The sequence below is a fragment of the Corynebacterium sp. HMSC29G08 genome, from assembly GCF_001806875.1.
In the GTDB taxonomy this organism is placed as follows: domain Bacteria; phylum Actinomycetota; class Actinomycetes; order Mycobacteriales; family Mycobacteriaceae; genus Corynebacterium.
Window position 1 is genome coordinate 1 of sequence record NZ_KV786254.1, and the last position, 55,505, is coordinate 55,505.

Below are 55,505 nucleotides of genomic sequence, written 5' to 3' on the forward strand. Positions count from 1 at the left end.
CCCCCCACCGCCTCCCCCGGGCTTCAGCGCGAAGGTCCCCGGGCATCCATTCGGGCTATCCGATGTTTGCTATCCGATATTTAGATTTTGCCGCGAACAGATCTATCCAGAACGGATACCTTGTCCGGAAATCCACCGCCCCTACCTGCATAAACGTTGCACCGCTGATACACGTTGGCCAGCTGCCGGGCGGGGACATTGTTCGCCAACGCTAAAAGTCGGATAGCAAGCGAAAAGCCCCCGCACCGCCCGCAATAACGGGGCGATCCGGGGGCTTCAAGCACGAACTGTGCAAACTGTGAAACCTGTGCAGGCTACAAAGACTTACGCAGTCTCGTTGAGCGGGTTCTTCACCCAGCTCATCATGTCGCGCAGCTTCTCACCGGTCTGCTCGATCGGGTGCTGCGAAACCTTCGCACGCAGGTCCTCGAGCTCCTTGTTGCCGTTCTTCACGTTGTCAACCAGACGCTGGGTAAAGGTGCCATCCTGGATGTCCTTCAGAATGTCGCGCATGCGATCCTTCGCGCCCTCATCAATCACACGCGGGCCAGACAGGTAGCCACCGAACTCGGCAGTGTCAGAGATGGAGTAGTTCATGTTGGCCAGGCCACCTTCATAAACCAGGTCCACAATGAGCTTCATCTCGTGCAGGCACTCGAAGTATGCCATCTCCGGCTCATAGCCAGCCTCGGTCAGCACCTCGAAGCCCTTCATGATCAGGTCTTCCAGGCCACCGCAGAGCACAGCCTGCTCGCCGAAGAGGTCCGTCACCGTCTCTGCCTCGAAGGTGGTCGGGATAACGCCAGCGCGTGCGCCACCAATAGCTGCAGCGTAGGACAGAGCCAGGTCGCGGCCATTGCCCTTCGGGTCCTGCTCAACTGCGATCAGGGTCGGCACACCCTTGCCGTCAACGAAGGTGCGGCGAACCAAGTGGCCCGGGCCCTTCGGTGCAACCATGGCGACGGTGATGTTGTCTGCCGGCTCAATCAGCTTGAAGTGGATGTTCAGGCCGTGGCCGAAGAACAGCGCATCGCCGTCGTTAAGGTTCGGCTCGATGTCCTTAGTAAAGATCTCAGCCTGGGAGGTGTCCGGAGCCAGCAGCATGATGACGTCTGCCCATGCTGCCGCGTCAGCGTTGGACTTAACCTCGAAGCCTGCCTCCTTGGCCTTTGCTGCGGACTTGGAGCCCTCGCGCAGGCCGACGACAACCTCAACGCCAGACTCACGCAGGTTCTGCGCGTGGGCGTGGCCCTGGGAGCCGTAGCCGATGATCGCGACCTTCTTGCCCTGGATCAGCGACAGGTCTGCGTCATTGTCGTAAAGCACTTCGATAGCCATGAGTGATGCACTCACCTTTCCTATATGTTGGGACGGTTGTTCCATATTATGACACACCGCCGCGGGCTATGTGGCCACAGCCCGCAAAAATTAATTGTTTTTCTTGGACGGAGCCAACGTCTTGGACCCACGGTTCAGCGCGACCTGGCCGGAGCGGACCATTTCACGAATGCCAAAGGTCTCAATGACATCCAGGAATGCGCGCAACTTCTCCGGGGTACCGGTGGCCTCAATAACCACAGACTCCGGCGAGACATCCACCACGCGAGCACGGAAGATGTTGGCGGTCTCCACAACCTGAGCGCGCGTCTGGTTCGTCGCGTTGACCTTGACCAGAAGCAGGGAGCGGGCGATCGTCTGATCGTCCTCAAGTCGGAGCACCTTCAGCACCTGAATGAGCTTGTTCAACTGCTTGGTGATCTGCTCGATTGCATACTCGGAAGCGTCCACCACAATGGTCAGACGGTTAATACCTTCCGTCTCCGTCTTCGCAGACACCAAGGACACCAGGTTGTAACCACGGCGTGTAAACAGTGCCGTAACGCGGGTGATGATGCCGTCTACATCCAGCACCAGCACGGAGAGGATATTGCGAGTGGTCTCGTCTTCGTGTGCCATTAGCGGTTCTCCTCCGTGATTTCATCGATAGCCTCATGGATTGCCGCCGGCGACTCAGCCGCGGACTCCTCCAGGTCAAAAAATGGACGCATGCCAAGCGCATACTGCATGTCAGAGTTGGACGCACCGGCCGCAATCATTGGCCACACCTGCGCGTCCTCACCAACAATGAACTCCACCACCACAGGGCGGTCATTGATCTCGCGTGCGCGCTCAATCGCCGGAATGACCTCTTCCTTCGTGGTCACGCGGATCGCCTCCGCACCCAGCGCCTCACTGAGCTTTACAAAATCCGGCACGTACTGCTCTGCATTGCCGCCAAGCTTGGTGTGGGAATACGTTCCGTCATAAAACAGGGTCTGCCACTGGCGCACCATGCCAAGATTGCCGTTATTAATCAGCGCAACTTTGAACGGGAAGCCCTCAAGTGCGGCCGTGGTGATTTCCTGGTTGGTCATCTGGAAGCAGCCGTCACCGTCAACAGCCCACACTTCCTTCTCCGGGCAACCAGCCTTCGCGCCTAGCGCCGCTGGGATGGCGTAGCCCATCGTGCCCAGACCGCCAGAGTTGAGCCAGTGGCGCGGACGGTCAAAGTCAATGAACTGTGCGGACCACATCTGGTGCTGGCCCACGCCAGCAACGTAAATGGCGTCCGTGCCAACGACCTTCGACAGCGTCTCAATGACAAACTGCGGGGACAGCTTGCCGTCAGACTGCTCGTCATAGCCACGCGGGAAACGCTCCTTCAAATCTTCCAAGCGAGCGATCCACTCATCAATCTGTGGCGCAGCGTTGCGCTTGGAGTCACGGAACGCATCTGTCAGCTGTGCAAGCACACGCTTGGCGTCACCCACGATCGGCACATCCACCTCACGGATCTTGCCCACCTCAGCCGGGTCAATATCGGCATGGATGGTCTTTGCCAGGGGTGCGAAGGTGTCGGTGTCGCCGGTGACGCGATCGTCGAAACGCGTGCCAATAGCAATGAGCAAGTCAGACTCCTGCAGCGAGCCGACCGCGGGCACCGAGCCGTGCATACCCGGCATACCCATGTAGAGCGGGTGATGCTGCGGGAACGCGCCGAGCGCCATCAAGGTGGTAACAACCGGGATGCCGGTGATCTCAGCGAACTCCAAAAGCTCCTTATGCGCCTCCGCCTTCACCACGCCGCCGCCGATGTAGAGCACCGGGCGCTTGGCCTCAGAGATCATCTTTGCGGCCTGGGAGATCTGGCGGTTGTGCGGCTTCGTATTCGGCTTATACCCCGGCAGGTCCAGCTCCGGCGGCCAGTTAAATTCCACCATCTGCGCCTGGATGTCCTTCGGGATATCCACAAGCACAGGTCCCGGGCGGCCAGTCGAGGCAATGTGGAACGCTGCGTTCAGCGTCGCCGGGATGTCCTCAACATCGGTCACCATGTAGTTGTGCTTAGTAATAGGCATGGTGATACCGCGGATGTCTGCCTCCTGGAAAGCATCCGTACCAATCAAGGGAGAGCCCACCTGGCCGGTAATGGCAACGATGGGCACCGAATCCAAGTACGCATCCGCCAGTGCGGTCACCAGGTTGGTTGCACCTGGGCCGGACGTAGCAATACAAACGCCGACCTTGCCGGAGGCCACGGCATAACCTTCAGCTGCGTGGCCTGCGCCCTGCTCATGGCGCACCAGCACGTGACGCAGCGTACGCGCGCGAGACAGCGCATCGTACAGCGGCAACACGGCACCGCCAGGAAGGCCGAACACAATGTCAACCCCAAGTTCTTCCAAACTACGAACCGTAGCGTCAGCGCCAGTCATAACCTCCGGTCCAGGCGCTGCGGCTTCGGCTGCGGGCTGCGGTGATGCTGCCACGATACAAAGCTCCTTCTTCATGTCTTATTCACGGAATTCGATCACACAAACAAAAAGCCCTCGAGCGAGCTAGAAGCTCTCGAGGGCGCTTGGTTTGCGGCTAGCTTTGAGTGCAACCCGCTTACGGCAAGCGCCGCATCGGAATTACTACTACTACAAGTCGCATCGTGATCATGCGTTAGATAATACACAGCATTGCTTCGCATATATGCGATAGTGAGTAATTTTTTTCATACGCGTTGACTACCATGTCAGGAATGACCGATGCTCCCCGTATTTTCCGCCCCTCTAGAGAGCACGTCATCGCTATTGCAATGATGACGGGCATTGCGCTGATTGGTATTTTGTGGGCCCCGCTCAAACTGGGTTGGGTCCTTATATTTCCCATCTTCGCTCTTGTGTGGATCTTCAACGCCAAGACCACGATTTCTGATTCGGGCATTTCCATCAACTACCTGTTGCGCAAGAACGTCTCGCTTGCCTGGGACCAGCTCAAGGGTGTGAGTTTCAAGGGCAGCAAAGCGCTTGCCACTACTGTCGACGGCCGCGAGTACCCCATGCCTGGCATCACCTTCAACACCCTGCCCGATCTGGCAGAAGCCTCCCACGGCCGCATCACCGATGTGATTACGCAGGCCGCCGAGTCCGCTGACGGCAAGTATGAAGTGATTGACAAAGAGGGCTATAGCGTCCTGCTTAACCGAGAAGAGTACGAAGAGTACCTAAAGGAGCATCCGGACATGCCGGGACCACGCCCCGGCACGGATACGCATGCCCCCGCTGATAATCCCGCTGATAATCCCGCTGACAACCAAAACTAAAGGAGCATCTCCCATGATCCCCCTCCGCTCACGCGTCACCACCATCGGCCGCCAGGCAGCCGGTGCGCGCGCCCTGTGGCGTGCCACCGGCACCGAGGAAAACGAGTTTGGCAAGCCGATCGTGGCAATTGTGAACTCCTACACCCAGTTCGTGCCCGGTCACGTTCACCTGAAGAATGTCGGCGACATTGTTGCAGACGCGGTTCGTGCCGCCGGTGGTGTACCGAAGGAGTTCAACACCATCGCCGTCGATGACGGCATTGCCATGGGACACTCCGGCATGCTCTACTCCCTGCCCAGCCGCGAGATCATCTCGGACTCTGTGGAGTACATGGTAAACGCCCACACTGTTGATGCGATGGTGTGCATCTCCAACTGTGACAAGATCACCCCGGGCATGCTCAACGCCGCGATGCGCCTAAACATCCCGGCAGTGTTTGTCTCCGGCGGTCCGATGGAGGCCGGCAAGGCTATCAACGCCGGTGACGTAGTGAAGCCGAAGTCTGACCTGATCGACGCCATCGCGCTGTCCGCCAATGATTCCGTCAGCGACCAGCAACTCGATGACATTGCCAACAACGCCTGCCCCACCTGTGGTTCCTGCTCCGGCATGTTCACCGCCAACTCCATGAACTGCCTGACTGAGGCACTGGGACTGTCGCTGCCGGGCAACGGCACGACGCTGGCCACCCACACCGCACGCCGCGCGCTCTTTGAGCAGGCTGGTGCCAAGATCGTTGAGCTGTGCAACCGCTACTACGGCGAAGGCGACGAGTCTGTCCTGCCGCGCTCTATCGCCACCGAGCACGCGTTCCGCAACGCGATGGCGCTGGATATGGCCATGGGCGGTTCCACCAACACCATCTTGCACATCCTCGCGGCGGCGCAGGAGGGCGAGGTGGACTTTGATCTGGCCGATATTGATGAGCTCTCTCACCAGATCCCGTGCCTGTCCAAGGTAGCCCCGAACGGCGAGGCCCACGTGGAGGACGTCCACCGCGCTGGCGGTATCCCGGCCATCTTGGGCGAGCTACACCGCGCTGGGCTTTTGCATGACGACGTGCACTCGGTGTCCTATGACTCCCTCGACGCTTGGCTGGGCGACTGGGATATCCGCGGGCAGTCTCCCCTTGCAGAGGCAGTGGAGCTGTTCCACGCAGCTCCGGGCGGTAACCGTACGACGGAGGCGTTTAGCCAGTCCGCGCGCTGGGAGTCGTTGGACACCGACTCCGCCAACGGCGTGATCCACGACGTTGCACACCCGATTACTTCCGACGGCGGCCTGGTTGTCCTGCGCGGCAACCTCGCCCCAGACGGCGCAATCTTGAAGACCGCCGGTGTTGAGGAAGGCCTTTGGGAGTTCTCGGGACCTGCCCGAGTAGTGGATTCTCAGGAGCAGGCGGTCTCTATGATCCTCAACCGCGAAGTCTTGGAGGGCGAGGTTGTGGTGATCCGCTACGAAGGCCCATCCGGCGGCCCGGGTATGCAGGAGATGCTGCACCCGACGTCCTTCCTCAAGGGCGCCGGCTTGGGTAAGAAGTGCGCGCTGATTACAGACGGCCGTTTTTCCGGCGGCACCTCCGGCCTATCCATCGGCCACATCTCTCCTGAGGCTGCACACGGCGGGCTGATCGGTTTGGTACAAAACGGCGACATCATCGCCATCTCCGTAGCCAACCGTGAGCTGCGCTTGGATGTAGACGCTGAGGAGCTGGCTCGTCGCCGCGCCGAAATGGAAGCGTCTGACAACCCGTGGACGCCCAACCGCACCCGCCACGTGTCTAAGGCACTGCGTGCATACGCAAAAATGGCGACCAGCGCGGATAAGGGCGCTGTTCGCCAAATCGATTAACGCAGCCTAAGCGGCGGTTTACGCCGTTTATGCCAACGGGTTGATGCCAGCCCCGAACCACCAGATGGCGCCGGCTGCGGCCAGCCCAAGCAGGGCGCAGATCCAGGACGACGCCAACGGTCGACGCGCCCATCCCCTACCAGTGTCCACGCTGTAGAGGCCCGGGCCGGTAAAGGTCAGGGCGAAGGTGAGGCCGAGGAGGAGGGTTGGGAGGATCACGGTGGCGTCGGTAAGCAAAAGGCCCCAACCGCCATCCGCAGCAGTCAGCGCATGCAGTGCCTCAAAGCCGGTGACTGCGACACCAACTGCCGCCGCGACCGGGGTGATCAAACCAAGAATCAGGAACACACCTGCGGCCAGCTCCAGCGTAGGAACGATAATCGCCATACCGTTGCCAAACGGGTAGCTGGCATATGCGGTCTCCAGCGCGCCAATGCCACCGGAGGAACCCAGGTTGAAGAACGTCGCAATCGCGCGAACCGTGAGGTAACCACCCACCAGCAGGCGAAGCAGCAGCAAGCCAAAGTCAATGGTGCCACGGCCAACAGGTGCCGCTACGGGTTCTTCCACAACCGGGTCCGAAACAACCGTGACCTCTTCATACACCGGCTCAGCGGGAGCGATGTACTGCGGTTCACGGTCAATTGCAGCGGTCTCGCCCGTCACAGCGGCCGCAGCCGGAGTCGATGCCGCAAAAACCTCGGTCTCTGCGGTACCCACCGGGTCCGTGCCAGGCGTGTAGGCCGGAACATCGTCGTGCGAGAAATCTTCGGGCGTTGCGTCGCGCAAATTATCGCGCTGATTATCGGTTGCCATACCCCCTAAACTATGCGAGTTTTCCTATCCAACTCTGCATGACAAACGGCGTGTTTCTCAGCAGTTTATAAACCGAGCGTTTTCAACGCCTCCCCATCTAGGCGCATAGTGGTCCACTCCCCCATGTCATGGGCACCGATAGAGCTATAGAAGCCTATCGACGGCTCGTTCCACCTCAACACCGTCCACTCCACACGCCTGTAATCATTGTCCACAGCAATCTTTGCCAGTGCTTTGAGCAAAGCAGTCCCAATGCCATTGCCACGCATTGGCTCCCGCACATAGAGGTCCTCCAGCCAAATGCCGTGACGGCCGTGCCAGGTGGAGTAATTCAAAAACCACATAGCCATCCCCTGCACCACCCCATCCACCTCAGCAATGAGGGTATAAACCCGCGGGCTGTCTCCAAACAGGTGAGTCCGCACATCTTCTTCAGTGGACGTGACCTCTTCCGGCGCCTTTTCATACGCTGCAAGTTCATTGATCATGGCAAAGATTTCAGGGGTGTCAGATTCCACAGCAGGTCGAATATGCAACATGGTTTAAACATACTTTTCTTCCCCCTGTATTAAAGTCACTGCCATGGAACGTTTTCATTGGCTGGAAGACCGCGATGCAGACGTCTGGCGCACCTTGTGGACTTTTGTTTCCTGGGTGCCTACTCGCTTAGATGAACATCTGAAACGCCAAGAGAAAATGGGGCTTCCGGATTACATGACGCTGTTGTCCATCGCCCTTGCGGAAGACAACACCACCACAATGTCTAAGCTCGCGCAGGCGACAATGATGTCGCCGTCGCGGCTTTCACATGTCATGGATCGCCTTGAACAACGCGGCTTTACTGAGCGCAACCGCAGCGCAAAGGACCGCCGTTCCACGTTTGCCCAACTGACTGAAGAAGGGGTGGAGTTTGTTGTGCGCTCCACCCCGGAAGTAGTGGCCCATATTCGCGAGACCATTTTTGAACAGGTTACCGCTAAGGAGGCCGAGCAATTGAAGAAAATTATGGCCAAGATCATGTCCAACACCCCGAAGGCACCGGGAGAGTAACCGCCGCCTGCGAACCGCCTTCCACCCCCTCCGGCTCCGTACGCTGCATGTTCCATCTGGGGGCAGTTTAATCCGAAAGTGTTATCATCGGGCCCGTTTGTAACTACACCACTTTTGGAAGGAAATGTAAATACATGCCCAAAACCCTCAAAGTAGCGCTTGCGCTTGTTGGCCTGACGGTCGGCGCCGGCTTCGCATCAGGCCAAGAAGTCATTCAATACTTTCTCTCGTTCGGTTACTGGGGCATCCTCGGCGCCGCAATTGCCGGCGCCGCCATCGCTATTTTCAGCGGCTGGGTTTACCAGCTTGGCTCCTACTACATGGCTGATGACCACAGCGCTGTGTTCAAGAGCGTGTCGCACCCGTGGGTGGCTAGGTATATGGACGTCACCACTATTTTCACGCTGTTCTGCATCGGCTTTGTCATGGTTGCCGGCGCCGGCGCCAACCTTGAGCAGCAGTTCGGTCTAGATACCTGGATCGGCTGTTCCATTATGGTGGTGCTGCTCCTGCTCTCCGGCCTTTTGGATATTGACAGGCTGACGAACGTCTTCTCGTTCATTACCCCTTTGCTGATTATTTGCCTGCTCGGCGCGTTTGCCATCACGTTGGCAAACATGCCCTCTGACTTCGCACACCTCAATGAGCTGGCAATGACCAACACTCAGGCTTCTGGCACGTTCGGCAACTGGTTTATTACCGCAGTGAACTACGCCACGCTGGTCATGATCATGGACGCCTCCATGATGCTTGTCTTCGCCGGCTCCCACATGAACCCGGCGCAAGCGGGCAAGGGTGGTCTGCTTGGCGGCATCATCTTCGCAGTGCTGCTGCTCATGCTCACGTTTATCCTGTTCGCCAACATGGACGGTGTGATGGGTGCGGATATGCCGCTACTGATGGTGTTCGACAACATGCACCCGTCGGTCGGCGTGTTTGTGTCCATCGTGATCTACCTGATGATTTACAACACTGCCGTTGGCATGTTCTATGCCATTGGCCGTCGTACGAGCCACAGCAACCCGAAGCGTTTCCGCCTCTACTACTTCTTGGCGGTGATGGTTGGTTTCGCGCTGTCCTTCATTGGCTTCGCTGATCTTGTTGGTTGGGTCTACCCACTGCTTGGTTACCTTGGCCTGGTGCTTGGCGTGACTATGGGTGTCGCTTGGTTCCGTGACCGCAAGAACATCCAGGAGGAGACGGAGCGTCGCGAGCGTCTTGCTGAGCTGGCTGAGACTCAGCTCGACCCTGCTATGGAAGACCTCACCCGCGCTGAGCGCGCTGAGGTTGATGAGTTGGCTGCAGATTCTCACGTGGATACGCAGGATCTGTGGCAGTCCGTACAGGAGGAAGTTGCAGCTGACTTGCACGCGGATAACTCCAGCGAGTTTGATATCGCGAATACGCCGGCGCTCGACCCTGAGCATAAAGATTATGAGGGCGCGCCCGACACCAAGGGCGACGAAATTCACTGGGAGGCGTACGAGGAAATGTACAAAACTGGTGAATTCCCGGCGGTAAAGCCTGAGACGAAGTAGCACTTCGCTTTTCTACGCGCACTACAAACGCAACACCCCTACCACCGCACGCCCCATCGGGGCCGCACTGGTAGGGGTTTTCGTATCCCAGCTTACTCGGCGAGCTTCTTGGCAATCAGCTGGTTGACCTGGCCTGGGTCGGCCTTGCCCTGCGTTGCCTTCATCACGGCGCCAACGATGGCACCGGTGACCTTCTTATTGCCTGCGCGGTACTTCTCCACGATGTCCGGGTTGGCGGCCAGGGCTTCGTCGACGGCTTTCTCAATTGCGCCGTCGTCACGCACGACCTCAAGGCCACGGGCGGCGACAACCTCGTCGACGCTGCCTTCGCCGGCAATGACACCGTCGATGGCCTGGCGGCCCAGCTTGGTGGTCAGCTTGCCTTCCTTGACCAGCTCCACCACGCGCGCAACATCCGCCGGACTGACACCGAGAGCATCCAGATCCTTGCCTGCCTCGTTGGCCTTGCCGTTGATGTAGGAGACCCACCAGGAACGCGCCTCGTCCGGAGTGGTGCCTGCCTCAACGGTGTCCACGATTAGATCCAATGCACCAGCGTTGACCAGGTCACGGAACTCCTTCTCCGGCAGCTGCCACTCCTCCTGGATGCGCGCGCGGCGCACCCACGGAAGTTCCGGCAAAGTTGCGCGGATTTCCTCAACCCACTCCGGCTTTGCAATCACCGGCGGCAGGTCAGGATCGTTGAAGTAGCGGTAGTCCGACGCCTCTTCCTTCGGGCGCCCCTTGGAGGTGGAGCCGTCCTTCTCCTGGTAGTGGCGGGTCTCCTGGACGATCTCCTCGCCGTTTTCCAGTGCGGCGGCCTGGCGCTGCATCTCAAAGCGCACGGCCTGCTCGACCGACTTCAGGGAGTTAATATTCTTCGTTTCGGTACGGGTACCGAACTTCTCCTGGCCGATGGGGCGAAGGGAGACGTTAGCGTCGCAACGCATGCTGCCCTGGTCCATACGAGCATCGGAGACACCAAGTGCCTTCACCAGCTCGCGCAGGGCGCCAACGTAGGCCTTGGCAACCTCGGGGGCGCGCTCGCCAGCGCCGATGATCGGCTTGGTCACAATCTCAATGAGCGGGATGCCGGCACGGTTGCAGTCCACAAGCGACGCCGTCGCGCCCGTAATACGGCCGGACGCAGAACCCAGGTGGGTCAGCTTGCCGGTGTCTTCCTCCATGTGCGCGCGCTCGATCTCAACGCGCCACTCCGTGCCGTCCTCCAGCATGACGTCCAGGTAACCGTCGTACGCAATCGGCTCGTCGTACTGGGAGATCTGGTAGTTCTTCGGCTGGTCCGGGTAGAAATAGTTCTTGCGCGCAAACCGGGAAGACTCTGCAATCTTGCAGTTCAACGCCAGGCCGATCTTGATGGCCCACTCCACGCCCTTCGCGTTCACCACCGGCAGTGCGCCAGGAAGGCCGAGCGAAACCGGGTCAATGTTCGTGTTCGGCGCCGCACCAAAGTGTGCGGAGGCGGTGGAAAACATCTTCGTCTCAGTGGCAAGCTCGACGTGCACCTCAAGACCCATAACCGGGTCGTACTTTTCCAGTACCTCGTCGTAATCCATCAGGTCATACGCAGTCATGCCGGTCAGTCTACTGCCCCACCCCACACGCCCGCGCTACAGCTCGCCGCGTCGCTCGATCCAAACAAAAGCTGCGGTCTTTTCACGGCCCACTGAGAGCCCATTGCTTATCGACGCCACATTGCCCCCATGCACCGTCCCCCACAACGTATCCCCTGCCTCGGCTGGCAATACGCGGCACAACAGTTGCATCGCCGCAGAGCCGAAACCATGGCCCCGGGCATGATTATCAAGCAGGATTTCGTAGACCTGAAATCCCCGCATACCGTTCGCGTCATCACGCGCGGCGGCAATGATGCCCGCGTGCTGTCCGTCAATCTCAATGGTGCACAGCGCGCCTGTCTCCGCGCAGCTTGTCAGCTGCTCAAGCGTTGCCGCTTCAGTCCACGTGGCAACTTCGGGCGTTTGCTTGATCACGCGGGCAAGCACCTCATCGGCATAGGTAACTATCTCGGCCGGTTCTGCAGGTACCAGCCGCACGCGCTCGCACTGTGGCCGCAAAGGCCGCTCACAAAGCTGCGAGACAAGACCCGCGATAATCCACTGGTCCACGTCAACATCTGCGGGCGGGTCCGGCAGTTCGAAGTGGATGGCAAGCGGCGCAAACTCGGCGAAATCCCGGTGGAGCTTTTTCGCATACGGCACCAAAGCGTCGTACTGCGGAGGCAACGAGGTGGCTACAACGCTCACGAACGGCTTTTGCGGATCCAGTCCGAGAAACCGGATACCCGCTACACACCAGTTGCCGTCGCTGAACTCGATGTGCCGGTTTGCCCACGCCAACGGGTCTGACACATCGGGGCCGCCGAGGGTGCGGAGGTGGTCTCTAAAACCTGCGCCAAATTCCGTGTTGGCTACGTGGTCAGCTTGGGGGCGCATTTCTTGCGTAGCTAGTAGAAGCCGCTCTTCTGGGCCGTACCACTGGCGCAACCTGCTCGGCATCCATGCCTCGTAGCGCTCAGCCATTTGTTCGAGCAACGTCATGTGTGTGCCTTCCGTTAGTGTCAAACTGACCAAAACCCGAGCTGAAACGGGCTAGGTTAGACGCATGTGGACTGATGAAGTGCGAAAACTGAAGCAAGAGAAAAACGCCGTGATTTTGGCGCACAACTACCAAATCCCGGAGATTCAAGACATCGCCGACTTTACAGGCGACTCGCTTGCGCTGTCCCGCATCGCGGCGAAAACCGATGCGGATGTGATCGTCTTTTGCGGTGTGCACTTCATGGCGGAAAGTGCGAAGATCTTAAGCCCCGACAAGACCGTGCTGATCCCGGATGCGGATGCTGGTTGCTCGCTGGCGGACTCCATTACTGCCGATCAGCTGCGTGAATGGAAGGCGCAGCATCCGGACGCGCTGGTGGTCAGCTACGTCAACACCACCGCAGAGGTCAAGGCGCTAACTGATATCTGCTGCACCTCGTCGAATGCGGTTGATGTGGTCAACTCCATCGACCCGGATCAGGAGATCCTCTTCTGCCCCGACCAGTTCCTAGGCGCGCACGTCAAGCGTGAGACTGGCCGCGAGAACATCCGCATTTGGGCCGGTGAGTGCCACGTCCACGCCGGTATCAACGGCAAGGACCTGGCGGACCAGGCGGCCGCCCACCCGGATGCACCGCTGTACATCCACCCGGAGTGCGGCTGCGCCAACTCCGCGATCTACCTGGCGGGCGAAGGCGTAATTGATCCGCAGCGTGTGCACATGCTCTCTACTGGCGGCATGCTTGAGCAGGCTGGGCGGGACACTGAGGGCACGGTGCTGGTGGCTACTGAGGTGGGCATGTTGCACCAGCTGCAGCAAGCTTCGCCTGCGGTTGATTTCCAGCCGGTCAACCCCAAGGCGTCATGCACGTACATGAAGATGATTACGCCGGAGAAGCTGGTCGCCTCGCTGCGGGAGATGCGCGATGAGGTCACGGTGCCGGAGGATGTGGCGGCGAAGGCTCGTCAGTCGCTGGAGCGCATGATTGCCATTGGTAACCCGGGTAGTGGGGAGTAGAACGCAGATGCAACCTCTAGATAAAGAAGCAACGCTACGCCTAATCCGCATCGGCTTAGAGGAGGATTTCGCACACGGCCCTGACGCTACGACGGAAGCCACCATCGACGCGGACGCAGTACTGACCACCCACGTCGTCCCACGCCAACCGGGCGTAGTGGCGGGTCTAGACGTGATCGCCTGGATCATGCAAGAGATCAGCCCGGAAATCCAAGTCACCGTGCACGCGAACGACGGCGACAAGGTTGCCCCCGGAACAAAGCTCGCAACCGTGAGCGGTCCTGCCCGCCCGATCCTCTCGGCGGAGCGCACCATGCTGAACTTGCTGACCTACGCCAGCGGCATTGCCACGCAAACGCAGCAGTGGACCGACGCGCTGGCCGGCACTGGCGCCAAAGTGCGCGACTCACGCAAGACGCTTCCCGGCTACCGCGACTTTGCCAAATACGCCGTGCGCTGCGGCGGTGGTGTAAACCACCGCATGAGCCTGGGCGATAGCGCCCTGATTAAAGACAACCACGTGGCAAGTGTTGGCAGCGTGGCGCAAGCTTACCGTCGTACAGCAGAAGCATTTCCGGACCTGCCCCGCGAGGTTGAAGTAGACACCCTCGCCCAGCTTGAAGAAGTCCTCGCACTGCACCCTGACTTAGTGATGCTGGACAACTTCAGCGTGGACACCACACGTCAAGCGGTGGAGCTGCGCAACCGGCTCTCGCCGAACACGCGGCTGGAATCCTCCGGGGGCTTAAGTCTTGACGTGGCGCGCGCGTACGCCGAAACCGGCGTGGACTTTCTCGCCGTCGGTGCGTTGACGCACTCGGTGCGCATCCTCGACATCGGGCTGGATGCCGAGGAAGGCTAGATGAAAATCTAGCCGAACAAATTTAGCCGAACATGCTGCGCGCCGTCTTGTAGCGCGCTTCCGGCACCTGCTTGAGGTGCGCCACGGCAGACTCCAGCGGCACCAAGTCGATGTTCTCGCCATGGAGTGCCACACAGGTGTCAAAGTTGCCCTCGTGTGCTGCGCGCGCTGCGTGCACGCCGTAGCGGGTGGCAAGCACACGGTCGTAGGCTGTCGGCGTGCCGCCGCGCTGGATGTGGCCGAGCACGGTGGTGCGTACGTCGTAGCCAAGGCGGCGCTTAATCTCGTCCCCAATAATCTGGCCCATGCCATTGAAGGTCTTGTGGCCAAACTCGTCTTCCTCGCCCAGACCTGCGTCCATCGTGCCTTCCTTAGGCACAGCGCCTTCGGCGACCACGATGATGCCGTATTTCTCCCCCATCTGGAAGCGGCGCTCCATGGCTTTGCAGATCTCTTCAATGTCGAAGGGTTCTTCCGGGATCACGGTGTAGTGCGCGCCACCAGCCATGCCCGCATGCAGGGCGATCCAGCCGACGTGGCGGCCCATAACCTCCACGATCAGGATGCGGTTGTGCGATTCCGCCGTGGTGTGCAGGCGGTCAATCGCGTCCGTTGCCACAGACACCGCAGTGTCAAAGCCGAAGGTGTAGTCCGTCGCGGCCACGTCATTGTCAATGGTCTTCGGCACACCGACTACCGGAATGCCGTTGTCTGCCAGCCACTTTGCACCTTTGAGCGTGCCTTCGCCGCCGATGGCGATAAGGGCGTCCACCTCAGCGTCTGCAAGATTGGCCTTGATCTGGTCAATGCCTGCCTTGAACTTGTCGGGGTGCAGGCGGCCGGTGCCCAAGATGGTGCCGCCGCGTAGGAGGATGGAGTCAATGTAGGCGTCGTCGTAGAGGTCCACCCTGCGGTCCTCCATCAGGCCTACCCAGCCGTCGAGGTAGCCGACCACGGTAGAGCCGTACTCCGCGCTGGCCGTTCGCACGATTCCTCGAATTACAGCATTCAGTCCCGGGCAGTCGCCGCCTGAAGTCAAAGTGGCAAGTCGCATGGTTCCCAGCCTAGCGCGCCACCCCATGGGGCTTCATGCTTAGCGACGCCACCGCCCCCACCACCATCGCCCCCAACGGCAACACCAGCGCTTTCGCTGCAGTTACGTCGATCTCCCCCGACGCCAGGACCGCGCCAACGAGTGCTACACCCACCACGCTGCCAACCTGACGAGCTGTGTTGTAGAGCCCCGAGGCCGCGCCGGTGTGCGCACCGTCAATACCCCGCATGGTCAGCGCTGCGTTCGGCGCCCACACGAATGCGCCGCCGATGCCGAGAAGCGAGGTCACCGCGGCAAACCATGCAACGGGCGCCCCAGCGTTAATCAGTGCAACGGCCAATGCAAGGCCCGCCGCGCACACACTAAAGCCTGCAACGCACAGCTTGCCTGGGTCCATACGGTCCGTGAGGTAGCCGGCAACCGGGGTCAAGGTCAGCGCAAACAAGGACATGGGCACGGTGACAAGCCCTGCCGTGGTTGGCGTTGCGCCCGCAACCGTTTGCAGCCAATACATCAGGGGGATGAACATGGATGCCACCGAAAAGCCCATCATGGCCACCCCAACCGTGCCCAGGGCAAAGGCCTTCTCGCCGAGCAGCCCGATGGGCAGGAAGCCACCGTCAGTACCATTGCGGGCCGAAAGCACCAGTGCGACAAGCAGCAGCAGGCCGAACAGGATCGACGGCCACTGGCCGAACTGGATCCCGTACACCAAACATCCGAGACCGCCGAAGGACAGCAGCACCGGCAACAGTGTCACCTGCTGGTTGCCGCGCGGCAGTTTTGGCAAGGCAATCAACCCCGCAACAAGTGCCGCAATACCAAGCACGGCCTGGACGTAAAACGCCGCACGCCAGCCGTAACTTTCCGCAACAGCTCCCCCAACGACCGGCCCCAACATGGAGGCCACGGACCCAATCACGCCCCAAGCCGCAAAGGCCCGACCCTGCTTGTCTTCCGCAAAAACCCGCGGGATCAGGCCGAAGGCTTGCGGCAAAAACACCGCCGCACCAAAGCCCTGGAGCGCTCGCGCCACCACCAGGGATGCAAAAGACCACGAGACACCCGCCAACCCTAAACCGATGACGTACACACACAGGCCGCTAAGGAACATGCGGCGCTGCCCGTACACGTCTCCAAGACGACCTGTCGCTGGCATTGGTGCCACCGTGCACAGCAGGTAGATGGAGGTCAGCCAGACGGCGCTTGTGACGTCGAAAGGCAAAAGCGGCGTGATCACGGGCATGAAGCCCTGGTCAATCAGAACAAGAAAATACCCCGCAGCCAAGGCTGCGAGGGTACTTGCGGGATTAACGGCCGGCTTCAAAAGCCGCACCAACGCGGTAGAGGCGCGCGTCCTCAAATGCCGGGGCGATCAGCTGCAGACCAACAGGAAGGCCGGTATCGGAAGCCTTGCCGGCAGGCACCGACATGCCCGGCAGGCCCGCCAAGTTCAGCGGCAGCGTAAACAGGTCAAAGTTGTACATCGCCAGCGGATCATCAACCTTCTCACCCAGCTTGAATGCCGTGGACGGCACAGCCGGGCCACCGATCACGTCAACCTGTTCGAAGGCGCGGGCAAGATCCTGCGCGATCATGGTGCGCACGCGCTGGGCCTGCAGGTAGTACGCGTCGTAGTAACCGACGGAAAGCGCATAGGTTCCCAGGATCACACGGCGCTTGACCTCAGGACCAAAGCCTGCGCCACGAGAAGCCGCCATAACCTCCTCAGCGGAACGGGTGCCATCATCGCCTGCGCGCAGGCCGTAACGCATGCCGTCGAAACGAGCCAGGTTCGAGCTGACCTCAGACATCTGGATGATGTAGTAGGCACCCATCACGTCATCAAAGCTCGGGCAATCAACCTCAACGATCTCAGCGCCCTGGCGCTCAAACTGCGCAAACGCCTCATCGATCAGCTCAGCCACACCAGCCTGCGTGCCTGGGCGGTTGAACTGCTTCACGCGGCCAATCTTCACGCCCTTCAAGTCACCGGAAGCACCCTCGCGAGCCGCATCTGCGCACTTCGGTACCTCGCGATCCACACTGGTTGCGTCGAACTCGTCGTGGCCGGCGATAATCTCGTGCAACAGCGCGGTATCAAGCACGTTGTTGGCGCACGGGCCAACCTGATCGAGCGAGGACGCACACGCGATCACGCCGTAGCGCGACACGCCGCCGTAGGTCGGCTTCACACCCACCGTGCCGGTCAGGGATGCCGGCTGGCGGATCGAGCCGCCAGTGTCCGTGCCAATGCCAAGCGGGGCCTCACCGGCGGCCAGCGCAGCAGCGGTACCGCCGCCGGAACCACCCGGTACACGCTCCAAGTCGTGCGGGTTCTTCGTCGGCTTGTACGCAGAGTTCTCAGTGGAAGAACCCATGGCAAACTCATCTAGGTTGGTCTTGCCCAGAATCGGGATACCAGCCTCGCGCAGCTTGGTCACCACAGTTGCGTCGTACGGGCTCATGTAGCCCTCAAGCATCTTGGAAGCCGCGGTAGTCGGCGCATCCGTGGTCACCAACAAGTCTTTGAGCGCCAGCGGCACACCAGCAAGCGCAGAAGCCGGCTTCTCGCCGTTTTTCACCTGCTCATCAACCTTGTCGGCTACAGCTAGTGCCTCTTCTACGCCAACGTGCAGGAATGCGCCGATCTCACCGTCAACCTCGGCGATGCGGTCCAAGAACGCCTCAGTGACCTCACGCGAGGTCACCTCGCCAGCCTGGATCATGGCAGCAAGCTCGTGTGCCGGCTTCGAAACCAGGCCCTCGGTAGGAATCGTGTACTGGGTCATAGTTAGTCTCCCTCTCCGAGAATCTGCGGCACAACGAAGCGATCATCTTCCACGGCCGGAGCTTGGTCCAGCGCTTGTGCTTGGGTCAGCGTCTTCTTCTCCACGTCTGCGCGCATGCCTGCGTCAATGGAGTGCGGGTGGCTCATCGGGGTAACCCCCTCGGTGTCCACGCCCTGGACCTTCGAAACAGCATCCACAATCGTGTCAAGCTGCTTCGCAATATCGTCGAGTTCCTCATCATTCAGCGCGATTCGAGCAAGGCGCGCAATGCGCGCGACCTCGTCGCGGGAAATCTCAGCCACAGTCGTTATATCCCTTCCACGTCACGTGGGTTGCGTTTAACGGGGATCATCTTACGTCACGCCTACGCCGTCAATGGTCAGGCCCGGTTGCTATAAAGGAGTCCATGTCCTATCTCATCCGCGTAACCCTTCCCGACGTTCCAGGCAGCCTTGGTCAGCTGGCCGAAGCGTTTGGCATTGTGGACGCTGACATCAACTCAGTGGACATTGTGGAGACCGCGCTAGACGGCACCGTGACCGATGACATCGTGGTAACACTTCCCACCGGTGTGATGGTTGACACCCTGATCACCGCCGTTGCTTCCGTTGAGGGTGCGGAAGTGGATTCCATCCGTCCGTTTACGGGCCGCGTGGATCGCCGCGGGCAAATTGAGATGCTTGCAAAAATTGCGGACTGCTCCAACCGGGTTGCCGACACCCTGGACGAGCTGGTCAACGTCATGCCGGGTGCGGTTACCTCCTCTTGGGCAGTCGTCTTGCGCGATACCCCCGATGGGCTCACCCGAGTCGCCGCCTCCCCGGCCGCGCCAGAAGATGATGGATCTAACCCGAGCATGCCGGTTATTGACGCAGCACGGATCATCCAGCCGGACTACGACGAATGGGCGCCCGAACCCTGGTTCCAGCTCGGTACCGCGCTGACTATTACTCCGCTCAACGGCACCGACATGGTGCTGGTCATCGGGCGTGTTGGCGGGCCCGACTACCTGGCATCTGAGGTCCGTGAGATCGGCGATCTGGGCCGCATCGTCGGCGCGATGCTACGCGGAGCGTAAGAAGAACCCGGCTAACTCTCCAGTGCGTCTGGGCCGCCCTCAAGCAGTTGCACAAACTGCGCTTCGTTAAGGATCGGGCGCCCCAGCTCTTCGGCTTTCGCCGCCTTAGAGCCTGCATTTTCGCCGACGACCACGTAGTCGGTTTTCTTCGACACCGAACCTGCTGCCTTACCGCCGCGTGACAGGATCGCTTCCTTGATCTCGTCGCGAGTAAATCCCTCCAACGTGCCCGTGGCAACGATGGTCAGCCCCTCCAGCGTCTGCGGGGCGCGCTCCTCCTCATCCGACTCCATGGTCACGCCAGCGGCCGCCCAGGCTTCCACGATCGCTTGGTGCCAATCAACCGTGAACCATTCCTTAAACGACGCTGCAATCACCTCGCCAACACCGTCAGTCTCGGCAAGGTCCTCCACGGGGGCGTCCATAAGCGCCTGCAACGAGTGGTAGCGCGTGGCAAGGGCGCGGGCCGCGGTGGGACCGACGTGGCGGATAGACAGCGCGGTGATCACCCGCCACAGATCCGCGTGACGCGCGGTCTCAAGGTTGGCCAACAGCTTCTTGCCAGCAGCGTTGACTGCGCCGTCTTTACGCGTGTACGCGCTGGACTTCTTCAGGTCTTCCTCGGTGAGGTCGAACAGCTTCGCCTCATCTTCAAGCACACCGGACGCGATCAAGTCCTGAGCGCCCTTCTCCCCCAGTGCCTCAATGTCAAAGACGCCGCGGGATGCGATGTACTCCAGCCGCGTCGCCAGCTGCGCCGGACAGGAGCGGGTGTTGGGGCAGCGCCAGTCGGCGTCCCCCTCCTTCGCAGGGGCCAGCTTCGTGCCACACGACGGGCAATTCTCCGGGTAGACGAATTCGCGCTCGGTGCCGTCGCGAAGATCAGCAACGGGGCCCAAGACCTCCGGGATGATCTCGCCGGCCTTGCGCACCACCACCGTGTCCCCGATCAACACACCCTTGCGCTTGACCTCGTGCTGGTTGTGCAGGGTGGCCATGGAGACCGTGGAGCCAGAGACAAACACCGGCTCTAGCACTGCAAACGGGGTTGCGCGCCCAGTGCGGCCCACAGAGACCTCGATGTCCAGCAGCTTCGTGGTTACTTCCTGTGGCGGGTATTTGTACGCAATTGCCCAACGCGGCGCGCGCGAGGTAGCACCCAGCGCACGCTGCTCGGCCACGGAATCCACCTTGACTACAAGGCCATCCATCTCATGAATGGCGTCATTGCGGTGCTCGCCCCAGTACTTGACCGCCTTGATTACGTCCTCAGCGGTTTCCGCCTGTCGCGTGTACTCGCTGACCGGCAGCCCCCACTCAGCCAACTTCAGATACGCCTCGTGTTGCGTTTGCGGGTTAAAACCCTCGCGCGCGCCGATACCGTGGCAGATCATGCGCAGCTTACGCTTCTTTACATCCTCCGGGTTCTTCTGACGCAAGCCACCTGCCGCCGTGTTGCGCGGGTTAGCAAACGGCTTACCGCCTTCCTTCTGGCGCAGCTCATTGAGCTCCGGGAAGTCCTCGGGACGGATAAACACCTCGCCGCGCACCTCAAGGAAAGCCGGGGCGTCACCTTTAAGCGTGTGCGGGATGTCCTCGATCACTCGTGCGTTGGCGGTGATGTCTTCGCCCGTCACACCGTCGCCACGCGTGGCAGCACGGGTGAGCTCACCGTTTTCATACACCAGGTCAATGGACAACCCGTCGATCTTCAGCTCAGTGAGGTACGGGCCAGGAGTCTTGGCCAGCCAATCACGCATCTCCTCTTCAGAGAAAACGTTGTCCAGGCTCATCATGCGCTCTGGGTGGGTGACGTCCGCAAACGCACCGTCATTCACTGGAGCGCCGACTTCCTTGGTCGGGGAATCCGGTACGGCTAGCTCCGGGTGCTCCTCTTCAAGCGCCTGCAGGCGACGAAACAGCTCATCAAACTCACCGTCCGAAATCACCGGCTGGCCGTTGTAGTACAGGTCCCGGTGGTGGCGGACCTTACCGGCTAGCTGGTCCCATTCGCGCTGCAAATCTTGAAATTCGCTCATGGGCAGCCAGTCTAGTGAGTGTTGACACAGATCAGTTTTCGAACAGTGCGAACACGCGCGAGCTAATGGAAGGCGCGCCGCGGAAGTTCGCCGGGCCAACCACAATCACGGCACCCGTCGCCGGGACCTGGTCCAGGTTGCTCATCACCTCTACCTGGTAAATGTCCTGTTCTAGGATGTAGAGCTCGCCGTAGAGGAAGCCAGTTTCAGCGGCCACCACACCCGGATCGGTGTCCAGCGTCTCATGGCCGATGGCGGCAACCTTGCGCTCCTCAACCAAAAACTTCAGCGCATCCAGTGTCCAGCCAGGGGTGTGCTGCACGCCGTTTTCATCGTGGTTGACAAACGCCGACGGGTCTTCCCAACGCTTGTGCCAGTTGCTGGAAAACGCTACAAAGCTGCCTTCGGGGATCTCGCCGTGCTCGGCTTCAAATGCCTTGATGTCTTCCACCGTCACGCCGTGGTCTGGGTTCTGCGCCACGGTGTCTTCAAGGTGGAGCACGAAAAGGGGCAGGATGAGTTCGTCGGCCCCAATGGCGTCCACAAGCCTCTTGCCCTCTGCAAAGTGCCCAGGCGCATCAAGGTGGGTGCCATAAGGTGTGGCAAAGGTGTATTCCTTGGCAAAGAAACGGTCCTTTGCAATCGTGGTCACCGTGCGTTCAGCCATGGGCTGAAATGCCGGAAAGTGCGGGATCTCCGGGTGGATCTGGTGGGTAAGGTCAACGCGCTTCGCGCCGAGAACCTGCTTTTGCCAATCAGTGAGTTGTGTCATGAATGTGACTATCAAACATCGGCCGGGCTGGGGGCAAGGATTGTATTCAGTACCACTGCGGGTTTCGAGAGGTGTCTAGAATATTTGAAAGAATTCTGGAAAGGAGCCAAAGTGCCAGCTACTCATCAGCAAAACGAACGTCCTCTAGAGCTAGCGACTTCAATGCGGGCTGCCAAAGCATCGATGGCTCTCGAAGGACGAAATGTCCCCAAAAACTATGTTCGTTCGGCCATAACTGAGCAAGTACTCCAACGCCTCCGAAGTGATCGTTCATGGGTTTAACACCTGGGTATGGAGAAACGCCTCTCGAAGGGGATGAACTGGAATCTCTCAACCCTGAAGTGCTTCGTAACCTGGGTGAAAGCTTCACAAAGTCAGCGATTTATGACCTAGAAACCGCACTTTACAGCGAAGCTAGGGAAAGGCTCTTGTCCGCAATCGATCGCGGAAAACTAACAGTTCCTGATCTCTTGACGCCTTCGTTTCTAATAGAACTTCACACTACGTTGTTTGGGGGCATCTGGAAGTGGGCAGGCAGATTCCGAAGAACGATGTTGAACATCGGTGTCGCCCCTAATAACATCTCCAGCGAAACTTTCATGGTCTGCGGGAATCTGAATTATCGCTGGGAAGAAGCATTGGTTACTTCTCCACACGATCTTCGAGTTTGCACCCATGCCGAGTTCGTTCGAATCCATCCCTTTGTAGACGGTAACGGACGCGTCACCCGACTGTTGGCTGACCTAGTATTCGCCGCTGGGCAAACTCTTCCACATACGTTGGAGTATGACTGGGACATTGATAAGCAGATGTATATCCAGCTTCTACGTACTTTTGATCTCAATCGAGATCCCCAGCCGCTGTGTGATTTCATTCAGTCTCAAGCGTGTGGCGGCGGCCGTTAGAATGGCGTGCATGGCTAACTTCGACGCCTCCCGCATGCTCTCCTTTGACCTGGAGACCACCTCCGCTAACCCGCGTGAGGCCAGGATTGTCACGTCTGCGCTCGTGCGTATCGACGGCTCCGAGGTCACCTCCAACGAAACCCTCGCCGACCCCGGCATAGAGATCCCCGAGGAGGCCGCGAAGGTCCACGGCATCACCACGGAAAAGGCGCGTGCGGAGGGCCGCGACCACGATGAGGTGCTGCACGAAACGGTCGAGGCGATCAAAAAAGGCTGGGATGACGGCCTGGTGCTGGTGGTGTTCAACGCCCCCTACGATCTGACAGTGCTGCGCCAGCTCACGGGCGATTTCACCGTGACCGGCCCGGTCTATGACCCGCTGGTGATTGACCGCGCCAAGGATCGCTACCGCAAGGGCAAGCGCAACCTGACGGCTATGTGTGAGCACTACGGCGTGCGCATTGATAACGCGCATGAGGCAACCGCTGATGCAACTGCCGCCGCGCGCGTTGCGTGGATGCAGGTGCGCAAGCACTTCCCAGAGCTCGCGCAGATGGATACCGGCGAGCTGATGGAGTACCAAGCTGTGGAGTACTACAAGATGCAGGAGGAACGCCGCAGGTACTTCGAATCCAACGGCCGCGACGCCTCAGACGTGTTGCCCGGTTGGCCGATGTTGGGCTAGTCCTGTTTAGCGCGTTGCCGCAAGCTCCTCATACATCTGGCGGGCCGCGTTGTAGTTCTTCGCGGTCCCTACCAGCGTTTCTGCCGGAGACGCATACACGTCAATCTGGGTTTCAGCGGGGTCAATCTGCAGCTCATCAAACAGGTTGAACAGTTCGCGCGGCTGCATGGTTGGGATGGCGATGCGTGTGCCGCTATCAAGCAGCCGAGCCAACGCGTCCTTCTCTGCACGTCGCGGATCAACAGTAATCCACGGCACATCCACCAGCGCCGCTGTGTTGAGCAGGTGCTCGCCGAAGCGCTGGAGGATCTCCTCCGGCTCAGGAATAGCACGGATGGTGTCAAAATCGGTGGTGCCCTTGAGGCTTCCGGCCATTACCGCTGGCAGCTGCGGCTCATCGAGTTGCAGCACCGTCGCACCAAAACGCCGCGCCACATCCGCGCGATGCTCCTGACACGCGTGTAGCAGCGCATCAGTGAGGTCCCGGAACGCCCCTGGGTCCGTAATCATCCGGTGCCCATTGGGCATTTCTACTAACGACGCCAACGTCAACGGCCCCACCACCTGCACCTTGACCATGTCAACCTTGCCGTGCCAGAGCTCTTCAAGCAGGTCAAGGTCGCGAGCCATTTGGTCCGCGAGCCCGCGCTTGCGTGCCGCCACGCGCCACCCGCGTGGACCCGGGGCAACCGGAATCTCCAGCAACGCGGCGGTGCGTCCGATTAGGTCAGAGCCGACGCCACGGTCAGGCAGCTGTGGGATGTGCGGCAGCGGTGATTCAGATAGCACCACGTCCGCTGCTTGGACAAGGTCAGTGCCGGGCATGGGCCCAAGTCCGAATGCTGTAGGTGAAAGTGTCATGCCGTTGCGCAGATAGTGCCGGAGCCAAGGACAACGTCGCCTAAGCCGTCTGGGTCAGGGAGGTAAAGCACTGCAGCCTGGCCGCGGGCCACGCCCTCGAGCGGGGTGTGCAGGTCAAGGGTCATCGAGTCGTCCTCAATGCGCGCGGTGCACGGTACTACCCCACCGTGCGCCCGGATCTGCACGTGAGCAGTGAGTTCCTCGTCGCTTGTGGAAGCTTCAGCCATAGCCGGGTGCAGGACCTTGAGGCGGTCCGCGGTGACCTGGTGGACCTTGAGCGCCTCGCGCGGGCCCACGGTCACGGTGCCGGTGGCGGTGTCCACGTCGGTGACGTAGCGCGGCTTGCCGTCGGCGGCCGGTACGCGCAGGTTCAAGCCCTTGCGCTGGCCGATCGTGTATTGGAAGGCACCGTCGTGTTCCTTGAGCTCATTGCCGTCCGTGTCCTTGATCAGGCCGGGGCGCATTCCAATGGAGCGACCCAAGAAGGCCTGCGTGTTGCCGTCCGGAATGAAACAGATGTCGTAGGAATCCGGCTTCGACGCGGTAGAAAACCCATGGCGCGCCGCCTCTTCGCGGATCTGCGGCTTTTCTGTGTCGCCGACCGGGAAAATGCAACGATCCAGCTCGTCGCGGGTGAGCACGCCGAGCACATAAGACTGATCTTTCAACGGGTCCGCGCTGCGCCGCAGGTTGCCGGCATCGTCGATAATTGCGTAGTGCCCTGTGGCGATCGCATCGAAGCCGAGCATTACCGCACGATCCAGCAGAGCTGCGAACTTGATCTTCTCGTTGCAGCGCAGACACGGGTTGGGGGTTTCGCCGTGTTCGTAAGACCAGACGAAGTTGTCAATGACCTCTTCTTTAAACCGGTCAGAGAAATCCCACACGTAAAACGGGATGCCCAACTTGTCGCACACGCGACGTGCGTCGGCTGAATCCTCGAGGGAGCAGCACCCGCGAGCGGATTCGCGCGTTTGCTGCGCATCTTTGCTCAACGCAAGGTGCACGCCGACAACGTCGTGACCAGCCTCAACAAGGCGCGCAGCCGCTACCGAGGAGTCGACTCCCCCACTCATCGCCGCTAGTACTCGCATGTCAGCGCAGTGTAGTGCGAGATGCATGCGTGCCCCAAACCTGGTTAACAGCATTCTGCTCTAGATCAACAACGTCATACCTCAGTACGACGCGCCCGCCTGAGCTACCAACTAGCCTTTGCGGGCATGGGCTTCTCGATGCAGCGCCAAACCACCCTTCGCAACGCAGCGTTTGCTGCGGTGCTGACACTAGTCTGCTTACTCGGTATCGTGTCGTATTCCCAGGTAGTGAGTTACATGCTTCTCATTGGCGCGCTGGTGTTGCCTTTCACCCGCTGGCGCTGGGGACTTGCTACCGTCGCGGCAATCGCCGTGGTTTTAGCAGCTGCGTCAATCTGTGAAGTACTGCCCATCGGTGTCATCGCGCTCGGACCATTCGCCGCCTATGTCACCCGCCGTCACCTGGCCGCACCGTTGCGTGACATCGCAACTGTTGTGCTGCTCATCGGCGACATCATCGCTATTGCTTTTATCGCGCCTGCACTTCGAGAACTTGAGCCAGCAGACCGCATCCCGTACGTCGCTTGGAGCGTAACCCTGCTCACTGTGGCGTTACTTTTCGGTGAGCTTCGCCGCCGTGCCGAGGAGACCGCAGAGAAGGATCTGGCCCGACAGCGTGAGCAGTTCGAGCGCGATGCCCAGGAGCAGCGCGCCCACCTCGCGCGAGAGATCCACGACATTGTCACCCACTCGCTGACCGTCATCGTCGCGCAGGCCGACGGCGCACGCTTCGGTGACGAAACTCTAGAAGCGAAAGACGCGGCATTGCGCACCATTGGCAGTGTTGGTCGAGATTCACTTCGCCAGATGCGGGGCGTTGTCGAGTTGCTGCGCAGTAGCGTGCCACGTCCGGTCGAACCGTTGGCGAAATTAGACATTGACGGGCTCGTCGCCACAAGCCGCGCCGGCGGACTTCAGGTGGACTACACCGTCAAGGGCACCCCACCCGAGGATTTAGCACCGGTCACAGCGCTAACCGTCCAACGCATCGTCCAGGAATCCCTCACCAACGCGATAAAGCACGGCACCGGCAGTGTCGACGTAACTGTGCGCTGGGGCGACGACGTCGTCGAAATCTTGGCAACCAATCCCGTCGGGCCCGGCGCGGTGTCTCACCAGGGTCACGGTGTCGAGGGTATGAAACAGCGTGTGTCGCTTGTCAACGGCACCGTAACCACCTCCCTTGGCGCAACCGGTAACTGGACTACTGAAGCAAGGATCCCACTTCACCCATGATCACTCTCGGACTCGTAGACGACCAGGCGCTTTTCCTCCACGGCATCCGCAGCGTCATCGACTCTCAGCAGGATATGCAGGTGCGTTGGCTTGCTGGCAACGGTGAGGAGGCGATTCGGGCATGCGGTAATGAAGCGGTAGACGTGGTGCTTATGGACGTGCAAATGCCTGTGTTGGACGGCATCGCTGCGACGAGGCAAATCGTAACAACGCATCCGGCGACTAAGGTCATCATCCTGACCACGTTTGATGATGAAGCTTATGTACTCGGCGGTCTTGGTGCCGGTGCCAGCGGGTTCCTGCTCAAGGATGCTGAACCAGAGACCTTGCTCGACGCTATCCGCACCGTGGCAAACGGTGATGCGGTGATTTCTCCGCGGGCGACGAACCGGATCGTGGCAAAGCTCCATGCTCCGGATGAGGAAACGATTGGCCTGTCCCCCGCCGACCGGCTGGCGCTAAACGAGCTAACTGAGCGCGAGCGCGAAGTGCTCGTGGCAATCGGCCGTGGGTGGTCCAACGGCGAGTTCGCTCAGCGTATGTTCATCTCCATGCCAACGGTGAAGACCCACGTGGGCCGTGTGCTGGCGAAGACGCAGTCGCGAGACCGCGTCCACGCAGCACTTTTCGCCTACCGCACCGGGCTAGTGTCGCGCACCGACCTGTTGGACTCCTGAAGCGTCATACTCCGGTATCACGCATAAAATCGTGCCTCGCGCCGACGCGAAACCCCATGCCCTGCGCGAGTCTTGGGGACATGGAAACACCGATGATTCAGACCCACGGTCTGACCAAAACCTATGGACACACAGACGTCGTCCACAACCTCGACCTCAAGGTCGCTCCCGGCGTCGTGCACGGTTTGCTCGGTCCGAACGGCTCCGGCAAATCCACCACGATGAAGATGCTGCTCGGCCTCATCGCCCCCACGCATGGCGACATCAGCGTGCTCGGACACCCCATGACGCGAGCGAACCGCGCGCATGTCCTTGCCGGTGTCGGCTCGCTCATCGAAGCCCCCGCCGCTTACCCGCACCTCACGGGTGGTGAAAACATGCGTATTGTCGCGCGTCTGCTCGGCGCCGATCCCGAAGCGGTGCGCCGCGCGGTGTCGCTGGTGCGCCTCGAGGGCCAGATGGACAAGCTGGTGAAAAACTATTCGCTGGGTATGAAGCAGCGCCTCGGCATCGCGATGGCACTCGCACGCGACCCGCAGTTGCTGATTCTCGACGAGCCCACCAACGGCCTTGACCCCGCCGGCATCGAGGAGATCCGCGAACTCATCATCAGCCTCGCCCGCGACCACGGCCGCACGGTGCTGGTGTCGAGCCACCTGTTGTCTGAAATTGAGAAGATGGCGACCGACCTGACCATCATCAATCACGGCAAGCTCGTGTTTCAGGGATCGCAAGAGGAGCTGTACAGCGCGCAGTTGCCGGATGTGTTCATCCAGACGCCTGAGGTTGCAACCGCAGTCTCGGTCCTTCGCGCACTGCAACCGAAACGGGTCGAGGGTGGTGTGGAGCTTTCCGGCCTTGACGACGCCCACGTCGCCGATACCATCGCCCTTTTGGTTGCATACGGCGTGCCACTCCACCAGGTCCTGCGAAAACGACGCAGCCTCGAGGACATCTTCATCGGATTGACCAACGACGAGGTGGCCAGCGCATGATGGTGGAATTTGCCAAACTCAAACGCACCAAAATCGTGTGGCTGAGCATGCTCATGACGGTAGGGATCGTCCTATTCGCCAACATGAGTCTCTTCGCAGGCGACAACGCCGCCGCATTCCGGGCCAACCCAGAAACCGCGTGGGCGGGACATCTCATCGGATTCGCCATGGCGCTGGCGTTTTTGACCCCGTTGCAGCTTGCACTGGTGGCCAGCCGCATCGTGGATACCGAGCACATCAGCGGCGGGTGGCGGCTCAACGCCATCGCAGGAACCCGGCCCGGAGCGCTGCTGGTGAAGAAGTACGGCGTCGCGGCAGTGGTGGTTGTCGTCGCAAAGAGCATTGAGTTCGCTGGGGCCATAGCGCTGCCCGTCGCGATGGGCGCGCCTGCACCGCACGGATCCATGCCGACCACCTGGCTGCGCTTCGGCCTTGGTGTCACGGGCACCACGCTTGCGCTCCTCGCTGTGATGCTGCTGCTCGCCGCGCTTGTCGAATCCCAGCTTGTCGTGCTCGCCGTCGGTGTCGTCGGCGGGTTCCTCGGCATCGCATCACTGCTATCCCCGCCGTGGCTGGCTGCAGTCAATCCCTTCGGGTACGTCGCTGTGATCCTCCCGTTCGGCTTCACTGAGGCAGGGGTTACCCCTTCGCAACCCGGATGGTTGCTGTGGAGCGGCTACCTCGTCCTCGCCGTTGCGGTCTTGGTCGCCGGTACTAAAGCCCTGGATCGAAAGGAGATCTAGACCATGGACCTGATCCTTAACGACCTGCTCAAGCTTCGGCGCTCGCACGTCTGGGCGGTCGCGCTTCTCGTCCCCGCGGTTGCTGTCGCCATCGGCGCCGGCAACTACGCCGCGAACACCGGCACCCTGACCGCCGGTTGGAGTAGCTACTTCTCCCAGGTCATGCTGTTTTATGGGTTGCTGTTCTGTACCGCTGGCATCGCGATCCTCGCCGCAGCCGCCTGGCGGGTCGAGCACCGCGGACACAACTGGCTCACCATGCTCACCTCGACGCGTTCGGTGGGCACCCAGATGGCGTCGAAAATCGCCGCGATCGCGGTTACTGTTACGGCGATGCACGCTGTTCTCATCGGCCTCACGTTGTTCGTCGGTTGGGCTTTGCGGATTCCAGGTGCAGTTCCAAGCGAGCTCCTCGTCACAGCTTTATTGGCACTGGCACCAGCCGTTGCGGTGGCGTCGTGGCAGTCGCTGCTGTCCATGGTCATCCGTAGTTTTGCTGCACCTATCGGCATTGCGGTGGTGGCAAGTCTCGTATCGTTTGGCGCACTCGCGGCTGGGGTGCCTGGCGTGCGGTTCATTGTGGCGCCTGCGTTGTTGTCGCACACGCTGTGGTTGGGCAGTTCCGCCGTCGCCGCCGCTGGAGCGCTCGACACTGGCACCGTTACAGGCGTTCTCGCCGCTTCCTCGGCATTGACCGTGGCTGGCTGGACGGCTGCTGTGACCTACCTACGGGGCACCGACGCGCGCATCTAGGCGCCAGGTACGCTCACCAGCCATGGCCGCCAAAAGTGAGTTTTATGAAATCGACACCGGTGTTGCGGAAGTCCTCCACGAGCCAGACGGCTCCATGGTGCTGCTTGTCAATGGCGTGCCCAGCTCCCACATCGTCCCCGGCGAGCCGACCCGGCTGGATTTCGAGTACATGCGTTGGATCGCGGATTTCCTGGATACCCACTACCCAGACGAGGCGAAGCCGAAGTCGCGCCTGACGCACCTGGGCGGCGGTGCGTGCACGCTGGCGCGTTACTTCGCAAGCAGGTGGAAGGGCTCGCGCAACACGGTCGTGGAGATCGACTCCGAACTGGCGGTGCTTGCCCGCGAGCTATTCTACATCCCCCGAGCCCCGGCTGTGAAGATTCGTGTCGGCGACGCCCGCGAGGTCACCGACACATTCAAGCCCGCCACCCGCGACGTGATTATCCGAGACGTGTTTTCCTCAGCCACCACGCCGCGGAATCTGACGACGGTGGAGTTTTATGAAAACGCAAGGGCGTCCATAAGCAACAGCGGCTTCTATGTTGCCAACTGTGGCTCGTATGCAGATCTCAAGGAAGCCAAGGAGGAACTGGCGGGTATGTGCGAGGTATTCCCGCACGTGGCGGCGATTGCGGATCCGCCGATGCTGAAAGGCAGGCGCTACGGCAACATTGTGCTCATTGGCGCAAACCAGCCGATTGAGGCCAGCCCGCAGCTTAACCGCAACCTGCTCATGGGTGCGGTGCCTGCACAGTTCAAGGATGACACGTGGTGCCGCGCCTTGGCCACGACACCCCGTTATGACGTGCCTGCCGAGTAGTTACTTCGCGGCGTTATCCAGAAGAATCAACAGGTCACCGATCTGGTAGCGGCCAGCAACCATGTTCTTCAGATCCTCTACCGGCAGCTCGCCTGTGGTTGCCAGGCGCTGTACCAAGTTGGCGATATTGCGGGCATCGGCATCACTAAAGCCAGCGAGGTCGACGGCCTTCGTTAGCTCACCTAGGCCGACGGCGCCTGCGGCAAGTGCCAGAATCGCCAGCACCAGCGCAGTGTTGTCCTGCTCCAGCACCTTGAGCTCACCAGATTCTGCGACCTGGAAACGTTCCAGCACGCCGCCGCCTGCACGCGTGTTGCCAGCTGCAAACTGGTTGAACTGGCCGGTGTTGCCGTTGTACAGGTTCATGTCCACTGGCGTGGAAATACCCAGCACGCGGCCGGATTCACTGCGCTGCCAAAAACTCAACTTGTCCCAGCCACCCACCGGACGCGGCGGACGGTTCTGGTAGGCAGCCAGCCACAGCGGATAGTTGGTAAAGGCGTTGGTGTTGTCCATGTGTTCGTACCAGAAGTATCGGTACGTGTAGATCATGGGCGTCTTACCAGTCAAACGCTGCACTTCGCCGAGGAAGAGCTGGGTCCACGCGGTCAGCTGCAATGCGCTCTTGCCTTCTGCCACCTCAAGATCAAGCACCGGCGGCAGCTGGGTTGCAGGCCCCTGGTTGATTACGGAGGCGAAGTAGCGGGCTTGTGCCAGCGCATCGCCGCTAGGGCGTGCGTAGTGGTAGGCGCCGACGCGCATACCGGCATCGGCTGCGGCTCGAGCATCCTCGTCGTAGAAGGTGTTCTTCCAGTCAGAGCCCTCGGTGGCCTTCACAAACGCGAACTGCTGCATGCCCGGGCCGGAAACCTGCTTCCAGTCAATAGCCCGGCCGCCCGGTCGCTGGTGCCCTGCAACGTCAACGCCTGAGATCAGACCAGGGGCAGTCTGGGCGATTGCAGGCAGTGGTGCAAAAGTCAGGACGGCAGCGGTGAGGGCAGCAACAAGTCGACGCATGCGGGAGACTTTACCACACCAGTCACACCAGTCACACCAGTCACACCAGTCTCGCCAGTTACACCAAGCGTGCGCGCTCCACCACATCGGGTAAAAGCGCCTTCATTTTCTCCACGTCCTCAGCATTCGTGGTCCGACCCAGCGTGATGCGCAGCGCACCCATGCCTTCTTCCGGGCCAATGCCCATGGCTTCCAACACGCCGCTTAAGCGGATCACACCCGCCGAACATGCGGAGCCAGCAGAAACTTCAACGCCTTGCTGATCAAGCAGCATGATCATGGCGTCTGCATTCGCACCCGGGAACATGAAGTGGGCGTGCCCCGGCAGCGCTGGTTCCTGCGTGGTAATCACCGCATTCGGGATGGTAGCGAGGATGAACTTCGCAAGGTGGTCACGCAGCTGCCGCACCCGTGCGGTTTCCGCCTCCATCTCCCCGACCGCCTCTGCAAGGGCTGCCGCCGTCGCCGCCGCCGAGGCCACATCCACCGTGCCGGAGCGAATGCCGCGCTCCTGGCCGCCGCCAACAACTATTGGCTGCGGCGCTGGTGACCGCTTAGCCAACAGCAGCCCGGTGCCGCGCGGACCGCCGAACTTGTGGGCACTTGCCGCAAGCGTGGTGGCACCAAGCGCGTGAAAATCAATTGGCATACGCCCCACTGCCTGCACCGCGTCAACGTGCAACGGCGTGCCAACTGCCTGGACACGACGGGCTGCTTCCTCGACCGGCTGCACCGCACCTGTTTCGTTATTAGCCCACATCAACGTGGCAACTGCCGCGGGAGTATCCAGGGCAGACAGATCGGTGACGTGGCCATCTCGGCCCGCGTAAAGCCAGTCGACTTTGGCACCGTCGCGTTCAAGTGCGTGCACACTTTCCAACACCGCGGGGTGCTCGATCGTGCTGGCCACGACACGGTCCAACTCACTTGCCGCGTACAGCCCGCGCACTGCAATGTTGTCGGCTTCCGTGCCAGAGCCGGTGAAGATCACCTCTACAGGATCCGCCCCGAGCAGCTGCGCGATCTGCTCGCGTGCCTCCTGCAACACCGCATTCGCTCTGCGGCCAGACGCGTATTGGCTTGCCGGGTTCACCGCCCCCGCATGTTTCGCAAGCGCCTCGATGGCACATGCACGCATAGGAGTCGTTGCCGCGTGGTCAAGATACGTCATAGGGCTAACCTACGCGGTTTCACGAGCGGTGCAGATATGGGCCACCGCGGCATTCCCAATCCTGGCGATAACCACAGCCATCTGCGTTGTCCCCCGTAACTTCAACTTGCCACGCAACTGGTCTGGGTCAACGTCCACACCCCGCACCAGGATCTCCACCGAACCCGTACCGTGGCTTAACAACGCAGCTTTCAGCTTCTTCAACGGCACTGCTTCAAGGAAACGGAAACCACTGTAGCCGGCGGGAATCGCCTCACCGGTACAAAACGCGATGTGTTCATCCAGCATCCACAGCCCGTGGCGTGCTGCCCAGTGCGCGACCAGCCCGGCGCGCACGATCGCCCCGTCTGGTTCGATGATGAAGGTTCCTGGCGCACCGACGTGGACGTCCTCGGATTCATCCGAGGTGACCCGCTCTACAAAACCACTGCGCAGTACCACGGCTTCACGGCCGTGTCCGAAGTGTGCTGAATACAAGCACGCTTCTTTCACACCGCTGTCTACGGACACAACGCTTACGAGCCCCTCCCACTGCGAGTAGTCGATGCCGGGTGCGCACTTCACCGCAATAGGTCTGCCCCGGTGGGCGTCCACCAAGTCCGGCAGGGGTGGCATGAGTTTGGCGGGATCGGTGATACGTCGGCCGTCGGCACGCCTGGCGGGATCGGCGACAACCACACCGTTGGCCGTGACTGGAGTTAAGGCATCCGCGCGGGCGAGCCACGCACGCTCCCCGAGGTTTTCGCGCGCCATGGCAAGGCGCACCATGTCTAGGTCTGAGCCGATCCACTGCACACCGACGTCCGCAAACGCTGGTGCTTCCGAGCCAATCGAGCAGGTCACGTCGTGCACCAGCCCAAAACCTGCCGTGGCAATGCGCTGAGCGCGCACATCCGCCACTGCCCGTGGAGTGGCCTGCTGCGCTGCGTCCGCATCAGTCAGCCAGTTTTCGGGAAACTTCCCGGCACCCATGCGTTGCGACGCCACGAGTTCACTTACCGCCCGCGCCCCCTGGCCAAACTCCCGCTCAAGCAGTGCACGGTCAGCAAAAATCGATTTCTTCGTTAGCGCAAGCTTCGGTGCGAGTTCCTGGATGCGGGGGCGGTTGGTGGAAAGCAGCGCGACGTCGTCAAGCGAAAAGCTCATAATTTCCGCCCGATGCGGTCCTTCGGGGCGCGGTAGAAGTACTCCTCCATGCGGGGGTCATCGACCGGGTCCCCCACAACAGGGGTAATCGTGCGGTGCTTGGCTGCCTCGAAGATCTCTGTAACCGAGTCGTAAGAGCAAAGTTCCATGATCTGCATCCAGGTCGGCGGGGCGAAGCGGACGAGGCCTGCGCGCCAGCCGTCTAAAAGCAGCGATGGCGCAAACCAGTTCGCGTCATCCGCTTCGTCGGTCTCACCGTCAGGTTCCTGGCCCTCTGGGTGGACGGCGAGGAAGCTGAACGTATCAAACCATGTACCGCTTTCAGAGTTACCCACCCACCGGGCAAATGGGCGCAGCAGGTCACCGCAGACAGCCAGCTTGTTTTTCTGCAGCGCGTCAGTCAAGGAAAGCTCGTGTGTTTCCAACGCCATTCGTTGATCGTGGTACATGCCTGCATCCGAGAGCACCTCGCCCGTGTCATCCACGGCGAGGAAAATGCCGGTCTCTTCAAACAGCTCACGCACCGCCGCAAACAGGATCGCGTGCGCCTTGTACTTGGTCACCCCCAGCTGACGCGCAAGCGAGATAGCGCTTCGGCCTTGCCACAGCTCACCGTCATCCCAGGAACGCCCCGGGAAATCGCGAGAGTCAACACCTCCGCCCGGAAACACCGTCAGCCCCGGATAGTTCGGCATGGAAAGCACGCGCTCTTGGACCCACACCTTCATCCCGTCGGCATCATCGCGCAGCAAGATCACGGTTGCGGACAGGCGCGCGCCGCCGTAGCCGGAGGTGTCAGTGACATCAATCGCGTCACCTTTATCCGCCGACACGGCACCAGTTGTGCGCGCCTCCTCCATCACTTGCGGTGAGCCCCACCCCTGGCCTTGCGTGCGCGGCGCGCAGCAAAACGGCCATCCTCATACGTAACCTCAATCGGCTGGTGATACGCCTTGGTCACGTTCTCACTAGTCAACACGTCTTCAATAAGGCCTTGTGCCACCACATTGCCCTCGTCCAACAGCATGGCGTGGGTAAACCCGTACGGGATCTCCTCTAGGTGGTGGGTGATCATCACAATCGCTGGGGCATCCGGATCAAGTGCCAACTCCCCCAGGTACGCAATGAGATCCTCACGGCCGCCCAGGTCCATGCCAGCCGCCGGCTCGTCCATAATCAAAAGCTCTGGGTTGGTCATCACGGCACGCGCGATCAACACGCGCTTCTTCTCACCGTCAGACAACGTCCCCCAGGTGCGATCGATCAGGTGCATAGCGCCAACCTGCTCAAGCACCTCGATGGCCTGGTCATAATCCTCCTCGTCATACTCCTCACGCCAACGCCCCATAATGGCGTAGCCGGCGGAAACAACAAGGTCGCCCACCTTCTCCTGATCAGGCACGCGCTTGGCAATAGCCGAAGACGTCAGGCCGATCGCGGCACGCAGGTCACGCATATCGGTCTTGCCCAGCTGCTCGCCCAACACAAAGGCGGTGCCAGAGGACGGGAACTCTTGCGCAGATGCCATCCGGATCAGCGTGGTCTTACCGGCGCCGTTGGGCCCGATAATAACCCAACGTTCGTCCAGTTCAACCTGCCAATCCACAGGGCCGACAAGGGTGTTGCCGCCGCGCACAAAGGTCACATCGCGGAAATCTATAAGCAGGTCAGGATCCGTAGTCTGATTCACCCCTCCTATTGTGGACTAAAGTTCGCTCCAAGTGTGGGAAGTTGAAACGCTGCGTGGCGACTACGCTTGAAAGTATGGTTGCTCGCTTTGGAATAGATGACGTCCGCCCACAAGTCTCCGGCCGCACCCTGCCCGCGAAAGCGGTAGTCGGCGAAGTTGTCCCGGTCTCCGCGCTGGTGTGGCGCGAAGGCCACGATGCAGTTGGCGCCACACTGCAGGTAACTTCCCCCAGCGGAGCGGAGTACTCCATTGCCATGCAGCCCGAGGCGTATCGCCCTGATTACGTGCACGCCGTCTTCGTGCCGGATGAGCAGGGCCTGTGGCGCTTCCGAGTCGACGCGTGGAGCGATGTCCTTGCCACCTCGCGCAACGCCGCATCCAAGAAGCTTGCCGCGGGCCAAACCGCCGAGGAGATGGCCAATGACCTCGCCCACGGTGCCGAATTGTTCAAGGCTGCAGGTAAGAAGCGTTTGAGCGCCCTGCTTGTCGACGCCACGGTGCCACTCGCCGACCGCGTCAACGAGGCCCTAAGCGCCGAGGTTGAGCCACTGCGCGAACTGCTCTCGCACGGTCCGATCTGTGATGTCTACGTGGAGCGTCGCGAAGCCTTGGTGAACTCCTGGTACGAGCTGTTTCCGCGCTCCACCGGCGGCGTTGACGCAGACGGCAACCCAGTGCATGGCACCTGGTCCACAACCGCCAAGGCACTCGACCGAGTTGCTGCCATGGGCTTTGACACCGTGTACTTCCCGCCGATCCACCCGATTGGTGAGGTCAACCGCAAGGGCCGCAACAACACCCTGACCCCGGAGCCGGGCGACGTTGGCTCCCCGTGGGCGATTGGTTCCGCCGCAGGCGGCCACGACGCGTTCCACCCAGAGCTTGGCGGCGAAGACGAGTTTCTGGACATGATGGACCACGCCGACGAACTCGGCCTGGAAATCGCCCTAGACCTAGCGCTACAGGCCGCACCCGACCACCCGTGGGCGAAGGCTCACCCGGAGTTTTTCACGGTGCTGGCAGACGGCACGATTGCATACGCGGAAAACCCGCCGAAGAAGTACCAGGACATCTACCCCATCAACTTTGATAATGACCCGGAGAAGATCTACGCGGAGATCTACCGCGTAGTCATGTACTGGGTCAATCTGGGCATTACCACCTTCCGCGTGGACAACCCGCACACCAAGCCGGTGAACTTCTGGCACTGGCTGATTGCCAAGGTTCACGAAACAGACCCGGACGTGATCTTCCTGGCGGAGGCGTTCACCCGCCCGCCGCGCATGTACGGCCTGTCCAAGGCCGGGTTTAGCCAGTCCTACACGCACTTCACCTGGAAGACCAGTAAGGCGGACCTGACAGATTTTGGGCAGCTGCTTTTAGACGTTGCGGATATTTCCCGCCCCAACCTCTTTGTCAACACCCCGGACATTTTGCACGAATCCCTGCAAAAGGGTGGCCCAGCCATGTTTGCGCTGCGCGCCACCTTGGCGGCAACGATGAGCCCACTGTGGGGCGTGTACTCCGGCTATGAACTCTACGAGCACGAGCCGGTGCATGAAGGCAGCGAGGAATACCTCAATAGTGAGAAGTACGAGCTGCGCCCCCGCGATTTCGAGGCGGCACTTGCCCGCGGAGAATCTCTTGAGCCCTACATCACCATGCTCAACCGCATCCGCCGCGAGAACCCGGCGCTACAGCAGCTGCGCAACCTTCACTTCCACGACATTTCAAACGACCAGCTCATCGCATACTCCAAGGTGGATGCGATCACCGGCAACGCGGTGTTGGTCGTCGTGAACTTGGATCCCTACTACACCCAAGACGGCATGCTGCGCCTCAACCTTGCAGAGCTTGGTATCAACCCGGGCGAGTCCTTTAAGGTTCGCGACCAGATCACGGGCGCAACTTATACCTGGGGTTATGAAAACTACGTACGCCTCGCCCCGCAGCAAAATGTTGCGCATATCTTCGTGTTGCCGAATGTTTCACCTGAACGTAGGCCGGCCACAGCGTATCGTCGCATATCTGACCACGACTACCGCCCGTAACTTTTAAGGAGCCCACATGAACAACGTTGCAATCCCCGAGGCCGACTATGGCCGGCTCCTGAGCTGCACCCACCACGCGCCGCATGATATCTACGGGTGGCACCCACTCGGTGAACGTTCCGTGGTACGCACCCGCCAGATCGGTGCAGAGCGCGTAGAGCTGCTCGTTCACGGCGAAGCCGTGGATATGGAGGCCGTCGGCGATGACTTTTGGGTCGCCCCCTTGGAAGACGACTTGTCGCCCGATTACCGCTTCCGCATCACCTATCCAGGTGCAGAGCCAACAATTCTCGCCGATCCTTATCACTTCCTGCCCACGCTTGGTGAGCTGGACCAGCACTTGATTTCTGAGGGCCGCCACGAACGCCTGTGGGAGGTTCTCGGCGCCAACGTACGTAGCTACACCACCTCGCTTGGAGAGGTCACCGGTACCGCCTTTGCGGTTTGGGCCCCCAATGCCCAGGGCGTAGCCGTCATTGGTGACTTCTGCGCGTGGAACCCCAGCCAGTACCCGATGCGCTCTTTGGGCTCGACAGGTGTGTGGGAGATCTTCATCCCCGGCATTGAGGCTGGCACGCAGTACAAGTTTGCTATTCACACTGCCGACGGCACCCGCATCGACAAAGCTGACCCGTTGGCCAAGCAGACGTTGTGCCCGCCGGAGACGGTCTCCGTAGTCGCCGCGCCGAGCACCTACGAGTGGAATGACGAAGAGTGGATGAAGGCCCGCGCAGGCATCGACGCCACAAACGCCGCCATGAGCATCTACGAGTGCCACATCGGCTCCTGGAAGGAAGGCGCGAACTTCAACACCATGCGCGAAGAGCTCGTGCCCTACCTTGTAGACAACGGCTTTACGCACGTGGAATTCCTGCCAGTTGCCGAGCACCCCTTCGGCGGCTCCTGGGGCTACCAGGTCACCGGCTACTACGCGCCAACTGCCCGCTGGGGCACCCCGGACGAGTTCCGCGCCCTGGTAGACACGCTGCACGCCAACGGCATCGGGGTGATTGTGGACTGGGTGCCAGCCCACTTCCCCAAGGATGCCTGGGCACTTGCGCGTTTCGACGGCACGGCTCTCTACGAACACCCCGACTGGCGCCGCGGCGAACAAAAAGACTGGGGCACCTACGTGTTCAACTTCGGACGCAACGAGGTGCGTAACTTCCTCGTGGCCAACGCTTTGTACTGGTGCGAAGAGTTCCACCTAGACGGCCTGCGTGTAGACGCTGTGGCGTCCATGCTGTACCTCGACTACTCCCGTGAGCCTGGCGAATGGCTGCCAAATGCTGACGGCAGCCGCGAGAACTGGGACGCCGTCCAATTCCTGCAGGAAACCAACGCCACGGTGCACCGCAACTTCCCCGGTGTGCTCACCATCGCGGAAGAATCCACCGCGTGGCCGGGGGTTACCGCCCAAACCGACGCAGACGGCCTGGGCTTTTCCTGCAAGTGGAACATGGGCTGGATGAACGACACGTTGGAGTACTTCTCCCTCGACCCCGTCCACCGCTCCTACCACCACAACGAGCTCACGTTCTCCCTGGTCTACGCGTTCAGCGAGAAGTACGTCCTACCGTTTAGCCACGACGAAGTAGTCCACGGTAAGGGCTCACTGTGGCAGCGCATGCCTGGGGACGACTGGAATAAGGCCGCCGGCCTTCGCGCCCTCTACGGCTACATGTTCTCCCACCCCGGCAAGCAGCTGCTCTTCATGGGTTGTGAGTGGGGCCAGACCACCGAGTGGGACGAAGCGCACTCTGTGAATTGGGACAACCTTGATAACGGTTGGGGCCACGAATACCACCGGGGCATCCACCGTCTCGTGCGAGACCTGAACGTTGTCTACCGCGACAATCCTGCATTGTTTAGCCAGGACAACACGCCGATGGGCTTCCAGTGGCTCAAGAGTGATGACGCCGCGCACAACCTGCTTGCCTACACCCGCTGGGGTACGGACGGCCAACCGATCGTCGCCGTAGTCAACTTGAGCGGCAGCACCCACCAGGGCTACCGCCTTGGCCTTCCGCAAGGTGGCGAGTGGGAGCTGATCATCAATACAGATGACACCGTCTACGGCGGCGCCGGTAACCACCTACCTGATGTAATTTCCGCCGAGGCGGTCAATTGGGACGGCTTCGATCAGTCCGTAGCGCTCACCCTGCCTGCGATGAGCGTGCAGTGGTACAAGCTGCGCCGCTAGCGCCAGCCTGCTAGCGCCAGCCTCTCGGCGCTAGAAAAGCGCACTCGCAAGGTTGGTGCGGGTGCGTTTGATGAGGGGATCGTTGGCGTCGAAAAGCAAAAGCAACTCCAGCAAACGATCCTTGGCCTCGGACGAGGTCTTCACATGTCCGAGCAAACGCTCAAACGCCGCCTCCGGGTTACCTGCGAGGACCTCGGCATCTGCGGCATCGAGCTGCTTGGCCATGTCGGTGGGATCCGCGGCAGCATCAGCAATCGCGTCGCTGGTGCGCGCCTGCGGGTTGAAACGCTTCAGCACGGCAACCGTCGCCTTCGCCTGCTTGACCTCGGCATTCGCCGGATCTTGGGCCAACATCTCGCCATAGACGGCAATCGCCGCATCATAATCGCCCGCCTGCACGGCAGCCTCGGCCTGGGCCAAGCGCGGATCCGTCTCCGGCTCGCCTTCACTCGATTCCTCAGCCAACCCACTTAGCTGCGGGCCGATGTTCTGCACCAGCGCCTGCAGCCACTGCGTGAGCTGCTCCGCCGGCTGATTGCCCTCAAAGTTGGTCACGGGCCGGCCTGCAGCAAGCGCGACCACAGTTGGCAACGCGCGCACACCCAACGCCTGGGCCAGCTGCGGATGCGCATCCGCGTTCACGTAAGCAACGAGAAACTCGCGCTGGCCGGCAGCCAACGATGCAAGCGTCGCCTTCAACTGTTCGGACTCCGGCGACCGGGCGGTGCCCACCATCAGCACCACAGGGATCTGGGTGGAGCGCTCAAACGCCTTGGCCTCAACGTCACGCTCGGTGACCTCGATAAACGGCTCGAACTCAGACTCCGCGAGCTCCTTGCGGGCCTCCGCCTGCTGGGCCAGCGCAGCCAAATCGACTGCCCCACTCGTGAACTGTGGCTGGGTCATTGTGGTTTACGCCTCCAAGTGTTTGTTTAAGGGAATTCATTTTTTGATGCAGCATGTCAGTGTAGCCAGGGCGAATATCCGCCTTAATTACCAGCGACACGCGCGGCGAGACCTCCTCAACCGCAGCCGTCTCAACCGCAGCCGTAGAAGGCTTGATCACGTCCATGGCCTCGTCCCAGTCTAACGCCGCCGCTCCCAGCAGTGTCTATGCCAGTGCCTGCGGTCATCTACACCGCGGCCTGCATCTTTCGGCCACGCCACCACGTGCCGCACTCCCGGAGGGATGTTTTGGTTGCATCCCGGGCATACGTAGAACTTCGTGGCAGCGGCCGCACCGATCTGGCGCACGCAGTAGGTTTCCCCGTACGGGCCCTCAACTTCCTGGGTGCCAATGAAGGTGGAGCCGTCACGCGGCAGTACATAAGAAGGCGTGATGTTCGCCCTGCGGTTTCTGCGTGGCATCTAAAACAGCCGCAGCTCGTTGGATTCAATGCCGCGTAGCTCACCGTAATCCAGCGTGACGCAGCGGATACCGCGATCTTCCGCCAACGTGCGAGCCTGCGGTTTAATCTCCTGGGCAGCAAACACGCCTTGCACTGGTGCGAGCAGTTCATCACGGTTCAACAGCTCCACATAGCGGGTCAGCTGTTCCACGCCGTCAATGCCGCCGCGACGTTTAACCTCCACCGCTACCGTGCCGCCGCCGGAGTCACGTGCGAGGATGTCTACGGGACCAATCGCCGTCGGATACTCGCGGCGAACTAACGAGTATCCCGACCCCAAGGTCGTGATGTGTTCAGCCAAAAGCTCCTGCAAGTGCGCCTCAACGCCGTCTTTTACCAGCCCGGGGTCCTCACCTAGCTCGTAGGAGCTATCCGCGATGATCTCTTCGATGGTGATGCGCAGTTGCTCGCCCTTCTTGCCCTCTACAATCCACAGCTGCTCACCGGTGTCCTCCCCGTCAATGTCTACCACCGCTTCTTCCTTCAGGGTGCATGGCGGCATCATCCAGTTCAGCGGTTTGTATGCACGGTCGTCCGCGTGGATGGACACAGACCCGTCAGCCTTAACCAAAATCAGCCTGGTAGCCATCGGCAAATGAGCGTCCAAGCGGCCAACATAGTCAACAGAGCATCGAGCGATAATTAAACGCATGGGCTTTAGCTTATCGACGCCGCCTGTTCGCCCTCTCAGCGAGCTCATTCATATCCCCCCGCTGCGCCCGAATATCTGGCGCGGACTCTACCCACGAAATCAGGGCCATCTCCGCGTGGCGTTCGCCCGCGAACTCAAAATCCCCCATCGGACCGGTCAGTTCAAGCGCGGTATCAACCTCCGGCATGAAGTCACGTTCTTCATCAGTAAGTTTCCGGATGCCGTTAAACGTCATGTCCCGGCGATCAAACGCTAAGTCGTAGTTAAAAGACAGCGAGCGCAGCTTATAAAAACGAGCCTCATCCCCGGAGTAACGAAGCACCCCGTGACGCCATCCGTGCGAACCTTCAGCAGGCAAGAGACGGATTAGCCCTTGTACGCCACTGTTACGGAACATAGTGAAGCGCCACACCGCAGCTACTACGACAAGTGCGAGGACTAGCAGCAAAATAGCGGCAAGGATCTCCATGCGAATCATGCCTTTCTTGTTTCGCAATATTCTAATCCCGTATGCCTGATGATGAGACGCAAACACCCCCTGCCGTTTCCGACAGGGGGTGTCCAAAGGATGTAAGCGCCTACCTATTGATGTTGGACGCGCGACGAACCGCGGCCAGCTCCGCCTCGGAGCGGGCCTTGGTCAGCTCGTCTTCATCTTGCAGGCCGCTCTCCGCAGCAGCGGAGTCGACTTCGCCGGCGAAGATCGCGTAATCCGCGAGGATGGTGACCTTGTCGCCCTGGACCGACAGGAACCCACCCTGTACGGCCGCAACGATACGGTCCTCATGCACCGGCTGGATGGTCACAACACCGTTGTCCTTAAGCTGGCCCAACAGTGGCTCGTGACCGGGCAGGATGCCGATCTCACCTTCGGTGGTCTGGGCGGTGACAATCTTTGCCTGCCCCTTCCAGAGCAAGCGGTCAACAGAGACCAATTGCGCGGTAAGTTCAGCCATGATCTACCCCTTTACGCTTCCTGCAGCTTCTTGTAAGCAGCCTCGACATCGTCCAGGCCACCCAGGTTGCTGAAGGCCTGCTCCGGGTAGTGGTCGAACTCGCCAGACGCCAGCTTGTCAAAGGCGTCAATGGTCTCCTCCAGCGGCACGTAAGAGCCCTCGTCGCCGGTGAACTTCTTAGCAACGAAGAAGTTCTGTCCGAGGAAGCGCTGGATCTTACGTGCGCGCATGACGGTGATCTTGTCCTCTTCAGACAGCTCGTCCATACCGAGGATGGCGATGATGTCCTGCAGCTCCTTGTTCTTCTGCAGAATACCGATGACCTTCTGCGCCACGTTGTAGTGACGCTCGCCGACAATACCCGGCTCCAGGATGCGGGAGGTCGAGGTCAGCGGGTCCACTGCCGGGTAAATACCCTTCGAAGCAATGGAACGGCTCAGCTCGGTGGTTGCATCCAGGTGAGCGAAGGTGGTTGCCGGTGCCGGGTCGGTGTAGTCATCCGCCGGCACGTACACGGCCTGCAGAGACGTAATGGAACGACCACGGGTCGAGGTAATGCGCTCCTGCAGCACACCCATCTCATCCGCCAGCGTCGGCTGGTAACCCACAGCGGAAGGCATACGACCCAGAAGGGTCGATACCTCGGAGCCCGCCTGGGTAAAGCGGAAGATGTTATCAATGAACAGCAGCACGTCCTGGTTCTGCACATCGCGGAAGTACTCCGCCATGGTCAGGCCGGACAGGGCCACGCGCATACGGACCCCTGGCGGCTCATCCATCTGGCCGAAGACAAGGGCGGTATCAGGCAACACGCCCATATCCTCCATCTCGAGGAACAGGTCGGTGCCCTCACGGGTGCGCTCGCCAACACCCGCGAACACGGAGGTACCGGAGAACTCGCGAGCAATACGCGTAATCATCTCCTGGATGAGAACGGTCTTGCCCACACCTGCACCACCGAACAGGCCGATCTTGCCGCCCTTCACGTACGGGGTCAAAAGGTCGATGACCTTAATACCGGTCTCAAGGATCTCGGTCTTACCCTCAAGGTCCTTGAATGCTGGCGGCTCGCGGTGGATGGACCAACGCTCGCCGTCCTGGCCTACCGACGGATCGTCCAGGCACTGGCCCAGTGCGTTGAACACGTGGCCCTTGACCTGGTCGCCCACCGGCACGGAGATCGGGTTGCCGGAATCCTTCACCTGTGCGCCGCGGACGAGACCGTCCGTCGGAGCCATGGCGATGGTGCGGACGAGGTTGTCGCCCAGGAACTGGGCAACCTCGAGGATGATGTCACGGGACATGCCTTCGAGGTCGATGTGTACCTCGAGTGCGTTGTACAGCGCGGGGAGCTCGCCACGAGGGAACTCCACGTCGACGACGGCGCCGATGACGCGGACCACACGGCCGTTCTCGGAACCACGCGGGTTCTGAGTGGACTCCGTGCGAGCCGGCGCCTGCGGTTCAGCCTGCAACGTGGCCTCGCCCGGCGTCTCATCGCGCTCATCAAAGTTGTGAGCAGTAGTCATGATTTAGTCACTTTCCTCACTACCGGACAGCGCACCTGCGCCGCCGATAATCTCGGTGATTTCCTGGGTGATTTTAGCCTGGCGGGCTTGGTTTGCCTCACGGGACAAGTTGTTGGCCAGCTCGGTTGCGTTGTCCGTCGCGTTCTTCATGGCGGTACGGCGCGAAGCAGACTCCGACGCCGAAGACTCCAAGAATAGCGAGTACAACGAGCGTGAGACGTATACCGGAAGCAGCTCATCCATGAGCGTATCCGGGTCCGGCTCGAACTCCATGTCTGGCGATACGCTTTCCTCGGCAGGCGCGAGCATGTGTTCGGTCTCATACGAGACGTCTTCAAGCACAGGCTCGATAGGCAACAGCTGGTGTACTCGTGCCTCCTGCGAAAGCATGGAGACGAACTCGGTGTACACCACGTGAACCTGGTCGAAACCGCGAACGGGTTCGCCTTCGGCGCCGTTGAGTCCCTCACGCCACTTGGTCGTGCCTTCAGAACCAGCCATGAAGCCATCAATGATGTGGCGACGCACATCGTGGGTGGACTCCCACGTCGGTTTCTGGGACCAACCGGTCCAGGCGCCTTCGACGTCCATGTCACGGAACTTGTAGTGGGTCACGCCCTTGTTGCCGGTGACGTAGCGGACGACGTCGTAGCCAGCTTCCTTGAGCATGCGCTCCAGCTGGGTCGCCTTCTTCAGCACGTTGTGGTTGTAGCCGCCGGCCATACCGCGGTCAGAGGTGACCACGAGGATTGCTGCGACTCGACCGTTCTCACGCTCGCGGAGCATGGGGTGGTCGAGGGAGCTCGCAGCTGCGAGGCGTTCCATGACGTCTTTCAGCTCATCGGCGTACGGCTTCGCTGCGTCTACACGCTGCTGGGCCTTGGTGATCTGCGAGGTCGCGATCAGCTCCTGAGCCTTGGTGATCTTCTTCGTAGAGTTGACGGACCTGATGCGGTCACGCAATTCGCGAAGAGTTGCCATGGTGTTTCCTCCCTTCCTTTATGTAGTAGTCCAAGGTTGCACTTGCGTGCTTACTTGGAGCGGCTGACGTTGAGCTGATTCTTGGACACCTGCGAGCTCGGCAGTGCCTTCTCCTCCGGCTCACGAACGATGCGCTCGCCCGTAGAAGCCTGGAAGCCACGTGCAAACTCCTCGTTCACGCGCAGGATTGCAGCCTGGGAGGTCTCGTCCAGAGCCTTGCCGCCCTGGATCTGTTCGTACACCTCAGGTGCGGTTGCGCGGATCTGCTCCTGCAGCTCGCGTTCGTAGCGACGGACATCCTCGACGGGAACGGGATCGAAGACGCCCTCGTTGGCAGCCCAGATCGACACGATCTGGAACTCAACCGGCTGCGGGGAGTTCTCGGACTGCTTCAGCAGCTCGACGAGGCGCTGGCCGCGCTCCAGCTGCTTCTTGGAAGCAGCATCCAGGTCGGATGCGAACGCTGCGAAGGACTCCAGGTCGCGGTATGCGGCCAGGTCCAGACGCAGGTTACCTGCAACCTTCTTCATGCCCTTGGTCTGTGCAGCGCCACCGACACGGGACACAGAGATACCCACGTCAATAGCCGGGCGCACGCCCTGGTTAAAGAGGTCAGACTGCAGGAAGACCTGGCCGTCCGTAATGGAAATAACGTTCGTCGGAATGAAGGCACCGACGTCGTTTGCCTTGGTCTCAATGATCGGCAGTGCGGTCAGAGAACCTGCACCGAGCTCGTCGTTGAGCTTGGCAGCGCGCTCCAGCAGGCGGGAGTGCAGGTAGAACACATCGCCCGGGTATGCCTCGCGGCCCGGTGGGCGGCGCAGCAGCAAGGAGATCGCACGGTAGGCCTCTGCCTGCTTGGTCAGATCATCGTAGATGACCAGGACGTGCTTGCCCTGGTACATCCAGTGCTGGCCCAGGGCGGCACCGGTGAACGGAGCCAGCCACTTGAAGCCAGCGGAGTCAGATGCCGGAGCAGCCACGATGGTGGTGTACTCCAGTGCGCCTGCCTCTTCCAGGGTCTGGCGCACACCAGCGATGGTGGAGCCTTTCTGGCCGACTGCGACGTAGATGCAGCGCACCTGTTGCGACGGGTCGCCGGTCTCCCAGAACGCCTTCTGGTTCAAGATGGTGTCGATGCAGACTGCGGTCTTACCAGTCTTGCGGTCACCAATGATGAGCTGGCGCTGGCCGCGGCCGATCGGGGTCATGGCGTCAATAGCCTTCAGACCCGTCTGCATCGGCTCTTCAACCGGCTGGCGGTCAAGCACGCCTGCCGCCTGCAGCTCAAGTGCACGCTCTTCGTTGGACTCGATCGGGCCAAGGCCGTCAATCGGCTGGCCCAGGGGGTTGATGACGCGGCCGAGGAAGTTCTCGCCGACCGGTACGGAAAGGACCTCGCCGGTCCTCTTTACTTTGTCGCCCTCGTGGAGGGACTCGAAGTTACCCAGAACCACAACGCCGATCTTGTCGGTGTCCAGGTTCTGTGCGACGCCGATGACGCCGTTCGGGAACTCGAGCAGCTCATTCGTCATGCAGCCTGGCAGCCCGGAAACCTGGGCAATACCATCTGCAGCCGAAGTCACCACGCCGACCTCCTCACGGGAGGCCTCCGCAGAGTAGCTCGAGGTGTAGTTCGCTATCGCGCTACGGATCTCATCGGAGGAGATCGTCAGCTCCGCCATGTTCTTCCTGCTCTCGGTAGATTCTTCCAGCATATTGTTCTTAAAGGGTCGCGCTCGCAGCGAGGTCAGTGCGAAGACGTGCGAGTTTTCCGCGCGTCGAACCGTCAATTTCCTCGTCACCAACACGGATGATCATGCCGCCGAGGAGGCTGGGGTCAACCTCGGTATGGATGGCCATCTCGCGACCGTAAATGTTCTCAAGCTTGCTTGCGAGTGCCTCACGCTGCGCAGAGGAAAGCGCCTCCGCTGCAACAACGCGCGCTACGGACTTGCCACGCAACTCAGCGATCTCCTCGGCCAGCGCCGAAAGATCATCAACCGGGTTGTGCGCTGGGCGGCCGATTACCTGCAGCGCAAGCGCCTCGGTAAACATGGTCACCTTGCCGTAGATCACGCTGGCCAACAGACCACGCTTTTGCGCGGCCGTGGCGGTGCGATCCGACAACAGCTGGGTCAGTTCCTTCTGGTTCTCCAGAAGGACAGACAGCTGGTAAAGCTCCTCTTCCACCTGCTCCAGCTGGCCTTGGGATTCGGCGGCGCGGGAAAGCGCGCGACGTCCCAAAGCAACCAGGCCCTGGCGGAATTCACGAGGCGTGGACCACTCCTGCGATGCAGCCTCACTCAGAATATTCTTCGTCGGTTCTGCAACCTTCGAGCCGAACACCTGGGTGATGATGCCCTCGCGCTGAGATGCGTCAAGCGAAGTATCTGCAACAGCGACACGCAGCGAACGGTCAGCGTCGAGCTGGTCCACAGTAAGGAACAGCTCGGTGCCGATCTGCGCGGCAACGGCGACGGCGTTGTCGGAGGAACGGATCAGCTCATCGAGCTTGCCCTCCACGTGCGTCTGTGCTTCGCGACTTGCTGCCTTCATTTCGCCTACTTCCTCGTCGAAACGTTGTCAAGCTCAGAGAGGAAGTCATCGATCGTGTTCGAGCGGCGGGTAGCATCCGACAGCTCGGTGCCAAGCAGACGCTCAGCAAGGTTGATCGAGTTCTGGCCCATCTCATTGCGCAGCTCGGAAACAACCTGCTCACGCGAAGCGAGCAGCTGCTTCTCCCCTGCCTCGACAATACGGCGGGACTCTTCCTCAGCACGTACACGAGCTTCGGCTTCGATCTCCTTGCCGCGCGCACGCGCAGCTTCACGGATCTCAGCCGCCTCGGCGCGAGCCTCAGCGAGTTCGGCGTTGTTCTTCTCCAGGGCAGCCTTTGCTTCCTTTTGGGCGACCTCAGCACGCTCAATGCCGCCCTTGATTCGGTCCTCGCGCTCCAGCAGGACCTCCTGGAAACGCGGAAGTACGTACTTCGCGAATACCAGGAAGATGATGATGAAGACAACGAGCGACCAAACCACGTCGTAGCCGGCCGGCAGAAGAATGGAAGGTTCATTCTCCCCCGGCAGCTTCTCGCTGGCCTCTGCAGCAGCGAGGAATGCAGTGACGTTAGTCATTGGTTGCTCCTGATCTAAAAAATGAACGGGTATAAACGCGAGTTCTTTTTAGAACAGGAAGCCGGCAACGAGGCCGATCAGGGCAAGTGCCTCAACGAAGGCAATACCCAGGAACATGGTGGTACGCAGCTGACCAGCCATCTCCGGCTGGCGAGCCATGCCCTCGACGGTCTTGCCAACGAGCATGCCGATGCCGATGCCCGGGCCGATGGTTGCGAGGCCGTAGCCGATGGTGCCGAGACCCTCGTAGCGGTTCACGGTCTCTGCTGCCTGAGCAAGAATGATGTCGTTCATGTGAAAGTCGTTCCCTTTCTAGGTGCGCTGTGGCGTTGTGTTTGTGCCACGAACGCGAGTGACAATGGTGGGGTTATTCAGTTTGGCCGTTTGTACGCGCTTTGTTAGTGCGCATCTGCGTGCAGCGAAAGCTCGATGTACACCGCCGTCAAAAGAGCGAAGATGTACGCCTGCAGGAAGATGATGATCAACTCGTACAGGGTGAACAGAATCGCCGCGATCAAGGTCAGGCCACTGACCGCCGTCCACGCATTCAGCTGCCAGAAGAAGAAGTTGGTAGCTGAGTACAGAAGGACGAGGATGATGTGGCCGGCCAGGAAGTTCGCCATAAGACGAAGTGCCAGGGTGACCGGACGCAGAATGAAGGTCGAGAAAATCTCGATCGGCACCACGAGAAGGTGCAGCAACGGAGGCAAGCCAGGAATCACCGTCGAGTGCTTGAAGTAGGCCACGCCGTAGCGCTGTACGCCGGCGTAGATCATCACGATGTAGGCCACCACCGCCAGCACTACCGGCATGCCGATACGTGCGTTAGGCGAGATGTTCAACCCCGGAATGATCGTGGCTGCATTCATGAACAAGATGGTGAAGAAGATGGAGGCAATAACCGGCAGGAATCGCTTTCCGTCCTTCTTGCCCAAGATGTCTTCAGCGATATGAATGCGAACAAAGTCCACACCCATCTCGGCGAAGTTCTGGAGGCCCTTGGGAACCAGCTGCGGCTTCCTAAAGGCAATAACAAAGAGAAGCACCATGATCAGCGCAATGAAAATGCGGACGATCATGATGCGATCAAGCGCGAACCAACCACCGGCAAAGTCTTCACCAATGATGTGGCCGAAAGTTTGCCCCGGGAAAAATTCTGGACCAAGTTCGGGTGCGTGAAAACTGCCCCTCATGGCCAACGTTGTAACGCTCAGCGTTCTCTCCCGTTCTCGGGCCGCATCCACAAGGAATGCGGTGCGATGGACTTCTTCAAGAAGACTGCCTCCGCGGCGGACTCCGTCGCACATCTGCTACCGCGGGACAGGGGATGGACCTTCAGGTAAGGGAAGCCCCTTCCTCAAGTAAACCCAGCGGATATCCTAACAGGTTGATAACAGTTTTCGCGCCTTAGGGGTAACCACACTGCCCTCCTCCAGAAGGCAAACCAGAAACTGCGACAAAATCAATGGTCACAGGCAGCTTTTATGGCTTTGTTATGTCGGTCACAGAACGACGTGGCAGGGTACCGAAGTCATCCCTAACTATGAGGGATGCGACGTTTCAGGGATTAAGAGACGTAAGAAACACGCGTAGAGATGATGCCCATTGTCTCCGCGGCAAGCGCCACAACCAATGCGGCAATAGTGGTAACACCGAAGGCAGTTGGGTCGTAAAAGCTCATGGTCCGCAACCAGAGCAGGAGCAGAATAATCACGACCATCTTCAGCAGCCACCCGCCAAGCACTACCGCCATCGTGGCAGTCGGCGTGAAGTTGGACGTAGCCAACACAGTCAAGGCTGTAGTCAAGACAAAGCCGCCACCGATAGCTGCGCCCATCAGCACTCCCCAGATGCCAGGTAGATCACGAGCATTACCCCACACCATCAGTGAGATAACGGTCAAAGCAATGAGCGCGTAAGCAGCAAACCGCAGGGCCCGAATGAGCGGGCGACGGGGATCATTAAACCCCTCCGTGTCCAGGACACTCAAATCCGGCTTGGGATTACTGAGGTTTTCATTACCGTTTTGGTTGCCGTTTTCGTTCACGGGGGCCAATCCTATCTGTCACTTACCAAACGGCGCACTTATCTTGCCTCTTGTAAGCGGCACCAGAGTGGCAATAAACGCCACCAGAAGCGCTACCACGGTAAAGGCGGCGGCGTACTTTGTCGGGACGATGGAAAAGCTCACTGCGCCAAACGCCACTGCGCAAACCCACATGTACAGCACTAACACTGTGCGACGGTGGGTGTGGCCGAGTTGTAAAAGGCGGTGGTGCAGGTGTCCCGCGTCTGCCTCCCAAGGCCGCTGGCCACGGGCAAGCCTGCGCACCACGGCCCACACAAAGTCAACAACCGGCAGCGCAATGGCTGCCAGCACCACAATGATGGGGCTGACCAACGCCACAAGGTCTGCAGCACCATAGAGCGACATGTTGATTTTGCCCGAGGCAGACACACTCGCCGCAGAGAGCAGCAGTCCAATCAGCATCGCTCCGGAGTCCCCCATGAAGATGCGTGCGGGTTCAAAGTTGTGCGGCAAAAACCCGGCACAGATTCCCACCAGTGCGGCACAAATAATTGCTGGCGGGTAGGCCGATACCGCCCCACCTTGGTCATGCAGCACGGTCAGTGCAAACAGCAAAATTGCCAAGCCCGCAATCATGCCAAGGCCTGCGGCTAGGCCATCAATACCGTCGACAAAGTTCACCGCGTTGATCAGCAGGACGGTAAACAAGGCACTTAAGACAACCCCCTGGACTTGATCCAGGATCAGCGTGGTGCCCTCCCCAATGGGTAGGAAGAACACGGTAAAGACGATGCCCATCAGCGCCATCACTACCGCGGCAACGAACTGACCGGCTAGTTTCGCCAGTGCACCAAGTTCATAGAGGTCATCCACAATGCCAACCAGCACAATGGCAAAGGCACCTGCAAGCACTGCGGTCATCTCAGGAGTCACCGGCGCAAAGCCACGCGTCAACGCGGGAAGCTGCTGCGCCAAAAACACTGCAGATACGAAGCCGGTAAACATAGCCACCCCGCCAACAGACGGGGTTGGCTGGGTGTGAACGTCACGCTGGCGAATCTCCGCAACGCGGCCGGTGCGTACAAGCACGGAGCGCACAAGCCCCGTAGACAGGTACGTAATCGTCGCGGCGACAAGAATCACAAGGCCAAGCTCTCGCAGTGGCACGCCAAGACCGTTCATTGGAAGGAAAACTCCCCTACTGCTCGCGCGGAGTTCTGCGCATGGACTCCGGGTCCACGCCAAGAACCTCGCCGATACGCTCCGGTGAGATTGCGCCCTCACGCATGATCACGGGGTGGCCAGATGAAATGTCCACGATGGTAGAGGCTTGGCCAATCGTGGCCTCTCCCCCGTCCAGGTATACGGGTACGGCGTTGCCGAACTGCTGGCGCGCTTCATGAATCTTCACAGCTGGCGGGTGGCCGGAGATGTTTGCAGAGGACACTGCCATCGGACCAACTTCCTGCAGAAGCTCCAGCGCAAGCGGCTGGTTCGGCATACGCAGCAGCACAGTGCCGCGCGTATCCCCCAGATTCCACGGCAGGCTTGGCGCCTCCGGAACGATAATGGAAAGCCCTCCCGGCCAAAACGCCTCAACCAGCGTCTTCGCCGTGTCAGAGAACTCGCGCACCAGTCCCTGGATGGTGGTCCAAGATCCTACAAGTACCGGCACCGGCATATCCGGGCCGCGCTTTTTGGTAGCCAGCAGCTTTGCCACGGCAGCGTTGTTAAACGCGTCCGCACCGATGCCGTAGACCGTATCTGTGGGCAAGACGACAACGTCACCGCCGCGCAGCGCCTCAGCTGCTGCAGCGATCCCTTGCGTGCGGCCGTCCGGAGTTAAACAATCGTAGGTTGTGGCGGGCATAGGGGTAGCTTACTCGCTACAACAAACCGCGCCCGACCGGTGAGGTCTGCAATGGCACGCACGTCCCCAAACGCCCCGTGCGCACGCACTACGTCCTGCACAGCCTCAGAGGTGGTGTCGTCGTGCTCAATGCCTAGGTGCCCACCGGGTTTCAACAGTCGTGCAGCCACCGGCACCAGCCCGCGGATGGCGTCCATACCGTCCGCACCAGAAAACACTGCCTCGTGCGGGTCGTGGTAGACCTCCGGATCTAGATCTGGAGTCTCAGGCACATACGGCGGGTTCGCCACGATCACATCCACTGCCCCATCCAGCTGCCTCAACAGCGTGGGGTCTGTCATGTCGCCCTGCACAAACTCCACTCCGGGAGCGTTGCGCTTGGCATATTCCAGGGCAGTTTCTTGCTTTTCTACACCCACAACCCTCGCACCACGCACCGCCTCCGAGAGGTACAACGCGATGGCGCCGGAACCGGTGCCAAGATCGATGGCGGTTGGGGGCTTCGACGTGGCGTCGGCAAGCAACCTAGCTCCCCATTCGGCGATGACCTCCGTCTCCGGTCGCGGGATGAATACTCCCGGACCAACAGCCAAAGTGTGGGGTCCAAACGGCGCTTGACCGGTGATGTGCTGCAACGGTTCACGCGCCGCACGACGGGCAATGAGCTGAGAAAACTCTTCGACAAAGCCCTCATACGGATCACTAAACATCACCGAAAGCGGCGCGACCTCAAGCAGGTGCGCCGCAAGCAGGCGGGCATCATTGTCAGGTGTATCAATGCCAGCCTGTGCAAGCGTGTGCGCCGCCTCTACAAGAAGCGAGCGCAGGGTTTTACTCTGCCTCAAGGCGCTCCTGGCGCTCATGCGTCTGCAACGCGGTGATCAGGTCATCCATGTTGCCGTCCAGCACCGAGTCGAGGTTGTTGGCCTTGTAGTTAATGCGGTGATCCGAAATGCGGTTCTCCGGCCAATTGTAGGTGCGGATGCGCTCAGAACGGTCCATGGTGCGCACCTGGGAAGCACGCCCCTCAGCCTCAGCAGCCTCGGCCTTCTCGCGCTCCAACTGATCCAAGCGCGCCTGCAGCACCTGCATGGCACGAGCGCGGTTCTGAATCTGGGAACGCTCATTCTGACACGTCACCACAATGCCCGTAGGCAGGTGGGTGATACGCACCGCGGAGTCCGTGGTGTTCACGCCCTGGCCGCCCTTGCCGGAGGAACGGTACACATCGACGCGAAGATCCTTCTCATCAATGTTGACGCTCTCAATCTCATCGGCTTCCGGGAACACGTAAACACCCGCCGCCGAAGTCTGAATGCGACCCTGCGACTCAGTCACAGGAATGCGCTGCACACGGTGTACGCCGCCCTCAAACTTCAGCTTGGACCACGCGCCATCACGCGATGGAGTCTTGGACTTAACGGCAACGGTCATGTCCTTAACGCCACCGAGGTCAGACTCAGCAACGTCAAGCACTTCCCAGGTCAGGCCGTGCTTCTCGCAGTACTTCTGGTACATGCGTGCCAGATCGCCCGCGAACAGCGCAGCCTCCTCGCCGCCGGCGCCGGCTTTGAGCTCCATGATCACGTCATCGCCATCGTTCTCATCGCGCGGGGCGAGCAGATCAGCCAGCTCCTCTTCCAGGCGCACAATTTCGCCTTCGAGGCGGGTTGCTTCCTCAGCAAACTCCTTGTCCTCACTGGCCATCTCAGAGGCAACTTCGTAGTCTTCGCGAGCCTGCGTCAGCTCATCGTTGACCTTGATAATCGGCTGCAGCTCCGCATAGCGCTTGGACAGTTTGCGGAACTGGTCCTGGTCTGCGGCCACATCCGGGTCACCCATCTGGGCTTGGATGCCTTCATATTCGGCCACATAGTCGTCTACAAGCGAGACGTTCGAGTGTGAAGCCATTAGACGTAATCCTCTTCCGCCTGGTCAGCTGCCATCGGCGCGGACTTTGCCACACCCATGAGGAACTCACCGTTGGTCTTGGTCTTTTTCAGCTGCTTGATCAGCATGTCAATGGACTGCTGTGGATCAAGCGCAGACAGGATGCGACGCAGCTTATGCATGACGCGCGCTTCCTCCGGGCTCATCAGTAGTTCATCCTTGCGGGTGCCGGACGGGTTGACGTCCACGGCCGGGAACACGCGGCGTTCTGCGATCTTGCGATCCAGCTTCAGCTCCGCGTTGCCGGTGCCCTTGAATTCCTCGAAAATCACGGTGTCTCCAGCAGAGCCGGTCTCCACCATGGCGGTTGCGATGATGGTGAGCGAACCGCCCTCTTCGATGTTGCGGGCAGCCCCCAGGAAACGCTTCGGCGGGTAGAGCGCATTCGAATCCACACCACCGGAAAGGATGCGACCGGATGCCGGGGAAGAGTTGTTGTATGCACGGCCCAGGCGAGTAATGGAGTCCAGCAGGACCACCACGTCCTGGCCCATCTCCACGAGGCGCTTCGCGCGCTCAATGGCCAGCTCAGCAACAGCGGTGTGTTCTGACGGCGGGCGGTCAAAGGTAGAAGCGATGACTTCACCCTTGACGGAGCGCTGCATGTCCGTAACTTCTTCCGGACGCTCATCTACCAGCACAACCATGAGGTAGCACTCCGGGTTGTTGGTGGCAATGGCGTTGGCAATGTTTTGCAGAATCGTCGTCTTACCAGCCTTCGGTGGGGAGACGATCAGCGCACGCTGCCCCTTACCAATCGGCATGACCAGGTCAATGACACGAGTGGTCAGGATGTTCGGCTCCGTCTCCAGGCGCAGGCGCTTGTTGGGGTACAGCGGCGTGAGCTTGTGGAATTCCTTGC

At 60.3% G+C, this 55,505-nt stretch carries 56 protein-coding genes (1 of these 56 running past the window's edge); 17 read left to right on the plus strand and 39 right to left on the minus strand.

The window, feature by feature from the left end; all coding sequences use genetic code 11:
* Nucleotides 1–324: 324 nt before the first annotated feature.
* From ilvC to HMPREF3101_RS06860, 3 genes are all read right to left on the minus strand, one after another.
* The gene (gene ilvC / locus HMPREF3101_RS06850) at nt 325–1,338 is read right to left on the minus strand and encodes a ketol-acid reductoisomerase (RefSeq protein WP_070463834.1); all 1,014 of its coding nucleotides are present in this window, start codon (nt 1,336–1,338) and stop codon (nt 325–327) included.
* Nucleotides 1,339–1,428: 90 nt separating this feature from the next.
* On the minus strand, nt 1,429–1,956 hold the full coding sequence (gene ilvN, locus HMPREF3101_RS06855) for an acetolactate synthase small subunit (RefSeq protein ID WP_052204583.1): 528 nt from the start codon (nt 1,954–1,956) through the stop codon (nt 1,429–1,431).
* Nucleotides 1,956–3,830, minus strand: a complete 1,875-nt coding sequence (locus tag HMPREF3101_RS06860; RefSeq protein ID WP_083280133.1) for an acetolactate synthase large subunit — start codon at nt 3,828–3,830, stop codon at nt 1,956–1,958. Before HMPREF3101_RS06860 ends, ilvN begins: the two co-directional genes overlap by 1 nt.
* 236 nt (nt 3,831–4,066) lie before the next feature.
* Here HMPREF3101_RS06860 and HMPREF3101_RS06865 point away from each other — a divergent pair, with 236 nt between their 5' ends.
* Entirely contained in the window at nt 4,067–4,630 is a 564-nt protein-coding gene (locus tag HMPREF3101_RS06865) for a PH domain-containing protein (protein WP_070463836.1), read from the plus strand.
* Between the two features lie 13 nt (nt 4,631–4,643).
* Nucleotides 4,644–6,482, plus strand: coding sequence for a dihydroxy-acid dehydratase (gene ilvD / locus HMPREF3101_RS06870; RefSeq protein WP_070463838.1), 1,839 nt, complete (start codon nt 4,644–4,646; stop codon nt 6,480–6,482).
* Nucleotides 6,483–6,509: 27 nt separating this feature from the next.
* Here the strand turns inward: ilvD and HMPREF3101_RS06875 are convergent, their stop codons facing one another.
* Both HMPREF3101_RS06875 and HMPREF3101_RS06880 read right to left on the minus strand, forming a co-directional pair.
* Entirely contained in the window at nt 6,510–7,298 is a 789-nt protein-coding gene (locus tag HMPREF3101_RS06875) for a DoxX family protein (RefSeq protein WP_070463839.1), read from the minus strand.
* Between the two features lie 65 nt (nt 7,299–7,363).
* Nucleotides 7,364–7,837 carry a GNAT family N-acetyltransferase gene (locus HMPREF3101_RS06880; protein ID WP_070463841.1) on the minus strand — a complete coding sequence of 158 codons (474 nt, stop codon included), beginning with the start codon at nt 7,835–7,837 and terminating at the stop codon, nt 7,364–7,366.
* 43 nt (nt 7,838–7,880) lie between these two features.
* Here HMPREF3101_RS06880 and HMPREF3101_RS06885 point away from each other — a divergent pair, with 43 nt between their 5' ends.
* Both HMPREF3101_RS06885 and HMPREF3101_RS06890 read left to right on the plus strand, forming a co-directional pair.
* Nucleotides 7,881–8,348 carry a MarR family winged helix-turn-helix transcriptional regulator gene (locus HMPREF3101_RS06885; protein WP_070463843.1) on the plus strand — a complete coding sequence of 156 codons (468 nt, stop codon included), beginning with the start codon at nt 7,881–7,883 and terminating at the stop codon, nt 8,346–8,348.
* A 134-nt stretch (nt 8,349–8,482) separates the two neighbouring features.
* Nucleotides 8,483–9,886 (plus strand): YkvI family membrane protein, encoded by a 1,404-nt coding sequence (locus HMPREF3101_RS06890; protein ID WP_070463845.1) that lies wholly within the window; start codon nt 8,483–8,485, stop codon nt 9,884–9,886.
* Between the two features lie 92 nt (nt 9,887–9,978).
* Here HMPREF3101_RS06890 and gatB read toward each other — a convergent pair whose 3' ends face one another.
* A complete protein-coding gene (gene gatB, locus HMPREF3101_RS06895; protein ID WP_052204599.1) occupies nt 9,979–11,481 on the minus strand; it encodes an Asp-tRNA(Asn)/Glu-tRNA(Gln) amidotransferase subunit GatB in 1,503 nt (500 codons plus the stop codon).
* A 36-nt stretch (nt 11,482–11,517) separates the two neighbouring features.
* Complete coding sequence (locus tag HMPREF3101_RS06900; protein WP_070463847.1) at nt 11,518–12,465, minus strand: GNAT family N-acetyltransferase; 948 nt, start codon at nt 12,463–12,465, stop codon at nt 11,518–11,520.
* Between the two features lie 64 nt (nt 12,466–12,529).
* Between HMPREF3101_RS06900 and nadA the strand changes: the two genes are divergently transcribed.
* Nucleotides 12,530–13,483: a quinolinate synthase NadA gene (gene nadA, locus HMPREF3101_RS06905; protein WP_070463850.1), complete on the plus strand. Its 954-nt coding sequence runs from the start codon at nt 12,530–12,532 to the stop codon at nt 13,481–13,483.
* A 7-nt stretch (nt 13,484–13,490) separates the two neighbouring features.
* The gene (gene nadC, locus HMPREF3101_RS06910; protein WP_070463852.1) at nt 13,491–14,345 is read left to right on the plus strand and encodes a carboxylating nicotinate-nucleotide diphosphorylase; all 855 of its coding nucleotides are present in this window, start codon (nt 13,491–13,493) and stop codon (nt 14,343–14,345) included.
* Between the two features lie 22 nt (nt 14,346–14,367).
* Here the strand turns inward: nadC and HMPREF3101_RS06915 are convergent, their stop codons facing one another.
* The 4 genes from HMPREF3101_RS06915 to gatC are packed head-to-tail and all read right to left on the minus strand — an operon-like array spanning nt 14,368 to nt 18,493.
* Entirely contained in the window at nt 14,368–15,399 is a 1,032-nt protein-coding gene (locus HMPREF3101_RS06915; RefSeq protein ID WP_052206375.1) for a 6-phosphofructokinase, read from the minus strand.
* A 10-nt stretch (nt 15,400–15,409) separates the two neighbouring features.
* The gene (locus tag HMPREF3101_RS06920) at nt 15,410–16,687 is read right to left on the minus strand and encodes an MFS transporter (RefSeq protein WP_246816684.1); all 1,278 of its coding nucleotides are present in this window, start codon (nt 16,685–16,687) and stop codon (nt 15,410–15,412) included.
* A gap of 22 nt (nt 16,688–16,709) precedes the next feature.
* On the minus strand, nt 16,710–18,191 hold the full coding sequence (gene gatA, locus HMPREF3101_RS06925) for an Asp-tRNA(Asn)/Glu-tRNA(Gln) amidotransferase subunit GatA (protein WP_070463856.1): 1,482 nt from the start codon (nt 18,189–18,191) through the stop codon (nt 16,710–16,712).
* 2 nt (nt 18,192–18,193) lie between these two features.
* Entirely contained in the window at nt 18,194–18,493 is a 300-nt protein-coding gene (gatC, locus tag HMPREF3101_RS06930) for an Asp-tRNA(Asn)/Glu-tRNA(Gln) amidotransferase subunit GatC (protein WP_070463858.1), read from the minus strand.
* 104 nt (nt 18,494–18,597) lie between these two features.
* Between gatC and HMPREF3101_RS06935 the strand changes: the two genes are divergently transcribed.
* Nucleotides 18,598–19,269 (plus strand): ACT domain-containing protein, encoded by a 672-nt coding sequence (locus tag HMPREF3101_RS06935; RefSeq protein WP_070463860.1) that lies wholly within the window; start codon nt 18,598–18,600, stop codon nt 19,267–19,269.
* 11 nt (nt 19,270–19,280) lie between these two features.
* On the opposite strand, the gene ligA is transcribed toward HMPREF3101_RS06935, so the two are convergent.
* Both ligA and HMPREF3101_RS06945 read right to left on the minus strand, forming a co-directional pair.
* Nucleotides 19,281–21,308, minus strand: coding sequence for an NAD-dependent DNA ligase LigA (gene ligA / locus HMPREF3101_RS06940; RefSeq protein ID WP_070463862.1), 2,028 nt, complete (start codon nt 21,306–21,308; stop codon nt 19,281–19,283).
* Between the two features lie 31 nt (nt 21,309–21,339).
* The gene (locus tag HMPREF3101_RS06945) at nt 21,340–22,080 is read right to left on the minus strand and encodes a cyclase family protein (RefSeq protein WP_070463864.1); all 741 of its coding nucleotides are present in this window, start codon (nt 22,078–22,080) and stop codon (nt 21,340–21,342) included.
* 272 nt (nt 22,081–22,352) lie between these two features.
* On the opposite strand from HMPREF3101_RS06945, the gene HMPREF3101_RS06950 reads away from it, so the two are divergent.
* Nucleotides 22,353–22,985, plus strand: coding sequence for a Fic family protein (locus HMPREF3101_RS06950; RefSeq protein ID WP_070463866.1), 633 nt, complete (start codon nt 22,353–22,355; stop codon nt 22,983–22,985).
* Nucleotides 22,986–22,995: 10 nt separating this feature from the next.
* Nucleotides 22,996–23,670: a 3'-5' exonuclease gene (locus HMPREF3101_RS06955; RefSeq protein WP_070463868.1), complete on the plus strand. Its 675-nt coding sequence runs from the start codon at nt 22,996–22,998 to the stop codon at nt 23,668–23,670.
* A 6-nt stretch (nt 23,671–23,676) separates the two neighbouring features.
* Here HMPREF3101_RS06955 and HMPREF3101_RS06960 read toward each other — a convergent pair whose 3' ends face one another.
* Together HMPREF3101_RS06960 and mnmA are read right to left on the minus strand one after the other, a co-directional pair.
* Nucleotides 23,677–24,495: a uroporphyrinogen decarboxylase/cobalamine-independent methonine synthase family protein gene (locus tag HMPREF3101_RS06960; protein WP_246816685.1), complete on the minus strand. Its 819-nt coding sequence runs from the start codon at nt 24,493–24,495 to the stop codon at nt 23,677–23,679.
* A 32-nt stretch (nt 24,496–24,527) separates the two neighbouring features.
* Complete coding sequence (mnmA, locus tag HMPREF3101_RS06965; protein WP_070463871.1) at nt 24,528–25,625, minus strand: tRNA 2-thiouridine(34) synthase MnmA; 1,098 nt, start codon at nt 25,623–25,625, stop codon at nt 24,528–24,530.
* 126 nt (nt 25,626–25,751) lie between these two features.
* Here mnmA and HMPREF3101_RS06970 point away from each other — a divergent pair, with 126 nt between their 5' ends.
* The 6 genes from HMPREF3101_RS06970 (at nt 25,752) to HMPREF3101_RS06995 (ending at nt 30,852) form a co-directional block, all read left to right on the plus strand.
* A complete protein-coding gene (locus tag HMPREF3101_RS06970; protein WP_070463873.1) occupies nt 25,752–26,861 on the plus strand; it encodes a sensor histidine kinase in 1,110 nt (369 codons plus the stop codon).
* Complete coding sequence (locus tag HMPREF3101_RS06975; RefSeq protein WP_070463875.1) at nt 26,858–27,538, plus strand: response regulator; 681 nt, start codon at nt 26,858–26,860, stop codon at nt 27,536–27,538. The genes HMPREF3101_RS06970 and HMPREF3101_RS06975 overlap by 4 nt, the downstream gene beginning before the upstream one ends.
* A gap of 80 nt (nt 27,539–27,618) precedes the next feature.
* Nucleotides 27,619–28,533: an ABC transporter ATP-binding protein gene (locus HMPREF3101_RS06980; protein WP_070463877.1), complete on the plus strand. Its 915-nt coding sequence runs from the start codon at nt 27,619–27,621 to the stop codon at nt 28,531–28,533.
* Nucleotides 28,530–29,276 carry an ABC transporter permease gene (locus HMPREF3101_RS06985; protein ID WP_070463879.1) on the plus strand — a complete coding sequence of 249 codons (747 nt, stop codon included), beginning with the start codon at nt 28,530–28,532 and terminating at the stop codon, nt 29,274–29,276. Before HMPREF3101_RS06980 ends, HMPREF3101_RS06985 begins: the two co-directional genes overlap by 4 nt.
* 3 nt (nt 29,277–29,279) lie before the next feature.
* Nucleotides 29,280–30,029: an ABC transporter permease gene (locus HMPREF3101_RS06990; protein WP_070463881.1), complete on the plus strand. Its 750-nt coding sequence runs from the start codon at nt 29,280–29,282 to the stop codon at nt 30,027–30,029.
* A 22-nt stretch (nt 30,030–30,051) separates the two neighbouring features.
* On the plus strand, nt 30,052–30,852 hold the full coding sequence (locus HMPREF3101_RS06995; protein ID WP_070463883.1) for a spermidine synthase: 801 nt from the start codon (nt 30,052–30,054) through the stop codon (nt 30,850–30,852).
* Here HMPREF3101_RS06995 and HMPREF3101_RS07000 read toward each other — a convergent pair whose 3' ends face one another.
* The 5 genes from HMPREF3101_RS07000 to HMPREF3101_RS07020 are packed head-to-tail and all read right to left on the minus strand — an operon-like array spanning nt 30,853 to nt 35,876.
* Nucleotides 30,853–31,869 carry a glycoside hydrolase family 25 protein gene (locus HMPREF3101_RS07000; RefSeq protein ID WP_070463885.1) on the minus strand — a complete coding sequence of 339 codons (1,017 nt, stop codon included), beginning with the start codon at nt 31,867–31,869 and terminating at the stop codon, nt 30,853–30,855.
* Between the two features lie 58 nt (nt 31,870–31,927).
* Nucleotides 31,928–33,040 carry a cysteine desulfurase family protein gene (locus tag HMPREF3101_RS07005; protein WP_070463886.1) on the minus strand — a complete coding sequence of 371 codons (1,113 nt, stop codon included), beginning with the start codon at nt 33,038–33,040 and terminating at the stop codon, nt 31,928–31,930.
* A gap of 9 nt (nt 33,041–33,049) precedes the next feature.
* Nucleotides 33,050–34,186, minus strand: a complete 1,137-nt coding sequence (locus tag HMPREF3101_RS07010; RefSeq protein ID WP_070463888.1) for a THUMP-like domain-containing protein — start codon at nt 34,184–34,186, stop codon at nt 33,050–33,052.
* Complete coding sequence (locus HMPREF3101_RS07015) at nt 34,183–35,046, minus strand: NUDIX hydrolase (RefSeq protein WP_070463890.1); 864 nt, start codon at nt 35,044–35,046, stop codon at nt 34,183–34,185. The genes HMPREF3101_RS07010 and HMPREF3101_RS07015 overlap by 4 nt, the downstream gene beginning before the upstream one ends.
* Nucleotides 35,046–35,876 carry an ABC transporter ATP-binding protein gene (locus HMPREF3101_RS07020; protein WP_246816686.1) on the minus strand — a complete coding sequence of 277 codons (831 nt, stop codon included), beginning with the start codon at nt 35,874–35,876 and terminating at the stop codon, nt 35,046–35,048. Before HMPREF3101_RS07020 ends, HMPREF3101_RS07015 begins: the two co-directional genes overlap by 1 nt.
* A 74-nt stretch (nt 35,877–35,950) precedes the next feature.
* Between HMPREF3101_RS07020 and HMPREF3101_RS07025 the strand changes: the two genes are divergently transcribed.
* Nucleotides 35,951–37,927, plus strand: a complete 1,977-nt coding sequence (locus HMPREF3101_RS07025) for a maltotransferase domain-containing protein (protein WP_070463894.1) — start codon at nt 35,951–35,953, stop codon at nt 37,925–37,927.
* A 16-nt stretch (nt 37,928–37,943) separates the two neighbouring features.
* Nucleotides 37,944–40,130 (plus strand): 1,4-alpha-glucan branching protein GlgB, encoded by a 2,187-nt coding sequence (glgB, locus tag HMPREF3101_RS07030; RefSeq protein ID WP_070463896.1) that lies wholly within the window; start codon nt 37,944–37,946, stop codon nt 40,128–40,130.
* A 30-nt stretch (nt 40,131–40,160) separates the two neighbouring features.
* Here glgB and HMPREF3101_RS07035 read toward each other — a convergent pair whose 3' ends face one another.
* The 19 genes from HMPREF3101_RS07035 to rho all read right to left on the minus strand — a co-directional run.
* Entirely contained in the window at nt 40,161–41,036 is an 876-nt protein-coding gene (locus HMPREF3101_RS07035; RefSeq protein WP_070463897.1) for a tetratricopeptide repeat protein, read from the minus strand.
* Nucleotides 40,948–41,202, minus strand: a complete 255-nt coding sequence (locus HMPREF3101_RS12565; protein WP_141737389.1) for a hypothetical protein — start codon at nt 41,200–41,202, stop codon at nt 40,948–40,950. The genes HMPREF3101_RS07035 and HMPREF3101_RS12565 overlap by 89 nt, the downstream gene beginning before the upstream one ends.
* Nucleotides 41,203–41,216: 14 nt before the next feature.
* Nucleotides 41,217–41,498: a hypothetical protein gene (locus HMPREF3101_RS11750; RefSeq protein WP_083280134.1), complete on the minus strand. Its 282-nt coding sequence runs from the start codon at nt 41,496–41,498 to the stop codon at nt 41,217–41,219.
* Nucleotides 41,499–42,191, minus strand: coding sequence for an endonuclease NucS (nucS, locus tag HMPREF3101_RS07040; protein ID WP_070463899.1), 693 nt, complete (start codon nt 42,189–42,191; stop codon nt 41,499–41,501).
* A 10-nt stretch (nt 42,192–42,201) separates the two neighbouring features.
* A complete protein-coding gene (locus HMPREF3101_RS07045; RefSeq protein ID WP_070463962.1) occupies nt 42,202–42,660 on the minus strand; it encodes a DUF2550 domain-containing protein in 459 nt (152 codons plus the stop codon).
* 109 nt (nt 42,661–42,769) lie between these two features.
* Nucleotides 42,770–43,147, minus strand: coding sequence for a F0F1 ATP synthase subunit epsilon (locus tag HMPREF3101_RS07050; protein ID WP_070463901.1), 378 nt, complete (start codon nt 43,145–43,147; stop codon nt 42,770–42,772).
* Nucleotides 43,148–43,158: 11 nt separating this feature from the next.
* A complete protein-coding gene (gene atpD / locus HMPREF3101_RS07055) occupies nt 43,159–44,676 on the minus strand; it encodes a F0F1 ATP synthase subunit beta (protein ID WP_246816687.1) in 1,518 nt (505 codons plus the stop codon).
* Nucleotides 44,677–44,679: 3 nt separating this feature from the next.
* Nucleotides 44,680–45,657 carry a F0F1 ATP synthase subunit gamma gene (locus HMPREF3101_RS07060; RefSeq protein ID WP_070463903.1) on the minus strand — a complete coding sequence of 326 codons (978 nt, stop codon included), beginning with the start codon at nt 45,655–45,657 and terminating at the stop codon, nt 44,680–44,682.
* Nucleotides 45,658–45,707: 50 nt separating this feature from the next.
* A complete protein-coding gene (atpA, locus tag HMPREF3101_RS07065; protein ID WP_070463905.1) occupies nt 45,708–47,375 on the minus strand; it encodes a F0F1 ATP synthase subunit alpha in 1,668 nt (555 codons plus the stop codon).
* 7 nt (nt 47,376–47,382) lie between these two features.
* The gene (locus tag HMPREF3101_RS07070) at nt 47,383–48,216 is read right to left on the minus strand and encodes a F0F1 ATP synthase subunit delta (RefSeq protein WP_070463907.1); all 834 of its coding nucleotides are present in this window, start codon (nt 48,214–48,216) and stop codon (nt 47,383–47,385) included.
* A 5-nt stretch (nt 48,217–48,221) separates the two neighbouring features.
* Nucleotides 48,222–48,794, minus strand: a complete 573-nt coding sequence (locus tag HMPREF3101_RS07075; RefSeq protein ID WP_070463909.1) for a F0F1 ATP synthase subunit B — start codon at nt 48,792–48,794, stop codon at nt 48,222–48,224.
* A 48-nt stretch (nt 48,795–48,842) separates the two neighbouring features.
* Nucleotides 48,843–49,088 carry an ATP synthase F0 subunit C gene (locus HMPREF3101_RS07080; RefSeq protein ID WP_034999811.1) on the minus strand — a complete coding sequence of 82 codons (246 nt, stop codon included), beginning with the start codon at nt 49,086–49,088 and terminating at the stop codon, nt 48,843–48,845.
* Between the two features lie 104 nt (nt 49,089–49,192).
* Nucleotides 49,193–49,987: a F0F1 ATP synthase subunit A gene (gene atpB, locus HMPREF3101_RS07085; protein ID WP_070463910.1), complete on the minus strand. Its 795-nt coding sequence runs from the start codon at nt 49,985–49,987 to the stop codon at nt 49,193–49,195.
* A 374-nt stretch (nt 49,988–50,361) separates the two neighbouring features.
* Entirely contained in the window at nt 50,362–50,784 is a 423-nt protein-coding gene (locus HMPREF3101_RS07090; RefSeq protein ID WP_070463966.1) for a Cg1360 family ATP-synthase-associated protein, read from the minus strand.
* A 75-nt stretch (nt 50,785–50,859) separates the two neighbouring features.
* The gene (locus tag HMPREF3101_RS07095; RefSeq protein WP_070463912.1) at nt 50,860–52,005 is read right to left on the minus strand and encodes a glycosyltransferase family 4 protein; all 1,146 of its coding nucleotides are present in this window, start codon (nt 52,003–52,005) and stop codon (nt 50,860–50,862) included.
* Between the two features lie 16 nt (nt 52,006–52,021).
* Nucleotides 52,022–52,693: an L-threonylcarbamoyladenylate synthase gene (locus HMPREF3101_RS07100; RefSeq protein WP_070463913.1), complete on the minus strand. Its 672-nt coding sequence runs from the start codon at nt 52,691–52,693 to the stop codon at nt 52,022–52,024.
* Nucleotides 52,666–53,538 carry a peptide chain release factor N(5)-glutamine methyltransferase gene (prmC, locus tag HMPREF3101_RS07105; RefSeq protein WP_246816688.1) on the minus strand — a complete coding sequence of 291 codons (873 nt, stop codon included), beginning with the start codon at nt 53,536–53,538 and terminating at the stop codon, nt 52,666–52,668. Before prmC ends, HMPREF3101_RS07100 begins: the two co-directional genes overlap by 28 nt.
* Nucleotides 53,525–54,604, minus strand: coding sequence for a peptide chain release factor 1 (prfA, locus tag HMPREF3101_RS07110; RefSeq protein WP_070463917.1), 1,080 nt, complete (start codon nt 54,602–54,604; stop codon nt 53,525–53,527). Before prfA ends, prmC begins: the two co-directional genes overlap by 14 nt.
* Nucleotides 54,604–55,505, minus strand: the 3' portion of a protein-coding gene (gene rho, locus HMPREF3101_RS07115; RefSeq protein WP_070463968.1) for a transcription termination factor Rho. 895 nt of this gene lie beyond the right edge of the window; 902 of the gene's 1,797 nt are visible here — the last part of the coding sequence; its start codon lies off the right edge, out of view; the stop codon is at nt 54,604–54,606. Before rho ends, prfA begins: the two co-directional genes overlap by 1 nt.

What these genes read in the sequence shown, in the direction of transcription:
- ilvC (WP_070463834.1), bottom strand. Translation starts at nt 1,338, where the DNA reads ATGGCTATCGAAGTGCTTTACGACAATGACGCAGACCTGTCGCTGATC.
- ilvN (WP_052204583.1), bottom strand. Translation starts at nt 1,956, where the DNA reads ATGGCACACGAAGACGAGACCACTCGCAATATCCTCTCCGTGCTGGTG.
- HMPREF3101_RS06860 (WP_083280133.1), bottom strand. Translation starts at nt 3,830, where the DNA reads ATGAAGAAGGAGCTTTGTATCGTGGCAGCATCACCGCAGCCCGCAGCC.
- HMPREF3101_RS06865 (WP_070463836.1), top strand. Translation starts at nt 4,067, where the DNA reads ATGACCGATGCTCCCCGTATTTTCCGCCCCTCTAGAGAGCACGTCATC.
- ilvD (WP_070463838.1), top strand. Translation starts at nt 4,644, where the DNA reads ATGATCCCCCTCCGCTCACGCGTCACCACCATCGGCCGCCAGGCAGCC.
- HMPREF3101_RS06875 (WP_070463839.1), bottom strand. Translation starts at nt 7,298, where the DNA reads ATGGCAACCGATAATCAGCGCGATAATTTGCGCGACGCAACGCCCGAA.
- HMPREF3101_RS06880 (WP_070463841.1), bottom strand. Translation starts at nt 7,837, where the DNA reads ATGTTGCATATTCGACCTGCTGTGGAATCTGACACCCCTGAAATCTTT.
- HMPREF3101_RS06885 (WP_070463843.1), top strand. Translation starts at nt 7,881, where the DNA reads ATGGAACGTTTTCATTGGCTGGAAGACCGCGATGCAGACGTCTGGCGC.
- HMPREF3101_RS06890 (WP_070463845.1), top strand. Translation starts at nt 8,483, where the DNA reads ATGCCCAAAACCCTCAAAGTAGCGCTTGCGCTTGTTGGCCTGACGGTC.
- gatB (WP_052204599.1), bottom strand. Translation starts at nt 11,481, where the DNA reads ATGACTGCGTATGACCTGATGGATTACGACGAGGTACTGGAAAAGTAC.
- HMPREF3101_RS06900 (WP_070463847.1), bottom strand. Translation starts at nt 12,465, where the DNA reads ATGACGTTGCTCGAACAAATGGCTGAGCGCTACGAGGCATGGATGCCG.
- nadA (WP_070463850.1), top strand. Translation starts at nt 12,530, where the DNA reads ATGTGGACTGATGAAGTGCGAAAACTGAAGCAAGAGAAAAACGCCGTG.
- nadC (WP_070463852.1), top strand. Translation starts at nt 13,491, where the DNA reads ATGCAACCTCTAGATAAAGAAGCAACGCTACGCCTAATCCGCATCGGC.
- HMPREF3101_RS06915 (WP_052206375.1), bottom strand. Translation starts at nt 15,399, where the DNA reads ATGCGACTTGCCACTTTGACTTCAGGCGGCGACTGCCCGGGACTGAAT.
- gatA (WP_070463856.1), bottom strand. Translation starts at nt 18,191, where the DNA reads ATGACCCAGTACACGATTCCTACCGAGGGCCTGGTTTCGAAGCCGGCA.
- HMPREF3101_RS06935 (WP_070463860.1), top strand. Translation starts at nt 18,598, where the DNA reads ATGTCCTATCTCATCCGCGTAACCCTTCCCGACGTTCCAGGCAGCCTT.
- ligA (WP_070463862.1), bottom strand. Translation starts at nt 21,308, where the DNA reads ATGAGCGAATTTCAAGATTTGCAGCGCGAATGGGACCAGCTAGCCGGT.
- HMPREF3101_RS06945 (WP_070463864.1), bottom strand. Translation starts at nt 22,080, where the DNA reads ATGACACAACTCACTGATTGGCAAAAGCAGGTTCTCGGCGCGAAGCGC.
- HMPREF3101_RS06950 (WP_070463866.1), top strand. Translation starts at nt 22,353, where the DNA reads ATGGGTTTAACACCTGGGTATGGAGAAACGCCTCTCGAAGGGGATGAA.
- HMPREF3101_RS06955 (WP_070463868.1), top strand. Translation starts at nt 22,996, where the DNA reads ATGGCTAACTTCGACGCCTCCCGCATGCTCTCCTTTGACCTGGAGACC.
- HMPREF3101_RS06960 (WP_246816685.1), bottom strand. Translation starts at nt 24,495, where the DNA reads ATGCCCGGCACTGACCTTGTCCAAGCAGCGGACGTGGTGCTATCTGAA.
- mnmA (WP_070463871.1), bottom strand. Translation starts at nt 25,625, where the DNA reads ATGCGAGTACTAGCGGCGATGAGTGGGGGAGTCGACTCCTCGGTAGCG.
- HMPREF3101_RS06970 (WP_070463873.1), top strand. Translation starts at nt 25,752, where the DNA reads ATGGGCTTCTCGATGCAGCGCCAAACCACCCTTCGCAACGCAGCGTTT.
- HMPREF3101_RS06975 (WP_070463875.1), top strand. Translation starts at nt 26,858, where the DNA reads ATGATCACTCTCGGACTCGTAGACGACCAGGCGCTTTTCCTCCACGGC.
- HMPREF3101_RS06980 (WP_070463877.1), top strand. Translation starts at nt 27,619, where the DNA reads ATGGAAACACCGATGATTCAGACCCACGGTCTGACCAAAACCTATGGA.
- HMPREF3101_RS06985 (WP_070463879.1), top strand. Translation starts at nt 28,530, where the DNA reads ATGATGGTGGAATTTGCCAAACTCAAACGCACCAAAATCGTGTGGCTG.
- HMPREF3101_RS06990 (WP_070463881.1), top strand. Translation starts at nt 29,280, where the DNA reads ATGGACCTGATCCTTAACGACCTGCTCAAGCTTCGGCGCTCGCACGTC.
- HMPREF3101_RS06995 (WP_070463883.1), top strand. Translation starts at nt 30,052, where the DNA reads ATGGCCGCCAAAAGTGAGTTTTATGAAATCGACACCGGTGTTGCGGAA.
- HMPREF3101_RS07000 (WP_070463885.1), bottom strand. Translation starts at nt 31,869, where the DNA reads ATGCGTCGACTTGTTGCTGCCCTCACCGCTGCCGTCCTGACTTTTGCA.
- HMPREF3101_RS07005 (WP_070463886.1), bottom strand. Translation starts at nt 33,040, where the DNA reads ATGACGTATCTTGACCACGCGGCAACGACTCCTATGCGTGCATGTGCC.
- HMPREF3101_RS07010 (WP_070463888.1), bottom strand. Translation starts at nt 34,186, where the DNA reads ATGAGCTTTTCGCTTGACGACGTCGCGCTGCTTTCCACCAACCGCCCC.
- HMPREF3101_RS07015 (WP_070463890.1), bottom strand. Translation starts at nt 35,046, where the DNA reads ATGGAGGAGGCGCGCACAACTGGTGCCGTGTCGGCGGATAAAGGTGAC.
- HMPREF3101_RS07025 (WP_070463894.1), top strand. Translation starts at nt 35,951, where the DNA reads ATGGTTGCTCGCTTTGGAATAGATGACGTCCGCCCACAAGTCTCCGGC.
- glgB (WP_070463896.1), top strand. Translation starts at nt 37,944, where the DNA reads ATGAACAACGTTGCAATCCCCGAGGCCGACTATGGCCGGCTCCTGAGC.
- HMPREF3101_RS07035 (WP_070463897.1), bottom strand. Translation starts at nt 41,036, where the DNA reads ATGACCCAGCCACAGTTCACGAGTGGGGCAGTCGATTTGGCTGCGCTG.
- HMPREF3101_RS12565 (WP_141737389.1), bottom strand. Translation starts at nt 41,202, where the DNA reads ATGGACGTGATCAAGCCTTCTACGGCTGCGGTTGAGACGGCTGCGGTT.
- HMPREF3101_RS11750 (WP_083280134.1), bottom strand. Translation starts at nt 41,498, where the DNA reads ATGCCACGCAGAAACCGCAGGGCGAACATCACGCCTTCTTATGTACTG.
- nucS (WP_070463899.1), bottom strand. Translation starts at nt 42,191, where the DNA reads ATGCGTTTAATTATCGCTCGATGCTCTGTTGACTATGTTGGCCGCTTG.
- HMPREF3101_RS07045 (WP_070463962.1), bottom strand. Translation starts at nt 42,660, where the DNA reads ATGGAGATCCTTGCCGCTATTTTGCTGCTAGTCCTCGCACTTGTCGTA.
- HMPREF3101_RS07050 (WP_070463901.1), bottom strand. Translation starts at nt 43,147, where the DNA reads ATGGCTGAACTTACCGCGCAATTGGTCTCTGTTGACCGCTTGCTCTGG.
- atpD (WP_246816687.1), bottom strand. Translation starts at nt 44,676, where the DNA reads ATGACTACTGCTCACAACTTTGATGAGCGCGATGAGACGCCGGGCGAG.
- HMPREF3101_RS07060 (WP_070463903.1), bottom strand. Translation starts at nt 45,657, where the DNA reads ATGGCAACTCTTCGCGAATTGCGTGACCGCATCAGGTCCGTCAACTCT.
- atpA (WP_070463905.1), bottom strand. Translation starts at nt 47,375, where the DNA reads ATGCTGGAAGAATCTACCGAGAGCAGGAAGAACATGGCGGAGCTGACG.
- HMPREF3101_RS07070 (WP_070463907.1), bottom strand. Translation starts at nt 48,216, where the DNA reads ATGAAGGCAGCAAGTCGCGAAGCACAGACGCACGTGGAGGGCAAGCTC.
- HMPREF3101_RS07075 (WP_070463909.1), bottom strand. Translation starts at nt 48,794, where the DNA reads ATGACTAACGTCACTGCATTCCTCGCTGCTGCAGAGGCCAGCGAGAAG.
- HMPREF3101_RS07080 (WP_034999811.1), bottom strand. Translation starts at nt 49,088, where the DNA reads ATGAACGACATCATTCTTGCTCAGGCAGCAGAGACCGTGAACCGCTAC.
- atpB (WP_070463910.1), bottom strand. Translation starts at nt 49,987, where the DNA reads ATGAGGGGCAGTTTTCACGCACCCGAACTTGGTCCAGAATTTTTCCCG.
- HMPREF3101_RS07095 (WP_070463912.1), bottom strand. Translation starts at nt 52,005, where the DNA reads ATGAACGGTCTTGGCGTGCCACTGCGAGAGCTTGGCCTTGTGATTCTT.
- HMPREF3101_RS07100 (WP_070463913.1), bottom strand. Translation starts at nt 52,693, where the DNA reads ATGCCCGCCACAACCTACGATTGTTTAACTCCGGACGGCCGCACGCAA.
- prfA (WP_070463917.1), bottom strand. Translation starts at nt 54,604, where the DNA reads ATGGCTTCACACTCGAACGTCTCGCTTGTAGACGACTATGTGGCCGAA.